This is a genomic window from Clostridium sp. D53t1_180928_C8 (assembly GCF_015667795.1).
GTDB lineage: Bacteria > Bacillota > Clostridia > Clostridiales > Clostridiaceae > Clostridium.
In genome coordinates this window covers 1-57,671 of record NZ_JADPEL010000017.1, presented here as the reverse complement: position 1 = coordinate 57,671, position 57,671 = coordinate 1, and the positions used below count along the sequence as shown (strand labels likewise).

Annotated in this window: 39 protein-coding genes, 1 other RNA gene and 1 riboswitch (1 of these 41 running past the window's edge); of the genes, 38 read left to right on the top strand and 2 right to left on the bottom strand. The window is 28.6% G+C overall.

Going from position 1 to position 57,671, the window contains the following annotated elements:
• The 22 genes from I4V51_RS11920 to smpB form a co-directional block, all read left to right on the top strand.
• Positions 1–252, top strand: partial view of a helix-turn-helix domain-containing protein gene (locus tag I4V51_RS11920; RefSeq protein ID WP_195988661.1) — the final stretch only. 1,005 nt of this gene lie to the left of the window's left edge; only the last 252 of its 1,257 coding nucleotides appear in the window; its start codon lies beyond the left edge, outside the window; it ends in the stop codon at positions 250–252.
• Positions 253–272: 20 nt separating this feature from the next.
• Positions 273–1,565 (top strand): extracellular solute-binding protein, encoded by a 1,293-nt coding sequence (locus tag I4V51_RS11915; RefSeq protein WP_195988660.1) that lies wholly within the window; start codon positions 273–275, stop codon positions 1,563–1,565.
• A 114-nt stretch (positions 1,566–1,679) separates the two neighbouring features.
• Entirely contained in the window at positions 1,680–2,603 is a 924-nt protein-coding gene (locus I4V51_RS11910) for an ROK family protein (protein ID WP_195988659.1), read from the top strand.
• 72 nt (positions 2,604–2,675) lie between these two features.
• Positions 2,676–3,386: a GntR family transcriptional regulator gene (locus I4V51_RS11905; protein WP_195988658.1), complete on the top strand. Its 711-nt coding sequence runs from the start codon at positions 2,676–2,678 to the stop codon at positions 3,384–3,386.
• Positions 3,387–3,571: 185 nt separating this feature from the next.
• On the top strand, positions 3,572–4,969 hold the full coding sequence (locus I4V51_RS11900; protein ID WP_195988657.1) for a glycoside hydrolase family 1 protein: 1,398 nt from the start codon (positions 3,572–3,574) through the stop codon (positions 4,967–4,969).
• A gap of 223 nt (positions 4,970–5,192) precedes the next feature.
• Entirely contained in the window at positions 5,193–6,491 is a 1,299-nt protein-coding gene (locus tag I4V51_RS11895; protein WP_195988656.1) for an ABC transporter substrate-binding protein, read from the top strand.
• 134 nt (positions 6,492–6,625) lie between these two features.
• Positions 6,626–7,510: a sugar ABC transporter permease gene (locus I4V51_RS11890; RefSeq protein WP_195988655.1), complete on the top strand. Its 885-nt coding sequence runs from the start codon at positions 6,626–6,628 to the stop codon at positions 7,508–7,510.
• Positions 7,500–8,390, top strand: coding sequence for a carbohydrate ABC transporter permease (locus tag I4V51_RS11885; RefSeq protein ID WP_243281495.1), 891 nt, complete (start codon positions 7,500–7,502; stop codon positions 8,388–8,390). The genes I4V51_RS11890 and I4V51_RS11885 overlap by 11 nt, the downstream gene beginning before the upstream one ends.
• A 127-nt stretch (positions 8,391–8,517) precedes the next feature.
• Positions 8,518–9,120: a hypothetical protein gene (locus I4V51_RS11880; RefSeq protein ID WP_195988654.1), complete on the top strand. Its 603-nt coding sequence runs from the start codon at positions 8,518–8,520 to the stop codon at positions 9,118–9,120.
• 224 nt (positions 9,121–9,344) lie between these two features.
• Complete coding sequence (locus I4V51_RS11875) at positions 9,345–10,517, top strand: AGE family epimerase/isomerase (protein WP_195988653.1); 1,173 nt, start codon at positions 9,345–9,347, stop codon at positions 10,515–10,517.
• Between the two features lie 3 nt (positions 10,518–10,520).
• On the top strand, positions 10,521–11,696 hold the full coding sequence (locus I4V51_RS11870; protein WP_195988652.1) for a glycosidase: 1,176 nt from the start codon (positions 10,521–10,523) through the stop codon (positions 11,694–11,696).
• 279 nt (positions 11,697–11,975) lie between these two features.
• Positions 11,976–12,560: a protein kinase gene (locus I4V51_RS11865; protein ID WP_195988651.1), complete on the top strand. Its 585-nt coding sequence runs from the start codon at positions 11,976–11,978 to the stop codon at positions 12,558–12,560.
• Between the two features lie 208 nt (positions 12,561–12,768).
• Positions 12,769–14,064 carry a phosphopyruvate hydratase gene (gene eno / locus I4V51_RS11860; RefSeq protein ID WP_195988650.1) on the top strand — a complete coding sequence of 432 codons (1,296 nt, stop codon included), beginning with the start codon at positions 12,769–12,771 and terminating at the stop codon, positions 14,062–14,064.
• A 247-nt stretch (positions 14,065–14,311) separates the two neighbouring features.
• Positions 14,312–15,421: an SGNH/GDSL hydrolase family protein gene (locus I4V51_RS11855; RefSeq protein ID WP_195988649.1), complete on the top strand. Its 1,110-nt coding sequence runs from the start codon at positions 14,312–14,314 to the stop codon at positions 15,419–15,421.
• A gap of 11 nt (positions 15,422–15,432) precedes the next feature.
• Entirely contained in the window at positions 15,433–16,515 is a 1,083-nt protein-coding gene (locus I4V51_RS11850) for an electron transporter RnfD (protein WP_195988648.1), read from the top strand.
• A 352-nt stretch (positions 16,516–16,867) separates the two neighbouring features.
• Positions 16,868–17,887 carry a glycoside hydrolase family 130 protein gene (locus I4V51_RS11845; protein WP_195988647.1) on the top strand — a complete coding sequence of 340 codons (1,020 nt, stop codon included), beginning with the start codon at positions 16,868–16,870 and terminating at the stop codon, positions 17,885–17,887.
• Between the two features lie 408 nt (positions 17,888–18,295).
• Complete coding sequence (locus I4V51_RS11840; protein WP_195988646.1) at positions 18,296–19,369, top strand: glycosyltransferase; 1,074 nt, start codon at positions 18,296–18,298, stop codon at positions 19,367–19,369.
• A 2-nt stretch (positions 19,370–19,371) separates the two neighbouring features.
• Positions 19,372–20,055 (top strand): polysaccharide deacetylase family protein, encoded by a 684-nt coding sequence (locus I4V51_RS11835; protein ID WP_195988645.1) that lies wholly within the window; start codon positions 19,372–19,374, stop codon positions 20,053–20,055.
• Positions 20,048–21,127, top strand: a complete 1,080-nt coding sequence (locus I4V51_RS11830) for a lysylphosphatidylglycerol synthase transmembrane domain-containing protein (protein ID WP_195988644.1) — start codon at positions 20,048–20,050, stop codon at positions 21,125–21,127. Before I4V51_RS11835 ends, I4V51_RS11830 begins: the two co-directional genes overlap by 8 nt.
• A gap of 110 nt (positions 21,128–21,237) precedes the next feature.
• Entirely contained in the window at positions 21,238–21,468 is a 231-nt protein-coding gene (secG, locus tag I4V51_RS11825) for a preprotein translocase subunit SecG (RefSeq protein ID WP_195988643.1), read from the top strand.
• A gap of 361 nt (positions 21,469–21,829) precedes the next feature.
• Positions 21,830–24,088 (top strand): ribonuclease R, encoded by a 2,259-nt coding sequence (rnr, locus tag I4V51_RS11820; protein WP_195988642.1) that lies wholly within the window; start codon positions 21,830–21,832, stop codon positions 24,086–24,088.
• Between the two features lie 73 nt (positions 24,089–24,161).
• Positions 24,162–24,632, top strand: coding sequence for an SsrA-binding protein SmpB (gene smpB, locus I4V51_RS11815; RefSeq protein ID WP_195988641.1), 471 nt, complete (start codon positions 24,162–24,164; stop codon positions 24,630–24,632).
• Between the two features lie 42 nt (positions 24,633–24,674).
• On the opposite strand, the gene I4V51_RS11810 is transcribed toward smpB, so the two are convergent.
• The gene (locus I4V51_RS11810; protein WP_195988640.1) at positions 24,675–25,580 is read right to left on the bottom strand and encodes a hypothetical protein; all 906 of its coding nucleotides are present in this window, start codon (positions 25,578–25,580) and stop codon (positions 24,675–24,677) included.
• Positions 25,581–25,940: 360 nt separating this feature from the next.
• Here I4V51_RS11810 and I4V51_RS11805 point away from each other — a divergent pair, with 360 nt between their 5' ends.
• From I4V51_RS11805 to ssrA, 9 genes are all read left to right on the top strand, one after another.
• Entirely contained in the window at positions 25,941–26,939 is a 999-nt protein-coding gene (locus I4V51_RS11805) for a LacI family DNA-binding transcriptional regulator (RefSeq protein ID WP_195988639.1), read from the top strand.
• A 352-nt stretch (positions 26,940–27,291) separates the two neighbouring features.
• Positions 27,292–28,668: a sucrose-specific PTS transporter subunit IIBC gene (locus I4V51_RS11800; protein WP_195988638.1), complete on the top strand. Its 1,377-nt coding sequence runs from the start codon at positions 27,292–27,294 to the stop codon at positions 28,666–28,668.
• Positions 28,669–29,036: 368 nt separating this feature from the next.
• A riboswitch (cyclic di-GMP riboswitch) is annotated at positions 29,037–29,120 on the top strand.
• Positions 29,121–29,297: 177 nt separating this feature from the next.
• Complete coding sequence (locus tag I4V51_RS11795) at positions 29,298–36,494, top strand: NPCBM/NEW2 domain-containing protein (RefSeq protein ID WP_195988637.1); 7,197 nt, start codon at positions 29,298–29,300, stop codon at positions 36,492–36,494.
• 218 nt (positions 36,495–36,712) lie between these two features.
• Positions 36,713–37,684 carry a carbohydrate kinase gene (locus I4V51_RS11790; RefSeq protein ID WP_195988636.1) on the top strand — a complete coding sequence of 324 codons (972 nt, stop codon included), beginning with the start codon at positions 36,713–36,715 and terminating at the stop codon, positions 37,682–37,684.
• A gap of 2 nt (positions 37,685–37,686) precedes the next feature.
• Positions 37,687–39,114 carry a glycoside hydrolase family 32 protein gene (locus I4V51_RS11785; RefSeq protein ID WP_195988635.1) on the top strand — a complete coding sequence of 476 codons (1,428 nt, stop codon included), beginning with the start codon at positions 37,687–37,689 and terminating at the stop codon, positions 39,112–39,114.
• A 426-nt stretch (positions 39,115–39,540) separates the two neighbouring features.
• On the top strand, positions 39,541–40,875 hold the full coding sequence (mgtE, locus tag I4V51_RS11780; RefSeq protein ID WP_195988634.1) for a magnesium transporter: 1,335 nt from the start codon (positions 39,541–39,543) through the stop codon (positions 40,873–40,875).
• 107 nt (positions 40,876–40,982) lie between these two features.
• Positions 40,983–41,660 (top strand): response regulator transcription factor, encoded by a 678-nt coding sequence (locus I4V51_RS11775; RefSeq protein WP_195988633.1) that lies wholly within the window; start codon positions 40,983–40,985, stop codon positions 41,658–41,660.
• On the top strand, positions 41,650–43,059 hold the full coding sequence (locus tag I4V51_RS11770; RefSeq protein ID WP_243281493.1) for a HAMP domain-containing sensor histidine kinase: 1,410 nt from the start codon (positions 41,650–41,652) through the stop codon (positions 43,057–43,059). Before I4V51_RS11775 ends, I4V51_RS11770 begins: the two co-directional genes overlap by 11 nt.
• 465 nt (positions 43,060–43,524) lie before the next feature.
• Positions 43,525–43,858: a transfer-messenger RNA gene (gene ssrA, locus I4V51_RS11765) on the top strand.
• Between the two features lie 318 nt (positions 43,859–44,176).
• Here the strand turns inward: ssrA and I4V51_RS11760 are convergent.
• A complete protein-coding gene (locus I4V51_RS11760) occupies positions 44,177–44,587 on the bottom strand; it encodes an LAGLIDADG family homing endonuclease (protein ID WP_195988631.1) in 411 nt (136 codons plus the stop codon).
• A 255-nt stretch (positions 44,588–44,842) separates the two neighbouring features.
• Between I4V51_RS11760 and I4V51_RS11755 the strand changes: the two genes are divergently transcribed.
• The 7 genes from I4V51_RS11755 to I4V51_RS11725 all read left to right on the top strand — a co-directional run bounded on the left by I4V51_RS11755 (position 44,843) and on the right by I4V51_RS11725 (position 56,999).
• The gene (locus tag I4V51_RS11755) at positions 44,843–45,682 is read left to right on the top strand and encodes a hypothetical protein (RefSeq protein WP_195988630.1); all 840 of its coding nucleotides are present in this window, start codon (positions 44,843–44,845) and stop codon (positions 45,680–45,682) included.
• A 53-nt stretch (positions 45,683–45,735) separates the two neighbouring features.
• On the top strand, positions 45,736–49,518 hold the full coding sequence (locus I4V51_RS11750) for a carbohydrate binding domain-containing protein (RefSeq protein WP_195988629.1): 3,783 nt from the start codon (positions 45,736–45,738) through the stop codon (positions 49,516–49,518).
• An 873-nt stretch (positions 49,519–50,391) separates the two neighbouring features.
• A complete protein-coding gene (pflB, locus tag I4V51_RS11745) occupies positions 50,392–52,644 on the top strand; it encodes a formate C-acetyltransferase (protein WP_195988628.1) in 2,253 nt (750 codons plus the stop codon).
• On the top strand, positions 52,610–53,404 hold the full coding sequence (gene pflA, locus I4V51_RS11740; protein ID WP_195988627.1) for a pyruvate formate-lyase-activating protein: 795 nt from the start codon (positions 52,610–52,612) through the stop codon (positions 53,402–53,404). The genes pflB and pflA overlap by 35 nt, the downstream gene beginning before the upstream one ends.
• A 267-nt stretch (positions 53,405–53,671) precedes the next feature.
• Positions 53,672–54,724 carry a Fe(3+) ABC transporter substrate-binding protein gene (locus I4V51_RS11735; protein ID WP_195988626.1) on the top strand — a complete coding sequence of 351 codons (1,053 nt, stop codon included), beginning with the start codon at positions 53,672–53,674 and terminating at the stop codon, positions 54,722–54,724.
• A complete protein-coding gene (locus tag I4V51_RS11730) occupies positions 54,724–56,319 on the top strand; it encodes an iron ABC transporter permease (protein ID WP_195988625.1) in 1,596 nt (531 codons plus the stop codon). The genes I4V51_RS11735 and I4V51_RS11730 overlap by 1 nt, the downstream gene beginning before the upstream one ends.
• On the top strand, positions 56,319–56,999 hold the full coding sequence (locus I4V51_RS11725) for an ABC transporter ATP-binding protein (RefSeq protein ID WP_195988624.1): 681 nt from the start codon (positions 56,319–56,321) through the stop codon (positions 56,997–56,999). The genes I4V51_RS11730 and I4V51_RS11725 overlap by 1 nt, the downstream gene beginning before the upstream one ends.
• Positions 57,000–57,671: the final 672 nt, after the last annotated feature.

Sequence of the window (57,671 nt, the reverse complement as noted above, 5' to 3'; positions counted from 1 at the left end):
GCTGATGAAGTGTTTTTAAGCCAAAATTATTTATCAGAATTATTTAAAAAGGAAACAGGAGAAGGGTTTTATGAATTTTTATCAAATTATAGGATAAAGAGAGCAAAGGAAATGTTAATTACAACAAATTTAAAAATATATGAAATTGCAGAAAGTGTTGGATACAATGATTCAATAACATTTGGACGAGCTTTTAAGAAAATAACGGGAACTACTCCAAATAGCTTTAGAAATAATAAGATTAAGGTTTAAAAGAAATAAGGGGAATTTTTATGAGTCGTATTAATAAAAAAAATACGTTAGTTTTACTACTATTATTTTTAATATTAATCTCTGTAGTAGGAGCTGTATATTGGAGTGAAGCAAATAGAGTAAGTTTTGATATAAATAACAAAGATGAGCTTAAAGGAGATATTACCTTTGTAAGTAATAGAACTGACAAGAAAGATGAGCTTGAAGAATTAATAAAAGAATTTGAGAACTTGCATCAAAAGGTAAGTATAGAACTTAAATTAATTGGAGATGCAGAAAGTATATTGCAAAGAAAAGCATCTGTAGGAGAGTTACCTGATGTAACATTAGTTCCGTCAACAATAACTAAAAATGAATATAATAAGTATTTTCTTACAATTGATGATTTAGGATTTAATGATAATAATATGAATAACTATGATATGGGAGTAGGTTCTGACAGTAGACTTTATTGCTTAAACAGTTCTATAACATGGCAAGGGGTAATTTATAATAAAGAGATTTTTAAAAAAGCTAATATAGAGAATTTACCTACCAGTATAGATGAATTATTTGATGTATGTGAAAAAGTTAAAGCTTTAGGGGTAATACCTATGGCTATAAATTATAGACAGTCATGGACAATGAATTTGTGGGTAGATATTATTCCGCATTTATTTGATAATAGTCTTTCTAAGGAGACTGTATTAGGAAATGAAACAATATTAAATAGTAAATCAGGTATGTATAAGTCATTGAATTTAATTAGAGAGATAGTAAAAAGAGAATATTGTGAATCAGATTTGTTAAGTTATGAATGGCAACAATTTAAGAATGATATGAATGATGGGAAAATTGCAATGACCATTTGGAATTCAGACTTTATAAATCAATTAGAGGATATGGGAATGGATGAGAGTAATATAGGAATGTTTCCAATACCAGAAACTGAAATTGTTAAAATATATGGTGATTATAAATTTGCTGTTTCAAAAAAAAGTGATTATCCAGAGGTTGCAAAGGCATTTTTAAAATATATTTTTGAAGAAAGTAGATATTCTAAAGCTGTAAATAATATATCATCATTAAAAGAAGATGATGATAGTAAAATTAGAGTTGAAGCTATGAAGAATTTTGGTATTCCAGTAGAATTTTATTCTGATTTTATAAGAAATCAATCTGTATATGATGCAAAATTACAAGAGGATTTTTTAAATATAAAAAGTAAAAATGGACTTGATGCCAGTTTTGTTCAAAAATATATAGTTGAAGATAATATAGAAAGCTTAGTTAATGAAATAGAGGATAAGTGGAAAAAGTCAATAGAAGAATAGTAGATATAATATGTTTATTAAAAGTATAGACAAGTTATAATGATAAATATATACTATTATTTATAGGGTGTTTTGAAAAAGTTACATTATTTTATTTTAAGGGGAGAAATATATATGGCAAATTATATGGTATATGATATAGGTGGATCAGCAGTTAAATGGTCAATTATAACAGATAAAGGATCTATATTAAAAAGTAATAAAATTGAAATAGCAGCAACAGTTGAAGAATTTTTTTGTGAATTAACAGATTTATTTAATATATATAAAGATGAGTTTCTATTACAAGGAATTGCTATAAGTGCGCCAGGAGCTGTAGATTCACAAAGTGGAGAAATAAAGAGTAAGAGTGCTATTCCATATATTTATGGAGTAAATTTTAAAGAAATACTTAGTGAAAAGATTGGATTGCCAGTAGAGATAGAAAATGATGCAAATTGTGCAGCGTTAGGAGAGTGCTGGTTAGGAGCAACAAGAGATAATGAAGATTCAGCTTTTATAGTTTGTGGAACTGGAATTGGAGGAGCTATTGTAAAAGATAAGAAAATTCATACTGGTGCTAATATGCATGGTGGAGAATTTGGATTTTGTATAGTTGATTGTGATATTAAAAATAATAAATTATTAAATTGGAGTGAGGTAGGATCAACATTTGCATTAGTAAAAGCTATTTCAAATAGAAAGAATATAGATATTAATAATTTCAATGGTAAAAAAGCATTTGAATTATATGATAATGGAGATGAGATTGCTATAGAGGAGGTTAATAAATTCTTCACTTATATGGCAATTGGAATTATCAGTATTCAATATACTTATGACCCAGAGGCAATAGTTATTGGTGGGGCTATCTCTGAAAGAGAAGGAATTATAGAAGACATAAAAAAAAGAGTTATAGAGATACTATCAGAAAATGAATATGCTAAAGTAATTCCACAAATCAGAAAATGTGTTTATGGAAATGATGCAAATAAATTAGGTGCTTTATATAATTTCTTGCAAAAACAAGAAATTGAAATATATGTAGGACAGAATTAATTAGATAAAGTCGGCTAAAGTCGGCTTTATGTTATAATTAATAGAAATGAAGGATAAAGTGGAGGTGATTAAGTGAATAAATATGAAATTATTGCTAGTGATATAAGAGAAGATATACTTAATGGAGTATATAAACCTAATGAAAGATTACCTTTTGAAAAAGAATTATGTGATAAGTATAATGTTAGTAAGATGACTGTAAAAAAGTCTTTAGATTTATTAGTGGCTGAAGGGCTGATAGTAAAAAGAAGGGGATCAGGAACCTTTATTAAGGATATTACTGAAAAAGAAATACATGGAATAATAGATAAAAAACAATTTTCAGGATTAACAAATAATAATTTAGCACATAAAGTTACAAGTAAGATTTTAGACTTTAAGGTTATTCCATCAGAAACTGAGATAGCAAACAATTTAAAAATAGAAAAAGGTGATTTTGTATACTTTATACATAGAGTTAGGTATGTTGATAATGAGCCTTTAGTTATTGAAAAGACATATATGCCTATAAATGTAATTCCGGGGATAAAAATATCTGAAGTAGAAGGATCAATATATAATTATATTAAAGATAAATTAGGCTTAAAAATTCAAAGTGCACATTCAACTATAAGAGCTGATAAAAGTACAGAACTTGATAGAGAATCATTAAAATTAAATGAGTATGAGCCAGTTATTGAAGTTGAGAGAGTTGCTTATTTAGAAAATGGAAAAGCTTTTGAATATTCTTTTGCAAGACATAGATATGATAAATATGAATTTAAAACAATAACAGTTATATAAAGATGAGTCATTAAATTTATTCAGATTTAATGACTCATTTTTTTTGTGGTAAATTTTATAGTTTATATGAATAAATTCGGAAAAATATACAAAAGTAATTATATTATATTTAAAAGTATAGACATGTATAAATTAAATATATATAATTTAATTATAAAAGGAATTTGAAATTTTAGGAGGTAATTATGGAAAAAAAATATAGATTCCCAGAAAATTTTTGGTGGGGTTCAGCAACATCAGGACCACAAAGTGAAGGAGCATTTAACAAACCACATAAAAGTGTATTTGATTATTGGTATGAAATAGAGCCAGAAGTCTTTTTTGATAAAGTGGGACCAGAAGTAACCTCTAATTTTTATAATAGTTATAAAGAAGATTTAGCTATGTTAAAAGAAATTGGATTAAATAGCTTTAGAACCTCAATACAATGGACAAGACTTATTAAGGATTTGGAAACTGGAGAGCCATACGAAGATGGAATAAGATTTTATAATGATGTTATAGATGAAACTATAAAAAATGGAATGATTCCAGTAATGAATTTACATCATTTTGATTTACCAGTTGAATTATATAATAAATATGGTGGATGGACATCAAAACATGTTGTTGATTTGTTTGTAAAATTTGCAGAAACAGCATTTAAATTATTTGGGGACAGAGTAAAGCATTGGACAACGTTTAATGAGCCAATGGTAGTGGTAGAAGGTCAATATTTATATGAATTCCATTACCCTAAATTAGTAGATGGAAGAAAAGCTATACAAGCTATGTATAATATAAATTTAGCATCAGCTAAGGCTATTAATAAATTTGATGAGTTAGGATGTAGAAAAGATGGTGGGGAAATAGGTATAGTACTTAACTTAACTCCGGCTTATCCAAGAAGTAATAGTGAAGAAGATTTATATGCATCTAAAGTTGCTGATACAATATTCAATTATTCTTTCTTAGATCCAGCAGTAAAGGGAGAATTCCCTGAGCTATTAGTTGAACTTTTAAAGGAAGATAATATTTTATGGGAAAGTACAGCAGAAGAATTAGAAATTATAAGGCATAATACTATAGATTTCTTAGGTGTTAATTATTATCAACCAAGAAGAGTAAAGGCAAAAGAATCAAAAGTTGATAATAGTAAGGGTTGGATGCCAGAAAAATATTTTGATTATTATGATATGCCAGGAAAAAGAATGAATCCATATAGAGGCTGGGAGATATATCCACAGGCAATGTATGATATTGCAATAAATATTAGAGATAATTATAATAATATTCCTTGGTATATTTCTGAAAATGGAATGGGTGTTGAAGGTGAAGAGAAATATATAGGCAAAGATGGCTCAATACAAGATGATTATAGAATTGAATTCTTTGAAGAGCATTTACAATACTTACACAAAGGTATTGAAGAAGGAGCAAATTGTTTTGGTTATCATTCATGGACTCCAATAGATTGTTGGTCTTGGTGCAATGCATATAAAAATAGATATGGATATATTGCAGTGGATTTAGCTACTCAAAAGAAAACAATAAAGAAATCAGGAAATTGGATTAAAGAAGTATCAGCAAATAATGGATTTTAATAATGTTAATATAGGTAGAGAGAACCGTTAGGTTCTCTCTATTTTTTATAAAAATAAGTTGCAAATTTGTAATTATAAATAAATTATACGATTTATAAATCAAAATTATGCTGTATATTCAAAAGCATAGAATACTTAATTAAAAGTTTGTAAAATTAATTTGTAAACAGGAAAACGTTTGCTGATAAATGTGAAAATGTATATTTAGAGGGGGAGAATTAAAATGAAAAAAAGATTACTAAGTGTTATTTGTGCTGGTGCAATAACAACATCGCTTTTTGCTGGCTGTTCATCAACAGGTAGTAATAGTGGAGATAGTAAAGGTGAAGTTACATTAAAAGTTTTAACACATAGAACAGATATAAAGGATACAGTGTTAAAAACAGTTGCAGACAAATATTACGAAGAAAAAGGAGTAAAAATAGAGTGGGAAGCAATCACTGATTATGAAAGTATTGTTCAAACAAGAATGAATACTCAAGATTATGGTGATGTATTGAATATATTACCAGCATTTAAAGCTGATGAATTAGGAGAGTTCTTCGAACCATTAGGATCAGTAGATGATTATAGTGATTATGTTGGCGTAACTGAAAGAGCAGATTTAAATACTGATACTGTATATGGTATTCCAAATGGATTAGGAGCAGATGGTGTTGTATATAACAAAAAAGTATTTGCTGAAGCTGGTTATGAAGAATTCCCAACAACTTTAGATGAATTATATACTGCATTAGCAAAAATTAAAGAGCAAGAAGGGGTAGTTCCAGTAGCTATTAATTCTGCAGATATGTGGCCATTGAGCCAATATGATGCTGTTGCTTCGGTGATTTATGGAAATCCATATTATTATAGAGATATGGGAGCTATGGAAAGCCCATTCTCAGCAGGAAAGCCAACAGGAGATATGTTAGAAATTCTTTATAAGTTTGTTAGTGAAGGCTGGGTTGAAGCTGACTTAGCTACAACTAATTGGGAACAATCAAAAGTTGATATGGCTAATGGAAAAGTTGGTATGATGACTCTAGGTATGTGGGCTGTTTCCCAAATACAAGGTGCAAATGAAGCTAATTCTGAAGATATTGCTATAGCTCCATTCCCAGCAATTAATTCAGGTGAATTAATTGCTGGTGCAGGTCCAGATAACTATTTAGGTGTAAGCAAATATTCTAAGCATAAAGAAGAAGCTAAAGATTTTGCTATTTATTTTGCGAATTCTCTAGATTATTTAGATGAAGGTGGTTTAATTCCGTCTAATAAAAATCTTACTTCAGGAAATCCTGTTGTTAAGGAATATCAAGAATCAGGAGTTGAATTAATGTTTGCTGATCCAGCAGAAGCAGATCAAACAGCTAGTGATTTAACTACTGAAATAGCGAACGAATCAGGAACTAAATTCTGGGTTGGTGAATATATTCAAAATGCTGTAATAGCTGCTAAGAAGAGCAGAGCAGACTTTGAAAAGGTTATTGAGGATTACAACAATAAATGGAACACTAATAAGGAAAAATTATCTAAATAATAAATGGTATTAATAATAAGGGGAGCTTTTACTCCCCTTATTATAAAAATATATTTTAATTATAAAAGTCTCTAAATTAATGTAAATAGAGCAGACTAATATTAAAGGAAAGAAGTTGTAAAGGGGGAAAAACTGTGTTTAAAAATGTAAGTTATAAAACACAAAGGAAATTTATAATAGCACTATTCTTACTAATTCCACTTACATTATTGTTTGTATTTACGTATTTACCAGCAATAAATATGATATCTTATAGTTTTACTAATTGGAAAGGATATGGGGCTAAGACATTTGTAGGACTTGAAAACTACATAAATATATTTAGTGATCCAGAAATTTTCTCAGTATTAAAAAATAGTTTGTATTATTTTGTTGGTGGTTTAATACAGTTAGCTTTAGCTTTCGTATTTGCAGTAATAATTAACTCTAAAATAAAAGGTAAAGGTTTCTTTAAATCATTATTCTTTTTTCCTTATTTAATTAATGGGGTTGCAATATCATTAATGTTTTTATTCTTTTTCCAACCAAGTGGAACATTTGATACTGTACTTAGCATGTTAGGATTAGATGGTTTAATTAGACAATGGTTAGGAGATGCACAATATGTTAATTTCTCTTTAGCATTTACATCAATTTGGAGATTCTTTGGATATAACTTCATAATTTTCTTAGGAGCACTTCAATCAATTTCAGATGAAGTTTTAGAAGCCGCAGACTTAGATGGAGCTGGTGATTGGGATAAAATAAGATATATTTATATACCATCAGTTAAAAGAATAATTCAATTAAACTTAGTATTAAATATTTCAGGAGCAATTTCAGTATTTGAAATACCATATATAATGACTGGTGGATCAAACGGAAGTTCAACATTTGTAATTGAAACAATGAAAACAGCATTCACGTATAACAAAGTTGGTAAAGCATCAGCTATGGCAGTTATTGTAATGTTAATAGTTGCATCAGTAGCATTAATTCAAAATATATTCTTTAAGGAGGACAAGGAGTATGCAAAGTAGTACAGAAGTAAATGTAGTAAAACCAAAAATGGATAAAGAATTATTTGTATTAAGAGCTAAAAGTATATTTTTTAAGACTCTTAAATATGCATCATTAATATTAGCAGCAATAGTATTTATTCTTCCGATACTAACCATATTTTTAGCGTCATTTAAGGAATATAATGAGTTTTATTCAACAAATAAATTATCATTACCAGCAAGTTTCTTAAATTTGGATAATTTCAAGACTGCCTTCATTCAAGGTGGAATGATGAGAGGCTTCCTTAATACTGCGTTTATAATGGTAATATCATTATCAGGAACGATTTTGATGGGAGCAATGGTTGCATATGTACTGCACAGATTTGATTTTAAGTTAAAGAAAGCAGTTTTATTAATTTACATGGTACCAATGTTCTTACCTATGGTAACTACTCAAGTTGCTACATTCCAAATAATGAGTAGACTTGGATTATATAATAGTTTATGGGCACCAATAGTTCTTTACTTAGGAGCAGATGTTATGAGTATATTCATAATGATGCAATTTATGGATTCTATTCCATATTCAAATGATGAAGCAGCAATGCTTGAAGGTGCATCATATTTCTATATATTTAGAAAGCTTATAATACCTCTATTAAAACCAGCTATAGCAACAATTATAATAATTCGTGGAGTTGGTATTTATAATGATTTCTATACACCATTCCTTTATGCACCAGGAGAAAATATGGGAACACTTGCAACTTCTCTTTATAAGTTTATGGGACCATATGGTGGACAATGGAATGTTATATGTGCAGGAGTTATATTAATAATGATTCCAACATTAATAGTATTCTTAGCATTACAAAAATATATTTATAATGGATTTACTGCAGGTGCGGTAAAATAGTTGAAAATTAAGAGTTAAGAGTTAAGGGATGAGGCTTCTTATAGAGTATCTAAAATACATTTATAAAGTTTTAGTTCTAAACTCTTAGCTTTTTTTATAAGATAATTTTTTCAAATAGGGTGATAAAATGAGAGAAAAGACATTTAAGTTAGTTCATATTTTATATGTTTTATTAATAACAAATTTAATATCTATTTTTTATTTATTTTTAGGAGTATTTTCATTAACATTAGTACCAATAATATTTTCTAATGTAGAAATATCAGTGATGTTAATTAATGATGAAATTGATGGATATTCAGGCATCTTAAAGATTTTTAATTCACAAATGAAAAAATACTTTAAAGAATATAAAAGGCCTTCTCTTTTAACTGGATTTTATACATTAACCATAGTTGGAGCAATAATAATGTTAAGAAGAGTTGATATGCCAATGGCAAGTGCTTTAAATTATCTATTTGCTTATTTATATATTGTTATAGCTATATATTGGGGATATTACTCTTTATATGTAGTAATTAAAGAAAAGTCAATAAAATATATAGATGCATTAGCAATAATGTTTATGAATCCTAAAAAATTATTATCTACAATGGGACTATTTATATTACTTATATTGATGGCATTATTTAGAAAAGAATTTTTAGGTGTATTAGCAATTGCAGTAATTTCAGCAATTTTTGTGAAAATTAATATAAGTACAGTTGAATCAGTAAAGATAGTGAGATAAGTAATGTAAGAGGAAATGTAACGGATGAAGGAGTGTATTTATAGGAGAGAGTATAGTGCAAAATCCATAGGAATAAAAAAACATACAAATATTATTAAAAGTTAGCAATAAATATGATTTTAAGGTTAACTAATTGAATGCATGAAAATGTTAACATATCATGAGTATATAAACTAGTTAATTAAATTATAGATTAGAATTAATGGGAAGTGGAGGATATTTAGATGATTTATAATCTACGAAAAAAGGCAAAAGAAGAATTATTAAATCATATAACACCTTTTTGGCTTAAGTTAATTGATAACGAAAATGGTGGATTTTATGGAGAGGTAAATTATGATTTAGAAATTAATAAGAAAAGTGTTAAGGGTGGAATCCAAACTTCAAGAATATTATGGTTCTTTTCAGCAGCATATTGTGAAACAAAAGATCAAGAATGTAAGAATGCTGCAACTCATGCTTATGAATTTTTAAGAGATAAGCTTTTTGATAAGGAATTTAATGGTGTATATTGGATGGTAGATTATGAAGGAAATCCTATAGATACAAGAAAACATGTTTATTGTCAATCCTTTGCTATATATGCATTAAGTCAATATTATAAGGCAACTAAAAATGAGGAAGCTTTAAGCCTAGCAGTGAATTTATTTAATTTAATTGAAAGCAAGGGATTTAATAAAGTAAATTTAGCATATTTAGAAGAGTTTGATAGAAAATGGAATATTACTCCAAATGAAATGTTGAGTGAAAATGGTGTTATCGCGGAAATAACAACTAATACGCATTTACATGTTTTAGAAGCATATACAACTCTTTATGAAGTAACACAGGATATTATGGTTGGAGAAAGATTAAAAGATTTAATATATACTTTCTATAATAAAATTTATGACAAAGAAGAACAGTTCTTTAAAATATTCTTTGATAAAGAGTGGAATACAATTATAGATTTAAAGTCTTATGGACATGATATAGAGGCTACATGGTTAATAGATGATGCGTATAAGATTTTAAAGATTAGAGATAAAAATATAGAAAAAATGCTTATTGATGTTGCATATAAGATAACAGAACAATTACAAGAAGATGGTTCATTAATAAATGAGGAAGAGAATGGAGTTAAAGACTTTACTCGTGTATGGTGGGTACAGGTTGAAGCAATGATAGGATATTTAAATGTATATGAAAGAACGCAAGATGAAGTATTTTTAAATATAGTAGATAGATTAATGACCTATACTATGGAAACTATAGTAGATAAAAGAAAAAATGGAGAGTGGTATTGGTCAATAGAGGCAAATGGAAAGCCAACTGAAAGAAGTGTTATTGAACCATGGAAAACACCTTACCATAATGGAAGATTTTGTTTGGAGTTTATAAAGAGAATAGGAGAATAGAAAATGATACATGAAAGATATTATACTTTAAAAGAAGAACAAGAAAAATTATTGACAAGAAAGAATGAAATAGATACTAATTGGTATAATGGTGTTTATGATAGATATAAATATCCAGTAATAACTAGACATCATGTTCCAGTTGAATGGAGATTTGATTTAAATAAAGAAACTAATCCGTACTTCATGGAAAGATTAGGAGTTAATGCTACTTTAAATGCAGGCGCTATTTATTTAAATAGAAGATATTATTTAGTTGTGAGAACAGAAGGATTAGATAGAAAGTCAATTTTTGCTTTAGCATCAAGTGAAAATGGATTAGATAATTTTAGATTTGAATCATTAATTCAATGGGAAGATATTTGTAAAGAAGAAACTAATATATACGATATGAGACTTATTAAGCATGAAGATGGATATATTTATGGAATTTATTGTTCTGAAAGAAAAGACCCAGAGGCAATTCCGGGAGATACATCTTCAGCGGTAGCACAAGCAGGTTTAGTTAGAACAACAGATTTAATAAAATGGGAGAGACTACCGGATATAAAAACACCATCTCCACAACAAAGAAATGTTGTATTGCATCCAGAGTTTGTAAATGGAAGATATCTTTTATATACTAGACCACAAGATGGCTTTATTTCTACTGGTTCAGGTGGTGGAATAGCTTATGGATATTGTGATGACATTACAAATCCAGTTATTAAAGAAGAAAAGATAATGCATGAAAAGAAATATCATACAGTTTATGAAGTTAAAAATGGACAAGGACCAGCTCCAATTAAAACTGAAAAGGGATGGATACATGTAGGACATGGTGTAAGAAATACTGCAGCTGGATTAAGATATGTTTTATATACTTTTGCTACAGATTTAGAAGATCCAACAGAAATTATTTCATTACCAGGAGGACATTTTATAGCACCTTATGATGATGAAAGAGTTGGGGATGTATCTAATGTAATATTCTGTAATGGTCTTACTGTGGATGAGAATAATAATGTAAATATTTATTATGCGTCAAGTGATACAAGATTACATGTTGCTACAACAACTGTAGATAAATTAATAGATTATACGTTTAACACTCCACAAGATCCATATAGATCTCTTCTTTGTACAGAACAAAGACAAAATCTTATTAAAGAAAATAGTAAATTGCTAAAAACTGAATAATAAATATATTTTATTCAATATAATCAACATTTTGTTGGAAATATAACAAGAAATAGAAAAAACAAAATGTTAAACTAATATTGTTATTACTAATAAAGTACTTAGGTTCTATTGTAAAGTATATTTTCCTCGATAATTCTGCAAAGTTAAATTTAGATCCTAAGTACAAAGTTATATAATAGTATTATTTTTAGGAATAAATTAGAATAGGACATTAATTGTTATAAATGCATACTATAATTAATATAATAGTACAAATATTAATTAAGGTAGGTTATAATGGCGAGAACATATGCATATTCAGCAGACTTTGATAAAGATATTGAAAATTTATTTAAAGACGCCAAACTATTAGGTGAGGGACATAATGGCATTGTTTATGAAGTACCTGGGAATAGAGCTATAAAAATATTTACGGACAAAAATGTTTGTAAGAGTGAAGCAGAAATATTATATAGAGTAAAGAAATCTAAATATTTTCCTAAGATATATAAGAGTGGAGACTATTATATATTAAGAGATATGGTGAATGGGGAAAGATTAGATGATTATATACAAGAGAATGGATTAAGTCAGCAGCTTATATATAATTTATATAGGTTAATTAATGAATTTAAGGCATTAAAATTTACAAAATTAGATGCAAGATGTAGAGATATATATGTAGATAAAAATCAAAGATTAAAAGTTATAGATCCAAAACAATGCTATAAAAGAAAAGTTGATTATCCTAGACACTTAATGAAAGGTCTTGATGGAATAGATGTGTTAGAGGAATTTTTAAGAGGAATTTATATAATTGACAAAAGAAGAGGAGTAGAATGGGAAGAAAAAATTAATCAATATTATGCAAAAGAATATTAATCATATATACTTAAGGGTAAAACGGAAAAAGGTTGATTGTTGAAAATCAGCCTTTTTTATGTGTCTGGAAGGCATGCTTATTTAACTAAATTAAAAATTTGGAGTAATAAAGGAATATTATTTAAGACCATTGTAAAAAATAGAGGGGTAGATATTAGATAGGATGATAAAATATTTCATTTAATGTTAAAAATAAGGAGGATATGAAATGAAAAATTTTGTTGAAATTGTAGATGTCGTAGCAAGACAAATATTAGACTCTAGATGCTTCCCAACAGTAGAAGTAGAAGTTTATCTAGAAGATGGAACAATGGGAAGAGCGGCAGTACCATCAGGAGCATCAACAGGTATTTATGAAGCTGTTGAATTAAGAGATGGTGATAAAGATTACTATATGGGAAAAGGTGTTTTAAAAGCTGTTGAAAATGTTAACGATACAATAGCTGAAGAATTAATTGGATGTAATGTTTTTGATCAAACATATATTGATAAGATGTTAATAGAACTTGATGGAAGTAATAATAAAGGCAAATTAGGAGCTAATGCTATACTTGGTGTTTCTTTATCTGTAGCACAAGCAGCAGCTAATTATTTAGGATTACCTCTATATCAATATGTTGGTGGAGTTAATGCAAAAGTATTACCAGTTCCAATGATGAATATCATAAATGGAGGATCACATGCTGATAATTCAGTTGATCTTCAAGAATTTATGGTTATGCCAGTAGGCTTTGATAATTTTGATAAAGCAGTTCAAGCTTGTGCTGAAGTTTACCATGCATTAAAGAAAACTTTAAATGAAAAAGGATACTCAACAGGTGTTGGAGATGAAGGTGGATTTGCACCAAACTTAAAGAGTAATGCAGAAGCTATTGATGTTATTTTAGAAGCAATTACAAAAGCTGGATACGAACCAGGAAAAGATATTTTTATAGCTATAGATGCAGCTTCATCTGAATATTATAAAGATGGTAAATATGTATTAGAACATGAAGGAAAAACTTTAACTGCAGCTGAAATGGTTGATTTCTTTGAAGATTGGGTTAACAAATATCCTATTATTTCTATTGAAGATGGTATGGCAGAAGAAGATTGGGAAGGTTGGAAGTTACTTACTGATAGATTAGGTAAGAAAGTTCAATTAGTTGGTGATGACTTATTTGTAACTAATACTCAAAGATTAGAAGATGGAATTTATAGAGGCGTTGCTAATTCAATTCTTATTAAATTAAATCAAATTGGTACTTTAACAGAAACTTTAAATGCTATAGAAATGGCTAATAGAGCTGGGTATACAGCTGTTATTTCTCATAGAAGTGGTGAAACAGAAGACACTACTATAGCAGACTTAGTTGTTGCTGTTAATGCAGGTCAAATTAAGACTGGGGCTCCAGCAAGATCAGAAAGAGTTGCAAAATATAATCAATTAATAAGAATAGCTGAAGAACTTGATGACGTAGCAGAATATAGAGGAAAGAAAGCTTTCTTTAACATAAAAGAATAAAATTTATTAATATGGCAAATAGTAGATTTATTATAAATTTAGCTATTTGCCATTATTTTTTTATATACTTTTATTAAGATTTATTGGAGATTTTTATTAAGAATTACATTAAATATTATTAAATATGTTAACAGATATATAATTGAATTAATAAGAAATTTCTATTAAAAATTTATTATATAGAGATGATATCTTATGAGAAGATAATTATTAATTTAAATAATGTAATAAGGTGGAGGGGAATGATATGCAGTATAAAATAACAGCTGATATGATTAAGAATTCATTAGTGAGTAGAGGAGACATTTCTAGAATTGAAGGTGTATTTAATAAAGCTAAAAGTGGACAAGATATTACAGTAGCATTTTTAGGTGGATCAATAACTCAAGGTTGCAATGCAACAAAATTTGAAGAGTGCTATGCAAGCAGAACCTATAAATGGTTTAAAGAAAAATTTAATAATGTAAATGTAAAGTATGTGAATGCTGGCGTTGGAGCAACAGGTTCAGTAATTGGAATTCATAGAGTAGAAAAGCAAGTTTTATCAGAAGAACCTGATATAGTATTTATAGATTTTGCGGTGAATGATAGGGATAGTATTTATGATAAGATTGCTTATGAAAGTATAGTAAGAAGAATCTTATCAGTAAAAAATCCACCTGCAATAGTTGAAATTTTTATGAGTAATTTTGATGGTAGTAATGTTCAGTCTCAACAAATAGAAATAGGAAGAAAATATAATCTACCAATGATAAGTTTTAGAAATACAATTTATAAGGAAATGATAGCTGATAGATTAAAATGGAATGAAGTTGCAACTGATGAAGTACATCCAAATGATTACGGTCATTTCATAATATCAAATTTATTAATATTATTTATGGAAGATATATATAAGGATTTGAAGGGTGATGTAAAAGTCAGTGATATAGAACTTGGAGAGCCCTTATTTGGCGATAAATATATATGTGGGATAACAATGAATAATAATAATTTAGATACAAAAGAAATAAGTGGATTTTCTTTAGATAGTGAAGGCTTCCAAGTATTTAAAAATGGATGGAAATTTATTTCTCAAAATGGTAAAGAAGCATCTTTAACAGTAGACTTAGAGGGAAAAAATATATTTTTGTTATTTAAAAAGACTATAAAAGATACTGCTGCAAAGTTATTAGTTAAAGTTGATAAAAAAGAGAGGATAATAATTGATACATTCTTTGAAAATGGGTGGGGAGATTATTCAGCAACTGAAGTGTTAGTTGAGGAATTATTAAATGAAAAACATAGTATTGAAATTAGAGTATTAAATGAAGATAAACCAGTAGAAGCATATATAATGGGCTTCTTAGTTTCATAGGGGGAAAGTGTATGTATTTAAATAGTTTAGATAAAAATAAATATACATTAATAGAAGCTGATAATTCAAATTATCAATATATGGGAAGGGTTGATTTTGAAAATCCTAAAGCACCAACTATTATTTATGCTGGAAGTATGATTAAGACAAAGTTTACTGGAAAGTCAATTAAGATAGCTATTAAAAATATACATGCATGTTATGAAAATGCGATTGGATTTATTATTGATGGAAGTATTATTGGAAAAGCTATAATTGAAGAACATAATAAAGATATTATTTTAGATATTGCAGAGGGATTAAGTGAAGGAGTACATGATTTAATTTTATTTAAAAGATCTGATGCAGCTCATTATTTTGAGTTTTATGGTATTATTTTAGAAAAAGGATGTTATTTAGAAAGACCGGAGTCTAGAAGTAATAGGAGAATTGAATGTTTTGGTGATTCTGTATCTGCAGGTGAAGTTGCTGAAGCTGTAGATTATGTTGGAAAAGTAGATCCAGAGGGACATGAAGGAATATATTCTAACGCATGGTATTCCTATTCTATGATTACAGCAAGAAAATTAGGTGCAGAAATAAACAATAATGCTCAAGGAGGAATTGCTGTATTAGATGGGACAGGCTATTTTAATCCAAGTTTAGGATATAAGGGGTTAGAGTCTACTTATGATAAATTAAAATATAGTGCTGAACTTGGGAAGTGTAATAAGTGGGATTTTAACAGGTATACTCCACATGTTGTTATTATGGCATTAGGACAAAATGATTCTCATCCAGTAGATTATATTAATGATGATAAAGAAAAAAGGGAGTATTGGAAATCAAAATATAAAGAAATTATTTTAGATTTGAGAATCAAATATCCAAATGCTTTATTTATAATTATAACTACACTTTTATGCCATAATCAGGGATGGGATAGTGCTCTTGATGAAATGACTAAAGATATTAATGATAAAAAAATTGTTAGATTTAAGTTTAAGAGAAATGGAATAGGAACTCCAGGACATTTAAGAATACTAGAAGCTGAGGAGATGGCAGAAGAGTTAACTTCATTTATTGAATCTTTTGGAGAAGAAGTTTGGAAGTAAAATAATATAAAATAGCGACTTGAAAGATGATTTATATTTTAAGAATTAAATCATCTTTTTTTATTATATAGATAATAATTAGCTAAGTATTATTTGGTTTAGATATTTAATAGTGTTTTATAAGAAATTTTAAATTTATTACTTTTAGATTAAAAAAATAACATTTCTACAGAAATACATACAAAAACAAAGGTAAAGAAGTGAATCTATGGTAATAAATTAAAATGCATAGTAAATTAAATATGTAATTGTTAACAAAGTTGTTTTAAATAAATTTATTAGCAAATTATAATAACAAAATAGTTATTAATAGTAAAATGTATTACATTTATAATAGAAAGTGGAGGGTATTATGGAAAAAGTTAAAATTTACGGTGATGCAGTAAAAAATATGCCATGGCAAGAGAAACCAGAAGGATTTGATGGAGTTGTTTGGAGACATGATAACAATCCAATTATTGATTGGAATCCAACAAAAAAGAGCGCAAGAATTTTTAACAGTGCAGTACTTCCATATGAAGATGGATTTATAGGAATATTTAGAGCTGACCATAAGAATGGTAGACCTCAATTACACTTAGGAAGAAGTAAAGATGCCTTAAATTGGGATATTGAAGATGAAGAGATTAATTGGAAGGATGAGCAAGGAAATGACTATCAACCAAGTTATGCTTATGACCCAAGATTAGTTAAAATAGAGGATACTTATTATATAGTTTGGTGTTGTGACTTTGGTGGGGCAGCATTAGGTTTAGGAATGACTAAAGACTTTAAAGAGTTTGTAAGACTTGAAAATCCATTTATTCCTTTCAATAGAAATGGTGTTTTATTCCCAAGAAAGGTTAATGATAAATACTTATTACTAAGTAGACCAAGTGATAGTGGACATACTCCATTTGGGGATGTATTCTTAAGTGAAAGTCCTGATTTAGTTCATTGGGGAAAACATAGAAGAGTTATGACTAAAGGTGGACAAGGTTGGTGGCAAGGAACTAAAATTGGTAGTGGTGCTACACCAATAGAAACATCAGAAGGTTGGTTAATGTTCTACCATGGTGTTTCAGGAACTTGTAATGGATTTGTATACAGTATGGGTGCTGCTATATTAGATAAAGAAAATCCATCAAAAGTATTATATAGAACAAGAGATTATTTATTAACTCCAGAAAAGGAATATGAAACAACAGGATTTGTGCCAAATGTAGTATTCCCATGTGCAACACTTCAAGATCCTGAAACAGGAAGAATAGCAATTTATTACGGGGCGGCAGATACTTATGTTGCAGTAGCATATGCTCAAATTGATGAATTAGTTAAATATATAAAAGAAAATTCAGAATTAGTTGATGGTGACGATATAGAATTCAGATAAGTAAGATTCTAAATCGTTGATTTAGTTAATTGAAGTTGCCTAAAACTCCAAATTTTAATTTGGTTATATGAGGGTACACTTTAGTGTGCTCAGACACTAAAGAGAATCGAGTTTACTTTAAAACTTTATAAATATTTTTCTCAAGAAGGTTGATGTACTTATGTACTCGGCCTTTTTTCTATTACGAAATTGTAAGATTAATGAAATATTAATCGATGTTTTTTATATACGTTTTTTTATAGAATATTTATTGTAAAAGTATATTTAAAACGAACTGTAACTTAAATGTTAATGAAATATTAAGAATTAGAGTTATTTATATAAGGAATTCTTAAGATTAAGAGTTAATAAAAGTTAAGATTTAGTTTTTATAATTAAATTACAGAAAGAATCTTGGGGGAAGTAGATATGAAAATATTAATTTTAACAGGACGTTTTGGTCTTGGACATTATTCAGTATCAGAAGCTATAAAACAAGAAATAAATAATACTAATTCAAATATAGAAGTTGAGATTATTGATATATTAGATTATTTAATGCCAAAAGCAAGTGAATTTATTTATAAAAGCTTTAATGTATTAGTAACTAAATGGTCAAATTTATATAATTTTATAAATACAAATAATGAAGAAAATAATATAAAAACTTTTAATTATATTTTTGTAAAAAAAATAGATAAACTATTAGAAGAATATAAACCCAATATAATTATTTCAACTTTACCTATAAGTTCTCAATATATTTCTAAGTATAAGTCAATAAAGAGATCTAATATTCCTTTATTTACATTTATAACTGATATTTCAAGTCATAATGAATGGATTCATAAAAATACAGATTTCTATTTTGTTGGAGATATAATTATAAAGAGAAGTTTAATTAATAAAGGAATTAGCGAAAGTAAAATAATTGTTACAGGAATTCCAGTTAAACAACAGTTTAAAAACAATGTTATAGAATTTAATAAGAAAAAAACAAAAGAAATTCTTATAATGGGTGGAGGATTAGGTTTAATTTCTTTTAATGAAGATTTATTTAATAGATTAAATAATGAAAAAGGCATAAATACAACTATCATAACTGGAAACAATAGAAGTATGTATGAAGAGTTAAAAAGTAAATATAAAAATATTAATGTTATAGGATATACAAATAAAATAAATGAGTATATGAGAAATGCAGATTTAATAGTATCTAAATCAGGAGGTATAACTCTATTTGAAGCTATTTATAGTGAAACGCCAATTTATGTTGTAAATCCATTTTTAATGCAAGAAGTTAAAAATGCAAGATTTATTGAGGAAAGAAAAATTGGACAAGTTATTTGGAATGAGAAAGATGATATTACAGATGATATTTTGTCTCTTATTAATGATGATGAGTCTATAGAGATTATGAAAAATAATATGAAAAAAATTAAGGAAAATGTTAATCAAGAAGAGATTTTAAGAATTATAAATAGATTTGGAAAGGAGGCTTAAGAATGATATTTACAATTGTATTATTAATTTTAATAGTGTCATATAGCATAGTTCCTACATTTTATTATAAATTTAGGGGAACTCCTATTGTTAATGAAGTAAGCGAGAATAAGTTTTTATCACTAACATTTGATGATGGACCAGATGAAAAGTATACAAGTACTCTTTTAGATTTGCTTAAAAAATATGATATAAAGGCAACATTTTTTGTTGTAGCTAAATTTGCAGAAAAAAATCCAGCAATCATAAAGAGAATGGAAAAAGAAGGGCATACTATAGGACTTCATTCTTTAGAGCATAAAAATGGTCTTTTAAATGGACCTATATATACAAATAAAGAGTTTGAAGAAAGTTTAAAAATAATGAAAAGCTTAAATGTAAATGTAAAATCTTTTAGACCTCCATGGGGACATCTTAATTTAGAAACTATTTATAATTTAAAAAAGCATGACTTAAAATTAGTTCTTTGGGATGTAATTATAGGTGATTGGAAGGCTAATATAACAGCCGATGAAATATCAAGAAGATTACTAGAAGAATCTAAAAATAGAAGTATTATTTGTTTGCATGATGGAAGAGGGGAAAATGAAGCGCCTAAAAGAACAATTGAAGCCTTAGAGAAAACAATACCTATTTGGATGGCGGAAGGGTATAGATTTTTGAAAGTAGGAGATCTTTATGAATAAAACTATGAGTGTAAAAGAAATTTTAAGGAGCAGTATATTATTTGTAGGATTAATTGCTATTACTTTTTTTATTTTATTTAAAGATAATAGTATAGGAAATATAATAGAATCCTTAAAAAATGTTAATTTAATGTATGTGTTTTTAGGCATGGTATGTATGTTTTTATTTATTTGCTGTGAAGGAATAAATATTAGACGTATGTTGAAATTATTTAACTATGATATAAGTATTTTAAAGGGATTAAAATACTCATTTATAGGATTTTTCTTTAGTTCAATTACACCATCTGCATCTGGTGGACAGCCAATGCAAGTTTATTATATGAGTAAAGATGATATTAAAATCTCACATTCATCCTTAATATTACTTATAGAGCTTGCAAGCTTTCAGTTTGTTACAATATCTATTGCAATAATGTCATTTATTATTAATTATGATTTTATTATAAGTTTAAATACTGGAATTAAAGTATTAATTTTTTGTGGAATTATATTTAACTTTATTATGTTTTGCTTTATAGTTTTAGCTATATTTTCTAAGACGTTTATAAGTAAGATAGTAAGTATATTTTTTAAAATAGCTAGTAAAATAAAATTTATAAATTCAATAAAATTAAGACATGTAGTAGATAAAGAAGTTAAGCAATATCAAGAAAGTGCATTATTTATAAAAAATAATAAAAGTGTTATATTTAAGGTAGTATTAACAGCATTTGCTCAAATTTGTTTTATGTATAGCGTAACATTTTTTGTATATAAAGCATTTAATCTTTCAACATTTTCATTTTTCACTGTTTTTTCAATGCAATCAATTTTATTTATTACTGTATCAGCTATACCTCTGCCAGGATCAGTTGGAAGTAGCGAAAGTGGATTTTTAACTTTATTTAAGACATTATTTCCAGCAAATACTTTAAGTTCAGCAATGTTATTAAGTAGAGGAATTAGTTTTTATTCATTTGTAATAATAAGTGGATTAATTGTACTTTTTATTAAAGTATCAAAAAAAAAGGGAAATATAAGTTATTTAAATAAAAGTAAGCTTAATAATAAATTTATAATAAGTAAGTAACTATTGTATAATAATGGAGTTATTTGTAAATAATCTTGATATATAATATGTATTATGGTATGATAAAATTAAGTGAAAATGCACGAAAGTACAATATGGGAGGTGTAACCGTGAAGACTTTTTTATTTGTTTTAGAAGCGGTTTTAGGATTAATAGTTGTTATTTCAATATTAATGCAAAAGAGTAAAGCTGATGCTTTAAGCGGGTTAATTCAAGGTAGTAAAAGTGAGACATTCTTTACTAAGAATAAAGCAAAGACTAAGGAAGCTATGTTAGCTAAAGTTACTATAGTTTCAATGCTTTTATTTGCTATCAATACAGTAGTTTTAAATATAATTTAAAATATAACGTAGACCACTAAGTATTAGTGGTCTATTTTTATGTGAAAATTGAATAAAACCGCCAACTACAGTGAGAACGAAAAATTGAGTATTACTTTTTGGGAAAGTGGTGAAATTTTCACTTTGAATTTATATTACTTAATGGAGATTATATAATTAATTTTCAGTATCATAGCATCTAAGCTTTAGTTCGCAATTTATGAATATTGTGTTTAAAGGTGAAAAAGATGAATAAACTATAATATAGATATTTAAAGTACTGCTTATTGAATAAAAAAACATACATGTGGTAGTATAATAAATAGTGTGTATAAGAAAATATTGGATGAGGTTAAATATAATTTTAAACGGAGGACATTACATGGGAATAAAGGAAACATTACTTAGTTTCATGAAAGAAGAAGCGTATAGACCAATGGATATTCAAGAACTTGTTGCAGTTTTTGATATTAATTCAGATGAATATAAAGCTTTTAAGAGAGCATTAAAGGTAATGGAATTAGAAGGTTCAATAGTAAGAACTAAAAAAGATAAATTTGCAGTTCCTGAAAAATTAGGATTAATAAAAGGGAAACTTCAAGCTCATAAAAAAGGATTTGGATTTTTAATACCAGAAGAAGAAGGGGAAAGAGATGTATTTATTCCAAGTTCTTTTATTAATGGAGCAATGAATAATGATAGAGTACTTGTTCAAATTACTAGAGATGATGTTAATGGTAAGAAAAGAGAAGGGGAAGTTGTAGAAGTACTTGAACGAGCAAATAATAAAATAATTGGCATATATGAAGATAGTAGAAATTTTGGATTTGTAGTTCCTGAAGATACTAGATTAAACCAAGATATATTTGTTTCTAAGAAAGATAAAAATGGAGCGAAGCATGGTGATGTAGTTATAGTAGAGATAACTCAATGGCCAGAGAAAAGAAGAAGCCCAGAAGGAATAGTTAAAGAAGTTTTAGGACAAAAAGGAGAAAAGGGTCTAGATATTTTAACTATAATAAAGAAGCATGGTCTCCCTGAAGAGTTTCCACCAAAGGTTTTAGCATATGCAGATGGAATTTCTGAAGAAATAGAAGAAAAGGAAATTCAAAGAAGAAAAGATATTAGAAATCTTAGAATGGTTACTATAGATGGTGAGGATGCAAAAGATCTTGATGATGCTGTTTCCATAGAAAGATTAGATAGTGGTAAATATAGATTAGGCGTTCATATTGCAGATGTTACACATTATGTAAGAGAAAAGAATCCACTAGATAAAGAGGCGTTAAAAAGAGGTACTTCTGTATATTTAATAGATAGAGTTATACCGATGTTACCTAAAAAGCTTTCTAATGGAATATGTTCACTTAACCCACAAGTTGATAGATTAGCATTAAGTTGTTTTATGACTATTGATAATAAGGGAAAAGTTTGTGATCATGAAATAGCTGAAACAGTTATAAAAACATCTGAAAGAATGACTTATACAGATGTTACTAAAATATTAAGAGATAATGACGAAGAGCTTATTAAGAGATATGATTACTTAATAGATGATTTTAAAACAATGCAAGAGCTATGTTTAATTCTTAGAGAAAAAAGAATGAAAAGAGGGGCTATAGATTTTGATTTTGAAGAATCTAAAATAATATTAAATGATAACGGTAAGCCAATTGATATAAAACCTTATGAAAGAGAAATAGCAAATAGAATGATAGAAGAATTTATGCTTGTTTGTAATGAAACTATTGCTGAGCATATGTTCTGGACTAATTTACCTTTTGTATATAGAGTTCATGAAAGTCCAGATGAAGAAAAGTTAGAGAAGTTCAGAGATTTCATCTATAACTTAGGATATACAATGAAAGTATCTCAAGATATCCATCCAAGAATTCTTCAAGAGGTATTAGAAAAAGTAAAAGGTAAAAAAGAAGAAACAGTAGTTAGTACTCTTTTATTAAGAAGTATGATGAAGGCAAAATATACTCCAGAATGTTCGGCTCACTTTGGGTTAGCTGCAACTTACTATTGTCACTTTACCTCACCAATAAGAAGATATCCTGATTTGCAAATTCATAGAATAATTAAGGAATATTTAAATGGCAAAATTGATGAAAAGAGAGCTACTAAATTATCACCTATAGTTGATATAGCAGCTAAACAATCATCAGAAATGGAAAGACTTGCAGAAGAGGCTGAAAGAGAAGTTGATGATTTAAAGAAAGCAGAATATATGATGGATAGAATTGGAGAAGAGTTTGAGGGCATTATTTCTTCAGTTACATCATTTGGTATATTTGTTGAACTTCCAAATACAATAGAAGGACTTGTTCATATAACTGATTTAGATGATGATTATTATGTTTATGATGAGCAACATTTAATGTTATTAGGACAAAGAACAAGAAAAATATATAGACTTGGAGATTCTGTAAAAGTAAAGTGCGCTAAAGTTGATATTGATAATAGAGAAATCTTCTTTGATATATTAGATAGCGAACAAAACTTAGAAGAAATTGTACCAAGTGAAGAAACAGCTTCAATAATTTCAGAAGTAAAAAAAGAGTTTGGAACAAAAACAGAAGAAGAAGCTTTTGATGTTGAAGAAGGATTTGAACATGAAGAAGAGTTTAACGAGTAATTTACTTATGTTGTACTTTTAAAGGCTTCTTGATATAATTAAGAAAAACGTGTAATAAAAAGTGGGTGAGAGTATGGCAAGAGTTAAAAATAGTAATTCTTTAGCTGAAAATAGAAAAGCTCGTCATGATTATTTTGTTGAAGAAACAATGGAGGCGGGAATTGAATTAGTAGGAACAGAAGTTAAATCTATTAGAGGCGGTAAATGTAATTTAAAGGATTGTTATGCTGATATAAAAAATGGGGAAATATTTATTTTAAATATGCATATTAGTCCTTACGAGCAAGGAAATATATTTAATGTTGAACCATTAAGAGAGAGAAAGCTTTTACTTCATAAAGAGCAAATTGGTAGACTTGCAGGATTAGTGTCTAGAGATGGATATACATTAGTTCCATTATCATTATATCTAAAGAATGGAAGAGTTAAAGTTGCTCTTGGAATCTGTAGAGGTAAAAAGAATTATGATAAGAGAGATTCCATGTTAGAAAAGGCTCATAAGAGAGATATTGAACGTCAAATGAAAGAAAGAAATAGATATTAAAAAAGTAGCTCAATAAGAATTATACTTATTGAGCTATTTCTATTAATAAGAAAGTTTTATATTTTTTTCTTTCCAGCCTAAATCAAATGGCATATTTGAAATATTAAATAAATTACTATCTATTAAAGGATATCCATTAGAATCATATCCAGAAATTATTGCTTTATGGTCTGTAAAAAATGATTTATCAAAGCGTATAATATCATCTTCTTTATAACTACTAGATACTTCGTAATTAGGATTAATTTTCCTTGTATAAGGTAAAGTTAATTCAGATAATGTAAAAATATAATTATCTAAATCATCATTAAATATATCAGAATAATAATCTTTATCTATGAAAAAAGAATTATTAGATTTATCTGTAGTATAAAGAGTTAATATATGTGGAATTGTTAAAGTGAATTTATTTGAAGCAACTTGTTTGTTGTGTATATAGTTAAAAGTATAGTGTTCATCTAAATCAACAATAATTCTATTATCATTTTTAATAATATTATTTATAATTACTAATGAATTAATTGAAGTAAAAATTATAGCTCGTTCTAAAGCCCAATCCCTTAAATAAGAAATTCTTTTAAATTCATAGCTTAGAGAATATTGACCATTTGCTGAAGAAGTACCGTAATAATCATAAAGTCGTGAAACTTTACCATTTAAAAAGCCATCGTTTCTTGTATTAAAAGCTGATGTTATAAAGGTGTTTAATTCATCTTCATATGGATCGATAGAATTTTCAGGAATATTAGAATTATCAAAGTTACCAACACTAGTACTAATATTTATACTATTTAATAGTTTATTTTTAGAAACATAATTACTAGGATGTACTTTGCCTATGCAATAGAAAAAGTAACCAAATAAATTTATTACTAAAATATAATAAAATGCTTTAAATATGATATTTTTAATAGCTATTTTAGATCTATTATCTTTATCGTTTGGCATAATATCACTCCTTTAAGTGAAAATCCATAAGTAAAATTATAATGTAGTTAAAAGGTACTTATAAATAATAAATTCAAAATAAGTTTATATTATAGAAAAAGTATTATATATAGTATTATCTATTTTGAAAGAATTATTTACCAAGTTTAAAATAACAATTATTTTAATATACAAATATATAAGTGAAATTATTCCTATATAAGTAAAGCCGTAAATTTTGATTAAGTTATATATTTATTTTTTTAATAATATATTTCATAATAATAAGGGAAAAATATTAAGAATTAAGTGTGAAATTATTTAAAAAATGATAAAATAAAATAGTAGTTGATTTCAAAAATGATGGAGGAAAAAAGGTTAATGGCATTAAATATAATTGACATAGCAAACCTAGCAGGAGTATCAAAATCTACTGTCTCTAGATATTTAAATAATGGATATGTTAGTGAAGAAGCAAGAGATAAAATAAAAAAGGTACTTGATGAAACTGGTTTTACACCTCAAAGACAAGCCAAGGGGATGAGAACTAAAAAAACTAACTTAATTGGAGTAATAGTTCCTAAGATAAGTAGTGAAACACCGGCAAGAGTAGTTGAAGGAATTACAGAAATATTATCACCTAATGGATATGATATTTTAATAGCAAATACAAATTTATCTATAGAAAAGGAATTGGAATATCTTAATATATTTAAATCGAATCAGGTTGATGGAATAATATTCATGGCAACTAAAGTTACAGAAAAACATATAAAAGTAATTGAAGACTTAGAGGTTCCTATAGTTGTTGTTGCACAGGATATTCAGGAGTGTTCATCCGTGTTTTTTGATGAATTTCAAGCGGTAGAAGATATAACTAATTATGTAATTAAAAAAGGTCATAAAAAATTGGGTTATATTGGTGTATACGAAGAAGATATAGCTGTTGGACTTTATAGAAAACAAGCTTACATAAAGACTCTTGAAAAAAATAATATTAATATAGATTATAAAAATATTAAAATTGGTGATTTTAATGAGGAAAGTGGATATAGGTTAACTAAAGAAATAATGGATGGCACCAATACACCTACAGCTATTATTGCTGTTACTGATAATTTAGCTCTAGGGGCAATAGAGTATTTATTAGATAATAATTATAAGGTTCCAGAGGATATTGCAGTAGTTGGCATGGGAGATTCTAAGATTTCTAGGGTAATAACACCGAAACTTACAACAGTACATTACCACTATAAAACAGCTGGTAGAAAATCAGCAGAGATAATTTTAAAAAAACTAAATAAAGAAATAGATAAAAAAGAAAAGGTGGTAAAAAAAGTAAAGATAAATTGTTTACTAGTTGAAAGAAATAGTGTATAATATGGATATGAAAAGGTTTTAAATAGTTTTCATATGGGAATGTTCCTATATAAAAACTATTTAAAATTAAAAATAAGAAATTTATATAAAAACACTATAAATTTCCTGAATAAAATTTTAAATAAACTATAGACTTATATAAAATTAAATTATATAATCATATTGAAATTGAATTAAAACAAATTTCGACATAATTAGTAAGACAAAAATGAAAACGTAAAACAAACTATAAAAATGGTGGGAACATTACCACATTTTTAAATAAATGTTGTGGGAACATTACCACTATGCGAATAAGGCCTTTAGTACAAGGAAATTATAAGATTATAAAATTATTAAGGAGGATTTTAAAATGGGGTCTAACAAGTATTATGATGCAGCTCAAGATATATTAAAATATATCGGTGGTGCAGAAAACATTGCAAGTGCAGCACATTGTGCAACAAGATTAAGAATGGTATTAAAAGATCAAAGTTTAGCTAACAAAGAAGAGCTAGAAAAACTAGACATAGTTAAAGGAGCATTTATTAATGGAGGACAATTCCAAGTTATTATTGGACAAGGAACTGTTAATAAAGTATATGCAGAATTAATTAAAATTTGTGGAATAACTGAAATGAGTACTGCAGAAGTAAAACAAGAAGGTGCCAAGAAACTAAATCCACTTCAAAAGCTAGCTAAAACATTATCTGATATATTTGTACCAATTATACCAGCTATAGTTGCAGCAGGACTTTTAATGGGTATAATGGGAATGCTAAGCAAGTTTGGATTAGATCAATATACAAACACTTGGTGGTGGATGATGCTTGATTGGTTTAGTTCAGCAGCATTTATATTCTTACCAATATTAGTTGCTATAAGTGCAGCAAAGGTATTTGGAGCTAATCCATATTTAGCAGCAACAATCGGTGGAATTATGATTCATCCAGCTTTAATGAATGCATGGGATCAAGGTGCTGGATATGAAACTATAAAAGTTTTAGGAATAATTGATATGCCATTACTTGGATATCAAGGAACTGTGTTACCTATATTACTTGTAGTATTTATTATGTCATATATAGAAAAAGGAACTAGAAAAATTGTTCCAGAATTACTAGATATATTATTAACTCCATTAATAACAGTATTAATAACTGGATTCTTAGCTTTAGCAGTTATAGGACCAGCAGCTAATATCATTGGAGTTGGAATTAGTTCATTCTTAACATTTGCCATAACGAAGCTTGGAATAATAGCAGGACTTTTATTTGGTGGAGCATATTCATCAATAGTTATAACTGGTATTCATCATAGCTTCCATGCTGTAGAACTTGGGCTTTTAGCTGATACTGGTATAAATACATTATTACCAATTTGGTCAATGGCAAATGTAGCTCAAGGTGGAGCTTGTTTTGCAGCATTCTTATTAACTAAAAATAAAAAGATGAAAGCTGTCGCTCTTCCATCAGCAATAAGTACATTATTTGGTATAACTGAAGCAGCTATATTTGGTGTTAACTTAAGATATAAAACTCCATTTATAGGTGCAGCAATAGGTGGTGCTGTAGGTGGTGCATATGTAGTAGCAATGAAGGTTGGAATGACTGCAGTTGGTGTTACTGGTATACCAGGTATAGCAATAACAAATTCTTCATCAATGCTTAACTATATAATTGGAATGGTTATAGCAGTAGGAGTTGCATTTGCAGCAACTATGATAATGGGAATAAAAGAAGAAGCTTAATTATAAATTTAACTAAGATTTTATATTTACAATTAATAGAATAAAGTTACTTCTACGAACGCATATGAGTAGTGAATTTATTTTAAAAAGTAAGTGTTCACTATATTTAGTAAAGTTTTTAAATATACGAAGAAGAAAATGTATAAACACATTTTTTTCTTTTTTTATTATTATATGAAGGTATGAAAAGAATAAAATCATAATAAGTGGAAAATTTCATTGTTTATAGGAAATTTATGATTTAAAAGATGAAAAATAAAACATTTTTTACTTTAAGTCATTAAAATAATATATAATTTAATCAGTAAAATATTTTAATTATTACATAAAAAATAATATTAAATAGTAGACATTTAATATTGCTTTAAAATTCTATATGGCAAACTTAAAGAAATTTAAGGACGCAAAGCTATAGGGACTAAGGAAAATTTCTATGTCAGCCAGTTGCCAAAGAGTACATTATGCTTTTTGTTTTAAGTAAATAAAGTTAATTATTATATGTAAATTTAAAACGTTTACTATATATTTTAAACTATATTATTACTTATGTATATTTTAGCTACTCTTTAGGGAGTAGCTTTTTTTAATGTACATCTCTGGGAAAGTAAAAGTTTCAGGGGGGAAAATAAATGTTAAAAAGAAAATTATCAACACTAATTTTAGCTGCAACAATAACCAACTTAGTAGCTGTACCTGCTAATGTGTTTGCAGAGACATTAACACAAAACAATGTTATACAAGCTGATGAGGAAGTAGGGAAAAATAGAAGTACTGATGCTACTGTAACTAAATTTAACTTATATGGTAGTGAATTATTAGAAAGTTATAATCAAGTTTTTAAAATGGATAATTCTAATATTCAATCTATAACTAATAATGGTGGGAGATATGCAAGTAGTACTATAGATAAAGCTATAGATGGGAATTTCCAAACTCATTGGGAAACAGGAAATCCTAATAGTTCAAGCTTTACAAATGAGGTTGTAATTAACTTAAAAGAATTAACTACATTAAATAGAATAGTTTATGCAGCAAGGTCTGATGCAGGGGGAAAAGGATTTGCAGAAGAATTTGAAATATATGCAGCTAAGGATGATAGTGATGAATTCCAATTAGTAACTACTGGAGGATATAAGGGTTCAACAAGAGATGTTATAGAAATAAAATTTGATGCAACTGAATTTAAAAGAATAAAGTTTGTATTTAAAAAAGCAAATCAAGGCTGGGCAAGTGCATCTGAATTTATGTTTTACAAAGAAGATAACATAATAGATAAAATGAATAATATATTCACTAATGAGTCAAAGAATGAGTTAAGTGAGAATTTTAATACATTAGAAAAGTTAGAAGCTTTTGATATGGAAGCTAAAACACACCCATTATATAGTAAAGTAGCAGAAGATATTAACAATGCTAGAATATTATTAGAAGGGAAGTCATTAGAATTTACAGAAGCTAAAGTATCTAACTTTAAGTCATTTAATGATGAGAGATTATCTAATTATGATGAGTTATTTAAAGTTCCATTAGAAAAAATTACAAGTATAACAACTAATGGTGGATATTATGGATCTAACGTTATAGAAAGAGCTATAGATGGTAATGTAAATACTAATTGGCATTCAGGAAAACAGAATACATCTACTCATACAAATGAAGTGATAATAACTTTAAATGAACTAACTACAATAGATAGAATAATGTATACAAGCTTGGTTTCAAGAGGTTTTGCACAAGAGTTTGAGATATATGGGTCTAGAACTTCAGAGGGAGATACTTTTGAAAAAATATCATCTGGATCTACTAGCATAACAACTAAAAATACTTTGCAAATAAAATTCAAAGAGACAGAAGTAAGAAGAATAAAATTTGTATATAAAAAAGGGTATGAAAATTGGGCTTTAGCTTCAGAATTTGGATTATATATGCCAGATGAATTAGATCAAAAAATGGATATATTATTTGTAGATGAAAACATGAATGAAGTTAATCATGAATTCGAAACACCAGAAGCTATTAATAATTTAATAGAAGAAGCTAAGGGACATCCCTTTGAAAATGAGTATATTGAGAAATTAAATATAGCAAAAGAATTAATAGAGTTTGGCCAAATACAAAGTGGAACAGCTAATGTATCTAAGTTTGAACCATTCTATACAGATTACATAAATCAGTATGATGAGACATATAGAGTTAAAAATTTTAGTATAAGTAATAATGGAGGACAATATGCTAGTTCTTCAATAAAGTATGCAATAGATGAAGATGTGAATACTCATTGGGAAACAGGAAATCCAAATAGCGATTCATTTAAGAATGAAGTTATATTAACTTTAGAAGAAGCAGAAATAATAAGTCGTCTAACTTATAAAGCAAGAGTTGGAGCTAAAGGCTTCGCAGAGCAATTTAGTATATATGTATCACCGGTTGCGTCTGGAGATAACTTCCAAAAGGTGACTGAAGGGAATTATACAGTAACTAATGATATGTTAGAAATACAATTTGAAGCTATTAAAGCTAAGAGGGTAAAATTCGTATTTGATAAGGCTAGTGAAAATTGGGCATCAATTTCAGATATAAGATTATATAAAGATGATTTAGTATCTAAGAAAATAAAGGGATTATTTACCAATGGATTAATGGATACTGTTTCAGAAGAATTTAATACTATAGAAAAACTAACAACATTTGAACGAGAGGTAAGCAATCATCCGTTAGCTCCTATTTATTTAAAGGATATACAAATGGCTAAGGATGTTGTAAATGGTACACTACAGACTGTTAAAACTGTTGTAGCAGAGCAGCATGGAGATAGAAATGCACATGCAAATAGCAATTTGAAGTTTGGATTTGGTAATAATAATCAACCTACAGGAGTAGTTGCTAGAGCAGGTGAAATAATAACGGTATATGTTGATGCAGAACAAGGACAGCCATTACCACAGTTAATGTTTTCACAACAAGAAGGAAGCTTTGCAAGTTGGGGAAGAACAGTAAGTTTACATGCTGGTAAAAATGTAATAACTGTACCTGCAGTAAGTCAAAATGATGGATGGTATAGACATGATGTAACTCCAGGAGGACCTGTATACATAGTAAATCCTTATACAGAAGATCAACAAAGTAAAGCTCCTGTTATAAGATTTGCATCTGGGTGTGAGCAATTCCCTATGATGGATAAAAATACTAATGAGCAAGAATTCTTAGAACTTTTAAAGGATTATAAAGCAAGAGTTGATGAAGATAAAGCGTCTAATCCAGATGTAATGGATAGAAAAATGATAGATGTTGTAGAGGTTGTTTCAGAACATTTAGTATTTACGGGGACTGCAACAGGAGCATATGAGGCATATATAAATCAAGAATTTGGACCAATGAATACTATAAATATGTATAATGATCATATGGATATGGTATTTAAGTATTATGGTTTAGATGGTAGTAATGAAAAGAATGACATTAAGTATACTAGGGAAAATATAAGACTTGCTCAACCGTTTGGATATATGTATGCAGCTGGTGGGCATATAGGTGTGCAAGGTGATGTAATGGTAGGCATGTTAACAACTGTAGGTGGTTGGGGTGTTGATCATGAAATGGGACATAAGCTTGATGTAGGTGTTAGAACTATAGGTGAAGTTACAAATAATATGATACCTCAAAATTCATCTTATTATTATAATAAGCCGGATAAGAGAATACCATTTGAAAGTCATATTTTCAAGAATGTTATAGCAACTAATAATAATAGTTATTATAATGGTGGATATTTTGAAAACTTAGCTGTTTATTGGCAGTTAGAAATGATATATCCAGGTTATTGGGGTAAATTAAATAGGCAATACAGAGAAAATGATGTAGTTTTAGACCCGGAAAATTCAGCAAATGATAAGTTAAATCAATTAGCTAAATATTCTAGTATAGCTTTAGGATTAGATTTAAGTGAACATTTTGAAAGACATGGATTCTGGGTTTCTGATGAAACTAAGGAATTATTAAGTAAATATCCAAAGCCAAATATAAAAACTTGGTATGCTAATTATGATTATATAGAGTATAAAGGTGAAGGATTTAAGGGTAATCCAGAATTAAGTGTTAATATTTTAAATGAAAATGGAAATGTTAAATTAGCATTTAATGTTAATAATACCTATAAAAATGATGTATTAGGTTATGAGATATTTAAAGATGGTGAATTAATCGCATTTACGTCAACTAATAGTTTTGTTGATACAAATTCAAATATAGGAGAATCAGCAAATTATACTGTTATACCTTATGATAAGAAGTTAAATACGGGAGAAGGAGTAGTAGTAAACTCTTTAACTCCAAGTTTAAGTGTGCAACAACAATCAATAAGTATAAAGCTTAGAGAAGAATTTAATCCAAGAGATTTAGTTAAAGCATTAAATTATAATGGTGAAGATATAACTTCCAATGTAGTTATAAGTGGAGAAGTAAATGTAAATGAAAAAGGAATTTATCCAATAGAATATACTATTGTTGATAATGGAGTGGTGGTTACAAAAACAGTAAATGTAAATATTGTAAGTGACTATGATTATTTATCTGATACAACTTGGAGTAATGTTACAACGCAATATGGAACTCCAAGAAGAAATAGTAATATAAAAGGAAGAGTAAATGGAGAAATAAAGAATTTTGATAAAGGATTCGGAATACATGCAAATGGTAAAATAACTTATGATTTATCAAATGTAGATTATGATAACTTTGAAGCATTAGTTGGAGTTGACATGGGAATAACATCTCAAGCTAATTCAAGTATAGTATTTAAGATTATCGGTGATGGTGAAGTTTTAGCTACTACAAGTGTTATAAAACATGCAGACAATATGGTTGCTATAAATGTTCCAGTTAAGGGTATTCAAGAATTAGTTATAGAAGTTAACGATTCAGGAAATGGTAATAGTTCTGACCATGCAGTAATAGCTGATCCTAAATTAACTACAAATAATTCAAAGCCAGTTTTAACTGTTACAGATAAAGCTTATAAACTTGGAGAAATAGTAGATTTTAATGAAGGTGTATCTGCTATTGATGTTGAAGATGGAGAGTTAACTTCAAATGTTGAGATAATTTCAAATACTTATGAGGCTGGAAAACTTGGTAGATTTGAAGTTGTTTATAGAATTACTGATAGTGATAATAATGTAGTTGAAAAAGTTTCATATATAACAGTATATGAAGAACTAGCTACTGTTAAGTCAAAGTATGGTTCGTTTAATAATTTAGAAGCATACAATGAAGAGTTCAAAATACCAGCAGTTTCAGTTTCTAACAATGGTAGAAACTATGGAAGTAGTGTTATTGGTTATGCAATAGATAATAATAGAAATACACATTGGGAAACAGGAACTCCAAATAGTCTTTCATTCCAAAATGAAGTTATATTTGATTTAGGTGAAGTTAATGAAATAGATAAAATTGCTTATGCTGCTAGAAATGGTGGAAAAGGATTTGCAACTAAGTTTGCAATCTATGTTTCTACTGAAGCAGAAGGAAATGATTTTATATTAGCAGGTACGGGTTCATATAATGGAAATGTTAATGATGTTATTGAAATTGACATAGCCAAGACAGCTGCTAGAAGAGTTAAATTTAAATTTATTGAAGCAAATCAAAACTGGGCAAGTATAGGTGAGATGTCATTCTATAAAACTGATGAATTATCAGATAGAATTGCAAAAGAGTTATTTACTGATAGTAATAAGAACGAAGTTGCTGAAAAATATAATACATTAGAAAAGTTAGAGGCTTTAAGAAAAGAAGTTAGTACTCATCCAGCAGAAGAGCTTTTCCAAGGAGACTTAAATAGAGCTGAAGAGATTATAAGAGCTAAGTTCCCAAGTTTAAATGTGGGCGAAACAGAATATGTTAAATTGAGAAGTGAATATGATTTAATGTCATCTGTAAATGCAAATGACCAAGAAGATGGGGATATAACTAATAAAGTGGTGTTTAACTCAAATGATTTTACAACTAGCAAAACAGGTGAATATAAGATTTCATATACAGTAACAGATAGTGATGGAAATACGGCTAATTCAGAAAAAACTATTGTAGTTTATAGTGATTCAGAATATTTATCTGATATTAATTGGACTTCAGCAAGAACTGATTACGGCCAAGTAAGAAAAGATTTAGCATCAGGTGGAGCTAAAATTAAGTTAAGTGTAAATGGTGAGGAAAAGGTATTTGATAAAGGAATTGGAACTCATGCAAATTCAGAAATAGTTTATAATTTAGAAGGTACAAATTATAAATATTTTGAAACTTATGTTGGGATAGATAGAAATATTACACAACAAAATAATTCAAGCGTAATATTTAAGATTTATGCAGATGATGTAGAAGTTTATAATAGTGGATTAATGAAATGGGCAGATGATGCAAAATTAGTGAAGATTCCATTAGATGGAGTATCACAGTTAAAACTTGTTGCAAATAATGCTGGAAATGGTAACGCATCAGACCATGCTAATTTTGCAGATTCTAAATTCTTAATATTAAATGCAGTACCAACTCTTAATATACCAAAATCAGTATCAACAAAGGTGGGACATCCTATAGAGTTAAATGAAAAGTACTCTGCAACAGATGCGGAAGATGGTGATTTAACATCTAAGATTGAATTATCTGGAGATGTAAACTTTAATAAAGCTGGAAAATATGAGTTAACATATAAGGTTACTGATACTGATGGTAATACAGTTATAAAAACAAGAACTATTGCAGTAGTTGATATGAATGATTATACTTACTTAACAGAATATGATTGGAAGTCAACTAGTAATAGTTACACTGCTCCAAGAAAGGATATATCAATAAGTGGAAGAGCATTAAGATTAACAGATGAAAATGGACAAGAGGTATCTTATGAAAGAGGTATAGGAGCTCACTCTACTTCTACAATTGTTTATGATTTAAGCGATAAAAATTATGATTACTTTACTTCATATGTTGGAGTAGATAGACAAATGTACGGAACAGTTGGATCAGTAAGCTTTGAAGTTTGGGTTGATGGTGAAAAGAAATTTGATAGCGGATTAATGAATTCAAGAGATTCTCAAAAATATGTTGAAGTAGATATTAATGGAGCTAAAGAGTTAAAGCTTGTTGTAACAGATGGTGGAAATGGAAATGGTTCAGATCATGCAACTTGGGGAGATGCTAAGTTACATTATGCAAATGAAGGAGGTATTGAAATTAATAGAACAGAATTAGATTCTTTAATTGAAAAAATTAATAGATTAAATAGTACAGTTTATACTGAAGAAAGTTTTAACAACTTACAAGTAGTTTCAAAAGAGGTTAATAGTGAATTAGTTAATGGATATAATCAAGAAGAGATTGATAGTTTATTTACTAGACTAAATGAAGCATATCTGGGATTAGTTAAGTCTACTGACTATAGTAATTTAGAAGCAACTGTAGAAGAATATAGTAACTATAACGAACTTCATTACTTTAGAGATGCAATGGAAGCGCATAAGGCTATAATTGAAGAAGCAAGAGCCGTGTTAGCTAATAAGAATGCAACTCAAGAAGAAATTGATGCAATGATTACTAAAGTTACTGAATCTGCTAACAGATTAGTTCTTAGAAAAGATAAAGTAGAACTTGGTGAATTAATAGAGTCAGCTAAGAAGATAGAAAATATAGGATATCAATCAGTAAGATGGGGAAACCTTCTTTATGGAATAGACTATGCAACTGAAATATATAATAATATAGATGCTGAAGATTTTGAAATCTATTCTGGAAAGTTCACATTAGAATATTTTATTGATGAACTTAAATAATAAAAAGTCGACTTAGGTCGGCTTTTTATTTTATTTGTTTTTGACTTAAAAGGTGTATATTTCTAGTAAAAAAATATAGACTAAAAGTTGATAAATGATATAATTAGGTTATAAGTATAAATATTTGTGAGTTATGAGATTAATGCAGAAGGTAAATTTGCAATATATTTTTTGTAATGTGGGGGAACGTTCCCATAGAGTGATAAGGAGGATAAAATATGAAAAAGGTAATTTCAATAGGAGAAGCATTATTAGATTTTATTCCACATGAAAAAGGAACTGCATTAAAGGATGTAAGTAACTTTTTAAGAGTTGCAGGAGGAGCACCGCTAAATGTTGCAGCTGCAGTTGCAAAGTTAGGTGGGCAATCTCAAATGTTAACTAAACTTGGAGAAGATGGTTTTGGAGATCATATATTAGAGCAAGTTAAACCATTAGGAGTAGATGTATCAAAGGTTTTAAGAACTAGAAAAGCTAATACAGCCTTAGCTTTTGTATCATTAAAAGAAGATGGGGAAAGAGATTTTTCATTCTATAGAAATCCAAGCGCAGATATGTTATTAAATGAGTCAGAAATTGAAGAAGAAGATTTTACAGAGGGTGGAATATTACATTTCTGTTCAGTTAGCTTAATAGATGCGCCAATTAAAGAGGCTCATAGAAAAGCTATAGAGTTTGCTAAAAAGCACAACTGTTTAATTAGCTTTGATCCAAATGTTAGATTACCATTATGGGAAACTCCAGAAGCTTGTAGAGAAGCTATATTAGAGTTTTTACCATTTGCTAATATAGTAAAGATAAGTGATGAAGAGTTAGAATTTATAACTGGAATAGCTGATGAAAATCAGGCATTAAACTTCTTATTACAAGGAGATGTTAAAGTTATAATTTATACTAAGGGAACTGATGGTGCAGAGTTTATAACTAAGGAAAGAAAAATATTCTCTCCATCATTTAAAGTAGAAGCTCAAGATACTACAGGGGCAGGAGATTCATTTATAGGGTCTTTCTTATATCAAGTTGCTGAAGGTGACAATACTTTAGAAAGCTTAGTTAATTTAGAGGAAGAAAAGATAAAAGAAATATTAATATTCTCAAATGCAACAGCAGCTTTAACTGTTTGTAAGAGAGGGGCTATCGGAGCTTTACCAACTAAAGAAGAAGTTTTAACTTTAGCGCAAGGGAGATAGTTATGTTAAGAACTAATTTTTATAAGAAAATAAATGAGTGTATGAGTAATCATTTAGATTCAGTTAATAATGATAAATGGAGAAATAAATATCATATAATGGCACCAATAGGATGGATAAATGATCCTAATGGATTGTGTGAATTTAAAGGAGAGTATCATTGCTTCTATCAATACTCACCATTAAATCCTCTAGGAGGAGAAAAATTTTGGGGGCATGCTGTTTCTAAGGATTTAGCAAATTGGGAGCAAAAAGAAATTGCACTTTATCCAGATATAAATGAGGATATAAATGGAGTATATTCAGGGTCAGCTTTTGTTAAAGATGATACAGTTTATTTCTTCTATACTGGTAATGTAAAGCATCCTGGAAATCATGATTATATATTAACTGGAAGAGAGCAAAATGTTATTTTAGTAACTAGTAAGGATTGTGTTAATTTCTCTGAAAAGAAAGTACTTCTTAGAAATTCAGATTTTCCAGAAGATATGTCTCTGCATGTTAGAGATCCTAAGGTTTGGGAAGAAGATGGGGTTTATTATATGGTTCTAGGTGCTAGAACTAAAGATGATAAAGGGTGTATTTTATTATATAAATCAAATGACCTTTATAATTGGGAGTTCCTTTCAGTACCAGCAGGGAAATTAGATAATATGGGATATATGTGGGAATGTCCAGATACATTTAAGTTAGAAAACAGAGATATATTAATGTTTTCACCTCAAGGTATGGAGGCAGAAGGGTATAAATATAATAACGTATATCAATGTGGATATGCAGTGGGGAATTTTGTTGATAATAAGAAAGAGCTTAAACTTAATGAGTTTGTTGAAATAGATAGAGGATTTGATTTCTATGCTCCACAAACTTTTGAAGATTCTAAAGGTAGAAGAATAGTTATAGGTTGGATGGGAGTGCCTGATGCAGTTGAACATAAAAATCCAACTATAGATAATTTCTGGCAACATCAATTAACGATTCCTAGAGAATTAGTTTTAAAGAATGATAGGGTATATCAAATTCCAGTTGTAGAATTAGAAACATTAAGAAAAGGTGATTCAGTTAAAAATAATGTTTCATTAAATGAAGAAACTACTTTAGATATCTTGGAGAGTAATACATTTGAATTAAATATTAAATTTGAAAATTCTAATGGATTTGAAGTGGAACTAAGAGAAGATTGTAAGCTTTCATTTAGTAATAAATTATTTAAGTTAGAACTTGGAAAATCAGGTTATGGACGAGATATTAGAGCAGTTGAAATTGAAGTTGTTAACTCTATAAGAATATTCTCAGATAATTCTTCTTTAGAAATATTCTTAAATAATGGAGAAGAAGTATTTAGTACTAGAATCTATAATGATTCAGTAGATACTACTTTGAAATTAAGAGGAAATGGTTCTGCTATAGTAGAAAAGTGGAACTTTTAAAATAATTCTTGATACTATTAAATTAACATGTATAATTGAAATAAGGGAATTCTGAAATAGTTTAGGCTTTTACCACCATAGAAGTTTATTTGGGAATTCTAGAACATTTTCAACAATAATGAATAATATATACTAAGGTATATATTAAAGATGGTAAGGTTTATGATAGCATAGGTCTTATCATTTTTTTTTTTGCACTTAATTATATTATGTAGCCAAGCTCATAATTTCTCCACAATTGTTTTATATAATGAACAGGTAGATTGAAAAAGGAGCGTGATTTATATGGATGATATACCCCTAGAAAATAAGAGATTAAAAATATTTAATAGGCTAAGTAGTTCATATATATAGCAAATATGAGTTTATTCTCATTGATTCTTATCAAATAATTTTGTTTGTATATGAACTCTATAGGAGGTAATTATGGCAAAAGAATTATTAAGAATAATTAGAGATAAGAATATTAGTGAGTTAAGTAAAGTATTACAACGCATGAATCCTGTTGATATTGCAAAGAGCATGGAGGAGTTAGATGATAAATCTTTATTAGTAGTATTTAGATTATTAACTAAAGATACATCTGCTGAGGCTTTTTCATATTTAGATAAAGAATCTCAACAAAAAATAATTGAATTAATCACAGATGATGAAGTAAAAGAAATAATTGAAAAGCTATTTTTAGATGATACTGTTGATATTATTGAGGAGTTACCTGCTAATATAGTAGGTAAAATAATTTCAAATACATCATTAGAGAAAAGGCAGTTAATAAATCAGTTTTTAAAATACAAAGAAGATTCTGCTGGTGCTATTATGACCATAGAATTTATAGATTTTAAAGAAAGAATGACTATAAAAGATGCTATAGATTATACAAGAAAAACTGGTATAAATAAAGAATCATTAGATAACTGCTTTATAATTGATGGACAAAGAAGATTAAAGGGAATTATTTCATTAAAAGATTTAATTTTAAGTGATGAAAATATGTTGGTTTCAGAAGTTATGGAGACTAATATAGTTTCAGTTAAAACTTTTGAAGATCAAGAGAAGGTAGCAGAATTGTTTAAAACTTATGATTTACTTTCTATGCCAGTAGTAGATATTGAAAATAGATTAGTAGGAATAATAACAGTAGATGATATTGTAGATATTATTGAGCAAGAAAATACAGAAGATTTTCAAAAAATGGCGGGGATGGAACCAAATGAACAGCCATATTTAAAAACTTCGGTTTTAACATTAGCAAAAAATAGAATTGTATGGCTTTTAGTATTAATGGTATCAGCAACAGTTACTGGATCAATAATACAAGGATTTGAAGAGGTTCTTCAATCTGTAGTAATACTAGCATCCTTTATTCCTATGTTAATGGATACTGGTGGTAATTCAGGGTCTCAATCATCTACATTGGTTATAAGGGGACTAGCTCTTGGAGAAATTACTACAAAGGATTTTTTTAAGGTAATATTTAAAGAATTTAGAGTAAGTATTATAGTTGCTACTGTTTTATCTATTGTAAACTTTTTAAGACTATACTTATTCACCAGTGCAGATCTGATGATTTCATTTACTGTATGTGCTAGTTTATTCTTTACAGTAATATTAGCAAAAGTTGTAGGTGGGATTTTACCTATAATATCAAAAAAACTAAAATTAGATCCTGCAATAATGGCAAGTCCACTTATTACAACAATAGTAGATGCTTTTGCATTGGTAGTTTATTTTGGATTTGCAAAATTACTTTTAGGAATATAATCTTAATAAAGAGTTGCCCTTAAGATATACTTATAGGCAGCTCTTTAAATATTATAGTAAAAAGGAGAATCATAATACTAAGAGAAAATATTTTTAAGGAGATTAGTATGGTTAATATATTAATAGTTGATGATGAAAAGAAAATATGTGAATTTATAAAAGCTTTTTTAGATAATGAAGGTTATTATACAGAGGTTGCTTATGATGGAGATAGTGCTATAAATAAGTTAAATTCAAAAAAGTATGATTTATTAATATTAGATAGAATGCTTCCAGGCATAAGTGGAGAAGAGATATGTAAATATATAAGAGATAAATCTGATGTTCCTATAATAATGTTAACAGCCAAAATAGAAGATGAAGATAAGATTGATGGATTTAAGCTAGGTTGTGATGATTATATTTGTAAGCCTTTTAACATAAATGAATTAATATTAAGAGTTAAAGCTATTTTAAAAAGGATCAGTAATTTTGGTGATAAAGAAATAATAAGTTATGGTGATGAATTAGAAATAAACACTTCAACTCATGAGGTTAAAGTTAGAGGAGAAGAAGTAGTTTTAACTAACACAGAATATAAAATATTACTTATATTAATAAATAATCCTAAGAAAATATATTCAAGGGATAAATTATTGGAAAGTACAATTGAAGGATATTATGAAAAAGGTGATAGAGCTATAGATAGTCATATAAAGAATTTGCGTCAAAAAATAGAAATTGACTCTAGAAATCCTAAAATAATTCAAACTGTATATGGGGTGGGATATAGATTTGGACTATAAAAATAAATTAAAATCAATAAATAGTAAGCTTATACTATCTTTTACTTTTATTATGATTGTAACAATTATTGCTATAAGATTTTTTGTGAATACAAGCTTTAAAGGATCATTTCAAAAGTATGTTGATGATAGTAATAAAACGGAAATAAATCATTTAATTGAATTTGACTTGAAAAGTATATATGCAAATAATACATGGGATATTGATCTTATAGAGAGTTTAGGAGTAGATGCAATAAGAAAGGGAATTGCTATTGAAATATATGATGAAAATAATAATAAAGTATGGAGTGTATTTGAAGATGAAAAGGTATTATCAGATATTACTTTAAGTGAAGTAAGTGAGAATATTCAAAGTATAGAAAAGAAGTGGAATAATTATTTTGAAGAATATAAAGTTGATGTTAGTGATATTAATGGGAGTTTAGTTGGATATGCCTATATAGGACATTATGCTTCTACTTATTATATGGAGAATGATGTTCAATTTTTTAATGCTGCCAATAGAATTATAATAATAATAGGTGTTATTTCTATAGGAAGTATTATTATAATTTCAATAATAATATCTAAATCTATAGCTAATCCTATTTCTAAGGTTTTAAAGATGACAAAAGTTATAGGTGAAGGAAATTATAATAGAGAGCTAACCTATAAGAGCAATATAAGTGAAATTGATGAGCTTATATATTCTATAAATAAGTTATCTAATGAATTAAATGAACAGGAAAATTTAAGAAAACAATTAACGGGCGACATAGCACATGAACTTAGAACACCACTTACAAGTATAAGGGGACATTTAGATGCAATTGTTGCAGGTATTTGGGAACCAACTAATGATAGACTTAATAGTATAAATGAAGAAGTAACAAGAATTACAAAGCTTGTTGATGAATTAAGAAAGTTAGCTATGTTTGATAGTGGAAAAAATAATTTAAAGAAGGAGGTAGTAAATTTAAAAAAATATATAGAAGGTATTGCTTATAATTATGAAGGGAAAGCCCTTGAAAAGAATATAGCAATCAAATATCAATTAGAAAATTTAGAGGTGTTAATTGATAAAGAAAAATTTGCTCAAGTAATTATAAATATATTATCTAACGCTATTAAATATAATAATGGAAATGGTGAAATATATGTTAAATGTTTTATGAAAGATGATAATGTTAATATAAGTATTAAAGATAATGGGATTGGTATACCTAAAGGTGAAATTAAAAATATATTTGAGCGTTTTTATAGAGTAGATAAATCAAGAGCTTCTAATGAAAAGGGAATGGGTGTTGGTCTTACAATATCTAAGTCAATTATAAATGCTCATGGTGGGGAAATAAAAGTTTTTAGTGAAGTTAATAAGGGATCAGAATTTATAGTTATATTACCTAAAGAAAAATAAGTTATGCACTTATAAACAGGTATTTGGAAAAAATGTGAATTAAGATGTGGATTATTTTTTTTGTGATGTGGATAACTTTTTAAATTTTATCTTAAAAATAAAGTAGAGCCTAGCATCCGGCGAAGGACAAACTAGGCTCTACAAGTAATTAGCACTTTACGTACCAACTGCTCATTTAGAATAACATCTTTCGACAATAAATGCAACACTTTTTATTTAAAAATAAAACTATTACTAATTGTTAAATTTATTTAGAAAAAAATATACCATATTTAGAATAATTACTTTAGAAAACAATAAAATTTCTTTTAAAAGAATAATATTAATGGTTTGGTAGATGTTTAATAACATAGTTAAGTTGACAGTTGAAACTGTATGTTTTATAATGAAATCACGATGTTAATCATCGTTTGAAAATTTAATAGGGAAAAGCGTTTATGACCTATTAACCTAACATGGGGGCGTTTTGGCTTCGACGGGGGTAAGATGGGTTTGATAAGCGGGCCGAGTAAAGCATGGACGACTCGAAAATCAGCTATGCACTAAATATAAACGCAGAAGACAATTTTGCATTAGCAGCTTAATATAAGCTACTCATCAGTCCAGGATGCCTACGTCTTGGGTAGCTGGTGTCATTGAAGTAGGAAACGAAGTCTAGCAAAGCTTTGAGCTAGAGGGGTATTTATGAAGCTAGGGAATTAGGAGTTTGTTTGTGAGCGAACTAAGGACCGAAATTTTAGTCACAAACTACGCTCGTAGAAAGTCAGGCTGGTCTGCTTTCGGACAGGGGTTCGATTTTGAAAGAAAGTCGCCTTAAGCAGTGATGCTTAAGTGATAACTTGGCTTTATCGGTGAAACCGTAACAGAGAATGCTGACGGCAATACCGAGAGGTATGTGAAGAAATTCAACAGCCTCGTATCGACTCATAGGTTCCTAAGGAGAAATCTATGGAATACTAGGATAGAAGATATAAACTATATTAAGCTTCTATAATATGCCAAGCTGCTATTTTAATAATAGTAGAAGATATAGTCAGTGCCATATAGAAATAATGGATGCACATGACCCCTCGCCTCCACCAAACAAAAAACCGTACAGATTTTCTGTACGGTTTTACTATTTTATGGACATGAATTCATCATAAAAATCTAATTTATCTTTTAACATTTCTTCAGAATATCTACCATTTCTAGGAGTAACTTCTTTATATCGTGTTAATATTAATTCTGCTCTTTTTCTTTTGGTTTTAATAATTAGATATGGATAAATATCTTTAATTAGATTAATAGCATCATTGTATTTTAATTGATAGCTATAGCAGTCTTGATGTCTTTCAGGATTATAATTTTTTTTGTGAACTATAACCCCTTTTCCAACTATTATTTTAATCCATTTTAATAATTCAAGTGTAGTTGATGCTATTGATACACAAGGAGATGGATGTTCTTTTGCATGGAATTTTTGAAGCATAATACTTCCTTCGCCATCTATTATTCCAGCTATATAAGCCTTTTCAGTTTCTGTCATATTAAAAGTACCCTTACCTTTTTTTATATTTATAAAAAGAGTATTCCCTAATGTTAAAAAATATAAAATAGTATTTTAATAAATTTCTTTAAAATAATGATGAAAGGATGAACGACTGAGGTTTAAAGGTATTTTGAGGGGATAAGATTTTTATATTCTTATAAATGCCAAGATAGTCACTTTACAATTATTTACTAAGATGTATAATTATGGTATAAGTAAACGATTAGATGTGTGGCAATTGGAGGAGGGATTATGAAAATTAAGAAACCTTGGCTTGGTGTGTATTTGTTGATAGTGATTATAGCTATAGTGATGTTGATAGTAAGAGGAGTATCAGGGGAAGACGGGAGACAGAAAGTTACTACTGTTACACAGAAAGTTACTACTGTTATACAGGAAGAAGAATTCCAGTTTTATAGTGATATTGTACAAAAAGAATATAAGGGTAAAGATGAAAATGAATTATATGAAAGAGTAGAAAAATATGCAAGGGAAGTTTATGCACAGTTTGCATTAGGAAGGGAATACGGTTTATGTAAGCCTTATTCATATGAGGCATTGAAAATGGAGGTTGAAGCTGAAAATCAGCAGAGAAAAGCAAAAGATGATGCAGGAGAAGTTGTTTATGGAGTGCTCGAATATAGTACAGATGGATATCTTATATATACATTAAATAATTTAAGATTAAAGATTGTAGATTATCTTGTGAAAAATTATGATAATGATTTGGAAAAGGAAGCAAGAAAATATTTAGATAATAACCCTTATAAATTTCAAAGTGTTGAAAGTGTTAAATATAGTTTGGGAGATGAAACGAAAACTGTTTCAAGATTGGATTTACCTACTCTAGAAAAGACAAATAGCGAGTTGTTTGAGTACTTGTACAATGGAAAAGAAGGAGATACATTTTCAATTGTTTTAGATGAAAAAGTACTGGATGGAGAAATTCTAAGTAAGGAAATAGATGTTGTTGATTTTGAGGAAGATAAACAAATTGTATTAAGGACATATATTTCAGATTTTTATTACTGGCAGCTAGTTGATAATATGGCAGAGACAAATCTGTTGGAATTTGAATTAAATAAGGAATAATATAAAAATGTTCCTGATTTAAGAATATATAAAAAATAGGGGGAAATCAAATTATGAAAGGGAAAACTATAAAACGTTTTTGGGCAGCTATTTTATCAATACTAATGGTAATAGTAATGTTTTCATCAGTTGATGGAGGCGGAGTCATTGTTGCAAATGCAGCATCTATTGTAACAAATGAGAATCTCTTAAAATACCCATCATTTGAGGAAGATGTTCCATTGGAGGAGCATAATGACATTAATAAGGATAATAAGGTTGGAAATTGGTTCTATTTTCAAGATACGGTGAAGAAGGAAAGAGGGAATGCTCATACTGGAGATTGGTCAGTATCTCTTGAGAAGACAAATGATGCATTGGAACAAGATGTAGCAAATCTTCAGAAGGGTGCAACTTATAAAGTATCTGTTTGGGCAAAGAATACCAATCCAAGTGGAATTACTGCATACTTATGTTTAAAATACTATGGAGGAAATGAGAAGAAAGTATTAATTGATTCAACAGAGTATAGAAAGTATGAAGTGGAGTTTGTATATACTGGAGATACATCAGGAAAAAATACTAGATCAGCAATTTGGATAGAAAGAGCAACAAGTGGTAATATTTATATAGATGATTGGTCATTTGAGATAGCAAGTAACTTAAAAAGCTTTAGTGTGGATAATGGTTCTTTAAAAGCAGAATATAAAGATGGCTATACTGGTGAAATGAAGAGTTCAGATTTTGATATTTCTTATACATCTTCATTAGAATCAAACGTTACAAAGAAGTTAAATATTACAAACGAAAGTGTATCTGGAAATACCTTGACAATGAATTTTGATCCAATTGAAGCACAGCCTGTAGAACAAAATATAAAATTGATTGCAACGTATAAACCAAATAATCAGCCGTTTATCGTAGACTTTAACATTGATGCATCTGGGGAGGAATATATAGATGCTAAACTAACAGAAATTTCAGCAGAAAATGGAACTGTAATAGCTAATTTTGATAAAGTTCCGATAGTTTCTCCAGTAAAGGATGATTTTACATTAGAGTGTAAAGTAAATGATGGAGAATTTGCTCCAGTTGAAATTAAGGAATTTGCTTACGATAAATTAAATAAAACAGTTAATTTAAAATTTCAAAAAATTTCAGCTGCAATTGAAAGTAAGAATGTTACAGTAAGAGCTACTTACAAGGATTCACAAAAAGATGCCAGTTTTGTAGTGGAACTTGGAAGTGGAATAAAATACTATGTAGATTCTCATGCAGGAGATGATTCTAATGATGGTATAAGTGAGGCTACTGCTTGGAAGACAATTGATAAAGTAAATACAGTTCTATTTCAACCAGGTGATCAAATTTTATTTAAATCAGGCGGAGAATGGACTGGGGCATTGAAACCACAGGGTTCAGGTGTAGATGGTGCTCCAATAGTAATTTCAAGTTATGGTGAAGGTAAAAAACCATTATTAAAACCAGGTGAAAATTGGACAATTTCACATATGAATATTGCAAATAAAATTGTACGTTCTCCAATAGTGAATAATGTAATTACATTTTATAATCAAGAGTATTGGGAAGTAAATAATCTTGAGCTATGGGATCCAACCTATGAACAAAACTCAAACACGAATGTATATCGTAGAGGAATTAATATTAGTGCTCAGGATGCAGGTGATCTTAACTATTTTAAATTCGATAATTTAACAATACATGGATTTAGAGGACCTATATCAAATGAAGGAAAGTCTTCTGGAGGAATTATTATGACTGTTATGACAGACTTGTATGATGCTTCGAAGAGAGTTCCAACAGCAGTACATGATATTAGCATAACAAATTGCGAAATGTATAACTTAGGAAGATCAGGAGTTAACTTTGTATCTCCTTGGACTACAAGAGAAGGAGATAAGTGGAACAAATATAGACCATTTGGATATAGAGGTGTTGGAGCTTGGAAACCATATGAAAACTTCCGTCTTAGCAATAATACAATTTATAATATTGATGGTGATGGAGCAATTATAGATGGATGTAAGGATGCAATTGTAGATCATAATACTGTATATCGTACAGTATATAATTGTTGGTATGGTGTAGGGTTATTTAATTGGAATTCAGATAATGTAATATTTGAATACAATGAAGTATATGAAGCATCACCAGCTGATTCTCTTCTTGGCGCAGGTGATGGACAAGGAATTGAAATTGATGCTTTAAATCAAAATACAATTGTACAATATAATTATTTGCATAATAATGCAGGTGGGGTATTTATGTGGTGCTGTACAGAGGATTTAAGAGGTTTTGATGGAGTTTTCCGTTACAACATCAGTCAAAATGATGGTGCAAAACATGGTATTATTGATTGGCGTCCTGGACACGAAGGAAGTATGGCTTACAATAACACAATATATCTAGATGATAGTATTGAAAGAAAATGGATGAACAACGGGTATACAGGTGGAAAAAGTGACGCGAAATTCTATAACAATATAGTTGTTAATAAAGGGAAAATGACATCAGATTCTTTCAATGAACAAGAAATAGATTACGAAAGCAATATATTTATTGGTTTTGATAAGCTTCCTTCTAATGATAGTACTATAATTGAAGAAGATCCAATGCTTGTTGCACCTGGAACTGGTGGAAAGGGTATTGATAGTTTGGAAGGATATAAACTTCAAAGTAATTCTCCAGCAATTGATGCAGGTATTAATATTGAGAATAATGGTGGAAAAGATTATTTTGGAATACAACTTACTGATGGAAAAACAGATATTGGAGCATCAGAATATGTAGAATCAGAAGAGCCAGTAGAAGCAGATAAAACATTCTTAGGAATAGTTATAGATTATGCACAAGATAAAAAATCAGAAGGAGCATTGGAAGGTCTTATTCCAGTAGTGGTTAAAGAGTTTGAAGAAGCATTAAAAGAAGCACAAGAAGTTTTTGATAATAAAAATGCTACAGAAGTTCAAGTAGAATTAGCTTCAAAAAGATTAATTGATGCAATTCATATGCTAGAATTCAAAAAAGGTGATAAAACAGAACTTAAAAAATTAGTTGAAATAGTAAATGCTTTAGAAGAAGATAAGTATACAGCTTTAACTTGGGCTAAGCTTCAAGCAGAACTTATTGAAGCTAACAAAGTAATAGAAGATGAAAATGCAATGGAAGAAGAAGTTGCTAAAGCTTATGAAAACTTAAGCAATGCATTTTCTAGCTTAGAATTATCAGCTGATAAGTCTAAACTTCAGAAGTTAGTAGATGAATTAGAAAATAAAGATTTATCTGAATATAGTCAAGAAACTGTTTCTAAATTTAATGCAGAATTAGCTAATGCAAAATCTATATTATCAAATAAAGATTCTACTCAAGTAGAAATAGATGAAGCTTATAATAAATTAATCAAAGCTTATCTTAATTTAAGATTAGTACCAGATAAATCTAAGCTTGAAGACTTAATAAACAAAGCAGAAGTAATGGATACATCTAAATATACTAAAAAAAGTATTGAGAAACTTAATGTAGAATTAGCAAAGGCTAGGGCAATATTTAATAATGATGAAGCTACTGAAAAGCAAGTAGAAGAAGTAGAAAAGAGTTTAGAATTAGCTTTAGCTAACTTAGAATTGGCACAAGGTGATAATGAAAACAATGGCAATACTGACAAAGAGATTAATGAGGGAAATTCTAGCAATAATTCTACTAATACATCTAACAATGGAAATGGTAGTCACAATAGTAAATTACCAAAAACAGGAGGAACGTCTTCTGTAGCAGTTGGAGCAATAGCACTATTAATTACTGGTGCAGGTGCAGTTTTAACAAGAAAGAAATTGTAGTTTGGAGAAGAAGTAGTTAAGTTTTTATGTTGTAAAATTATATAATAATAGATTAAATGGGTCTATTGCATTAGCAGATTAAATGTATAGATGGATAAATGAATATGAATAATATGGATAAAGTGCGGTTTCATGACATGGAATCGCACTTTATTCATGTGGGTATGAGTTAAAAAATTTGAGGCAAGAAAATATTGAGTTAGAAAAGGAGCTTGAATTATTGAAAAATACCAGGTCTTCTTGAATCAAAAGAACAAATAAGATTTCAATTTTTAAAACATAAGATATCTAAAAGAGATATTGAGGATGAAGTATTTATGAGTATATAAACTACATTAAAATGTGTAAAAGTTAAAAAAAATAGAATTGGTAAAATTTCATATAATTGCTATTAGAGTGATGGTTTCATGAAAAAAGTGTATTTTGTAATCGTTAAACAAATTAATATTAATAAAATTTAGGTGTATTATCACATAAAAGTAAAAAAACATAACTTTTATCAATTATTGACAATAAATATATAATAAGGTAACGTATTGTTTGAAATCAGTTTTCAAATAATATGTTGTACAGTTTTATGAAATGCAGGGAGCACAATTCGGAAATTATGATGAAATTAATTTACTCATAGCGACTCTTTTAAATAATAATTATATATCATTGTAATTAAGGAAATTAGAATTTATTCTGTAATAAAGTTTGTGCAGGTATTTTTATATGACTGATTAATTACAGGTTATATAAAGATACTACAGCATTTTATAAAACAAATTACATAAATTATTGAAATGTTAATAAAAAAATTAAGTTTAAATTATGCCAAATTATTATATAAATTGTAAGAATGTATGTGTCGTACAAGGAGGAATGAACATGTTAGAAAATGAACAATGGGCTGGTTTTGAGGGAAGAATATGGAAAGAAGAAATCAATGTTAGAGATTTCATTCAAAAAAACTATAAACCATATGATGGTGATGAAAGTTTCCTAGCAGATCCAACAGAGGCTACCAATAAACTATGGGGCAGATTACAAGAATTACAAAAAGAAGAAAGAGCTAAAGGCGGAGTTCTTGATATGGAAACAGAAGTTGTTTCTGGACTTACAGCTTATGGACCTGGATACATTGATGAATCTTTGAAAAATTTTGAAAAGGTAGTAGGTCTTCAAACAGACAAGCCTCTTAAGAGAGCTTTCATGCCATACGGTGGTATTAAAATGGCTGAACAATCTTGTGAAAATTATGGATATACACCAAATCCAGAATTACACAAAATATTTACTGAATACCATAAGACACATAATCAAGGAGTATTTGATGCTTATACACCAGAAATGAGAAAAGCTCGTAGCAGCCATATCATAACAGGACTTCCTGATACTTATGGACGTGGACGTATCGTAGGTGATTACAGAAGAGTTGCTCTTTATGGTATTGATTACCTTATGGAAGAAAAGGCTAAAGATCTTAATAACTGTGGCGATGGAACTATGACAGATGAAGTTATTCGTCTAAGAGAAGAAATTACAGAACAACATAGAGCTCTTGGAGAAATGAAGAAAATGGCTGCAAGTTATGGTTATGACATTTCAAAACCAGCAAAGAATGCTAAAGAAGCTGTTCAATGGTTATACTTTGGATATCTTTCAGCAATCAAGACACAAAATGGTGCAGCTATGTCAATAGGACGTGTTTCTACTTTCCTTGATATCTATATTCAAAGAGATATTGATAATGGAGTTCTTACAGAGGAAGAAGCTCAAGAATTAATAGACCATTTAACAATGAAATGTAGAATGGTTAAATTTGCAAGAATAACTTCTTACAATGAATTATTCTCAGGGGATCCTTCATGGGTTACTATTGCATTAGGTGGTATAGGTGTTGATGGACGTCACATGGTAACAAAGAACGACTATCGTTTCCTTCATACATTAGAAAACATGGGACCTTCACCAGAACCAAATCTTACTGTACTTTACTCTTCAGCACTTCCTGAAAGCTTCAAGAAGTATGCAGCTAAGATTTCAGTAGATACAAGCTCTATCCAATATGAAAATGATGACGCTATGAAACCAGAATGGGGCGATGATTATTCAATATGTTGTTGCGTATCTGCGACTCAAACAGGTAAAGAAATGCAGTTCTTCGGAGCTAGAGCTAATCTTGCTAAATGTTTACTTTACGCAATAAATGGTGGTGTTGATGAAAAATCAGGTAAACAAGTTGGACCTGAATATAGAGGAATTACATCAGAATATCTTGATTATGATGAAGTAATTGAAAAATATGAAAGAATGAGTGACTGGTTAGCTGGCCTTTATGTAAATGTATTAAATCTTATTCAATACATGCATGATAAATACTATTATGAAGCAGCAGAAATGGCTCTTATAGATACAGATGTAAGACGTACATTTGCAACAGGTATTGCAGGTTTCTCACACGTAATTGATTCACTTTCTGCAATTAAGTATGCAAAAGTTAAAACAATACGTAATGAAGCTGGAATTGTTACAGATTACGAAATTGAAGGAGATTTCCCAAGATACGGTAATGATGATGATAGAGCTGATGAAATAGGTATTTATGTTCTTAAGTCATTCCTTGATAAGATCAAGAAAAGACACACATACAGAAATTCTGAACCTACAACATCACTTCTTACTATTACTTCAAACGTAGTATATGGTAAGTATACAGGTAATATGCCAGATGGACGTGAAGCTTGGACTCCACTTTCACCAGGAGCTAGCCCATCTTATGGAGCAGAACAAAATGGATTACTTGCTTCATTAAACTCTGTAGCTAAGCTTCCTTATGAATGGGCTTTAGATGGTATTTCAAATACACAAACAATTAACCCAACTGCATTAGGAAATGATAAAGAAGAACAAGTTGATAAACTTGTACAAGTATTAGATGGTTACTTCGATCAAGGACCACATCACTTAAATGTTAATATATTTGGTGTTGAAAAATTAAAAGATGCTATGGAACATCCTGAAAAAGAAGAATATGCTAACTTCACTATCCGTGTATCAGGTTACGCAGTTAAGTTTATAGATTTAACAAGAGAGCAACAACTTGATGTTATCTCTAGAACATGTCATGCAGAAATGTAATTCAGATAAGAATATAGCAAGAATTCATTCAATAGAGAGCTTTGGATCTGTTGATGGGCCAGGAATACGTTTTGTTGCTTTTTTAAAGGGCTGTCCTATGAGGTGTCAGTTCTGCCACAATCCGGATACTTGGGATATGAATGGCGGTGAGACAAAAACTGCAGATGAGCTTTTGTCTCAAGCTCTTAAATATAAAACTTATTGGAAAAAGGCGGGGGGAATCACTATTAGTGGTGGTGAACCTCTTCTTCAAATAGATTTTCTGATTGAATTCTTTAAAAAGGCTAAAGCGAAAGGCGTTCATGTTACACTTGATACGTCTGGAAATCCATTTACAAGAGAAGAACCTTTCTTTAGTAAATTTAATGAGCTTATGAAAGTAACGGATCTTGTAATGCTAGATATTAAACAGATAGATGAAGCAGAACATAAAAAACTTACAGGATGGAGCAATTCAAATATTCTTGATATGGCAAGATATTTATCAGAAATCAATAAGCCAGTATGGATTCGGCATGTACTCGTACCAGGTGGAAGTGATAATGATGAACAGCTTAGAAAACTTGATGAATTTATCAAGACTTTGAGGAATGTAGATCGTGTTGAAGTGCTTCCATATCATATTCTTGGTACTTTCAAGTGGGAACAACTTGGTATTGATTATCCCTTAAAGGGGATTGAACCTCCTACTAAGGAGAGGCTAGAAAATGCCAAAAAGCTTCTTCATACAAGTGAATATAATGGATATTTATCACGATAATTTGTGGAATGGAAATTAATAATGAATTATTAAATGTGATAAAAGAGAATATATCTAAGGCTTAGTTATTAGAGTAATAGAAACCGTACAGATTAATCTGTACGGTTTTATTACATTATAAATATAAAATGAAATGAAATGAAAATAAATATTAATAGATAATAATTATTGTTTGTCTTGACAAAAGTAATGATAATAATTATCATTGTATTTAACAAGAGGAATTTTTACATATTAATATAAATTAAGTAACTTAGGAGGAGAATTATGGTTAAGAGAAGTAAAAAAGTAATTTCAATATTAGCAACGGCTGTATTAGCAACAGGATTATTTGTAGGATGTGGTTCTAAAAGTGCTACAACAGAAAATGGTGAAACAGAAGGCGAAAAGGTAGTTAATGTATATTCAGCAAGACATTATGATGTAGATAAAGAATTATTTAATAAGTTTGAAGAAGAGACTGGAATAAAGGTAAATTTAGTTGAAGGAAAAGCTGATGAATTAATAGAAAGAATGGCAAGAGAAGGTGAAAACTCAGCAGCCGATGTGTTTTTGACAGTAGGGGCAGAGAATATAGCTGCATTACAAGAAAAGAACTTAATTGAAAAGACATCATCAAAAGTAATAGAAAAAAATATACCAGAAAAGTATAGAGGAGAAAACTGGGTAGGATTAACTTCAAGAGCAAGAGTTATAGCTTACGATAAGGATAGAGTTAACCCAGAAGACATTGATAGTTATAATGATTTATTAGAAGAGAAATATAAAGGAAAAGTATTAGCAAGAAGTTCAAGTTCATCATATAACGTAGCATTATTAGCTTCATTTATTCAAGAAAATGGTGAAGAAGAAGCTAAAGAATGGGCTGAAGGGGTAGTAAATAATTTTGCTAGAACTCCAGAAGGAAATGATAGAGATCAAGTTAAGGCTATTGCAGCTGGAATTGGTGATGTTGCTATTATTAATTCATACTACTTAGCTAAGATGGTAAACTCATCAGATGTTGAAGAAGTGAACGCTGCTAAAAATATAGGATTAATTTTCCCAGAAGATACACATATTAATTTAAGTTTTGCAGCAATGGCAACAAGCTCTGAAAATAAGGAAAATGGAATTAAGTTAATTGAATTCTTAACATCAGAAGAAGCTCAAAGTGCATATGCTTCAGAAAATGGAGAATTTCCTTTAAATGAAAAAGTTGAATTACCAGAATTACTAAAATCATGGGGAAAATTTGAGGCTCAAGATATAGATTTCGAAAAATTAGGTACATTCAAACAAAAGGCAGTATTAATATTTGACCAAATTGGGTGGAAGTAATGAAAAAACTAAAATTTAATGGATGGGCTCTTTTAAGTACAATCATCGGTTTGATGATTGTACTTCCTAATTTAGATATAATTATACATTTATTCCAAAAACCAAATGAAACTTGGGTTCATATAAAGGAATATTTATTAAAGGATTATGTTATAACATCAGCAATTGTAGTTATATTTACAGTTATGTTTACTATTATTATAGGAATAACTTTAGCTTGGCTAATATCAGCTTATGATTTTCCATTTAGAAAATTTTTGAGATGGGCTTTAATTTTGCCATTAGCTATACCACCATATATAGCAGCATATACTTATGCAGGAATGGTAAGTTATACTGGTGTTGTGCAAAGGTTTTTCAGGAATACCTTAAGTATGGAAGTAAATCAAAAATATTTTGATATTATGTCTATAGAAGGTACAATTTTTATATTTACATTATTTTTATTCCCTTATGTATATATGGTTACTAGAATATTTTTAGAAAAGCAATCAGCAGGGTTGATTGAAAGTGCTAGACTTTTAGGAAGTAATTCAATAGGGGTATTTTTAAGAATAATATTACCAATATCTAGAGGTGTAATAGTTGCTGGTGCTACATTAGTAGCTTTAGAAGTATTAAGTGATTATGGAGTTGTATCTTATTTTGGTGTACAGACATTTAGTACAGCAATATTTAAAAGTTGGATATCACTAGGAGACGTAGATTCTGCTATAAGACTTGCAGGGATATTAATGATTGCTGTATTAGTAATATTATCTGGAGAAAAGCTATTAAGAGGAAGAAAGAAATTTAGTTTTACCAATACTAAAGTAAGACCAATTAAGAGAAAGAAGCTTAAAGGTATTTATGGATTTTTAGCTTCAGCATATTCTTTAATAATATTTTCATTAGGATTTTTAATTCCAGTAGGTCAAATGATTGCATGGAGTATAATGAGCTATAAAAATATTTATTATAGTGATTTCTTAAGGATGATAATTAACTCTGTATTACTTGCAGGGGGATGTAGTTTATTAATAGTAGTTATGGCATTAATAATAGCAAACTATTCAAGAATGCATTCAAATATATTATCTAAAGTATGTTCAAGAGTTACTTTAATAGGGTATTCAATACCTGGTGCAGTTATAGCTATAACTATGATTCTTTTCTTTGTAGATATTGATCAGAAATTTAAAGGATTAGCATTAAGCACAAGCATAGTGATGTTAGTATTTGCTTATATAGTTAGATTTTTAGGTATAGGCTATCAAAATGTTGAAGGTGGCTTTGAAAAGATAGGTAATAAGTTTACAGAAGCTTCAAGAACATTAGGTTATGGAGTTACAAAAACTTTCTTTAAAGTTGATATACATATGTTAAAACCAGCTATTTTAGGAGCATTTGCTCTTACTTTTGTTGATATAATAAAGGAATTACCTTTAGTTTTAAATTTAAGACCTTTTAATTTTTATACATTATCAACTAAAGTATTTGAATATGCTAATGATGAAATGATACCAGAATCAGCAATACCATCATTAGTAATAGTTTTAGTTAGCTTTATAGCAATATATATATTATATAAGGTTGCCGATAGGGAGGAAGCTTAATGATTATTAAAGGTGAAAATATATATTTTAAATATAAAAATAATAAGGAAGATATAATTAAAGATTTTAATATGGAATTAGATAAAGGTGAAGTTCTTGCAATCTTAGGTGAAAGTGGTAGTGGTAAAAGTACTATGCTTAGAATAATTGCAGGACTTGAGGAAGCTCATCAGGGAAGTATGACTATTGGAGATAAGATTATATTTTCAGAAAAATTATTTGTTGAACCTGAGAATAGAGGAATTGGAATGGTATTTCAGGATTATGCTCTTTTCCCTCATATGACTGTTAAAAAAAATATACAATATGGCTTAAAGAAAATGAGCAAAGCTGAAAAAGAAAATATAGCAATGGAAATGCTTAAGCTTGTAAATTTAGTAGAGCATAAAGATAAATATCCTTATGAATTAAGCGGAGGGCAACAACAAAGAGTCGCAATAGCTAGGGCTATAGCACCAAAGCCAGAAATATTATTATTAGATGAGCCATTTTCAAACTTAGATGCTAATCTTCAGGAAAAGATTAGAGATGAAATTAAAGAAATATTAAAAAAAGCAGGGATAACTTCAATATTTGTAACTCATGATAGAGAAGATGCTAAGGTTATTGCCGATAAAGTTATAGTGTTAAGAGATGGTATTACTGTCCAAAAGGGATTATCAAAAGATATTTTAGGTTAGTTTGGTAACAAATTTAAAAAGCTATTTTGAGATTAATATATACAATTAAATATAGGGCTAAATTATATTTAAGCTTTAACTATTAGAAAAATAAAAACCGTACATAATAACTTGTATGGTTTTATTATTTATAAAAAATATATAATGGTGTAAGTTGATTTTTATTGTGAATTTGAATTTAATAAATATAAATAAACATTTAAATTGTTATAATAATAACAATTTAAATGTTTATTTATATTAAAAAACTTATTATTATATTTTTTTTAATAACAAAGGTATTATAAAAATATAATAATAAATTTAAATAAAAGTATACGATTTCAATGAGCTGTAAGAGCGAAAAGTGAAATTGATGATATAAACAATAAAAAAAAAGTTGAAAAATAACGAAAAAAAGTTTGACAAAAAATAAACAATCAATTACAATAAGGTTGTAGGAAGTGTTAAAAAAATAACAAAGTAAAAATAAATTAACACAGCCGCTGATAAAGGTAATAACTAGAAATTGATATATAGATTTAATATTAGGAGGATGTAATAAATGAAAGTTACAAACGCTCAAGAATTAACGGCAAGAATTAAACAATTAAGGGAAGCACAAAAGAAATTCGCTACTTACACTCAAGAACAAGTAGATGAAATTTTCAGACAAGCAGCTTTAGCAGCTAA

Coding starts and splice junctions, on each gene's coding strand:
- pflB (WP_195988628.1), top strand. CDS start 50,392: ATGTTAGAAAATGAACAATGGGCTGGTTTTGAGGGAAGAATATGGAAA.
- mgtE (WP_195988634.1), top strand. CDS start 39,541: ATGGCAAAAGAATTATTAAGAATAATTAGAGATAAGAATATTAGTGAG.
- I4V51_RS11790 (WP_195988636.1), top strand. CDS start 36,713: ATGAAAAAGGTAATTTCAATAGGAGAAGCATTATTAGATTTTATTCCA.
- I4V51_RS11835 (WP_195988645.1), top strand. CDS start 19,372: ATGATATTTACAATTGTATTATTAATTTTAATAGTGTCATATAGCATA.
- I4V51_RS11855 (WP_195988649.1), top strand. CDS start 14,312: ATGCAGTATAAAATAACAGCTGATATGATTAAGAATTCATTAGTGAGT.
- I4V51_RS11850 (WP_195988648.1), top strand. CDS start 15,433: ATGTATTTAAATAGTTTAGATAAAAATAAATATACATTAATAGAAGCT.
- I4V51_RS11865 (WP_195988651.1), top strand. CDS start 11,976: ATGGCGAGAACATATGCATATTCAGCAGACTTTGATAAAGATATTGAA.
- I4V51_RS11830 (WP_195988644.1), top strand. CDS start 20,048: ATGAATAAAACTATGAGTGTAAAAGAAATTTTAAGGAGCAGTATATTA.
- I4V51_RS11880 (WP_195988654.1), top strand. CDS start 8,518: ATGAGAGAAAAGACATTTAAGTTAGTTCATATTTTATATGTTTTATTA.
- I4V51_RS11895 (WP_195988656.1), top strand. CDS start 5,193: ATGAAAAAAAGATTACTAAGTGTTATTTGTGCTGGTGCAATAACAACA.
- I4V51_RS11785 (WP_195988635.1), top strand. CDS start 37,687: ATGTTAAGAACTAATTTTTATAAGAAAATAAATGAGTGTATGAGTAAT.
- I4V51_RS11800 (WP_195988638.1), top strand. CDS start 27,292: ATGGGGTCTAACAAGTATTATGATGCAGCTCAAGATATATTAAAATAT.
- I4V51_RS11795 (WP_195988637.1), top strand. CDS start 29,298: ATGTTAAAAAGAAAATTATCAACACTAATTTTAGCTGCAACAATAACC.
- smpB (WP_195988641.1), top strand. CDS start 24,162: ATGGCAAGAGTTAAAAATAGTAATTCTTTAGCTGAAAATAGAAAAGCT.
- I4V51_RS11805 (WP_195988639.1), top strand. CDS start 25,941: ATGGCATTAAATATAATTGACATAGCAAACCTAGCAGGAGTATCAAAA.
- I4V51_RS11885 (WP_243281495.1), top strand. CDS start 7,500: ATGCAAAGTAGTACAGAAGTAAATGTAGTAAAACCAAAAATGGATAAA.
- I4V51_RS11875 (WP_195988653.1), top strand. CDS start 9,345: ATGATTTATAATCTACGAAAAAAGGCAAAAGAAGAATTATTAAATCAT.
- pflA (WP_195988627.1), top strand. CDS start 52,610: ATGTTATCTCTAGAACATGTCATGCAGAAATGTAATTCAGATAAGAAT.
- I4V51_RS11760 (WP_195988631.1), bottom strand. CDS start 44,587: ATGACAGAAACTGAAAAGGCTTATATAGCTGGAATAATAGATGGCGAA.
- rnr (WP_195988642.1), top strand. CDS start 21,830: ATGGGAATAAAGGAAACATTACTTAGTTTCATGAAAGAAGAAGCGTAT.
- I4V51_RS11735 (WP_195988626.1), top strand. CDS start 53,672: ATGGTTAAGAGAAGTAAAAAAGTAATTTCAATATTAGCAACGGCTGTA.
- I4V51_RS11750 (WP_195988629.1), top strand. CDS start 45,736: ATGAAAGGGAAAACTATAAAACGTTTTTGGGCAGCTATTTTATCAATA.
- I4V51_RS11730 (WP_195988625.1), top strand. CDS start 54,724: ATGAAAAAACTAAAATTTAATGGATGGGCTCTTTTAAGTACAATCATC.
- I4V51_RS11870 (WP_195988652.1), top strand. CDS start 10,521: ATGATACATGAAAGATATTATACTTTAAAAGAAGAACAAGAAAAATTA.
- I4V51_RS11900 (WP_195988657.1), top strand. CDS start 3,572: ATGGAAAAAAAATATAGATTCCCAGAAAATTTTTGGTGGGGTTCAGCA.
- eno (WP_195988650.1), top strand. CDS start 12,769: ATGAAAAATTTTGTTGAAATTGTAGATGTCGTAGCAAGACAAATATTA.
- I4V51_RS11775 (WP_195988633.1), top strand. CDS start 40,983: ATGGTTAATATATTAATAGTTGATGATGAAAAGAAAATATGTGAATTT.
- I4V51_RS11910 (WP_195988659.1), top strand. CDS start 1,680: ATGGCAAATTATATGGTATATGATATAGGTGGATCAGCAGTTAAATGG.
- I4V51_RS11755 (WP_195988630.1), top strand. CDS start 44,843: ATGAAAATTAAGAAACCTTGGCTTGGTGTGTATTTGTTGATAGTGATT.
- I4V51_RS11915 (WP_195988660.1), top strand. CDS start 273: ATGAGTCGTATTAATAAAAAAAATACGTTAGTTTTACTACTATTATTT.
- I4V51_RS11845 (WP_195988647.1), top strand. CDS start 16,868: ATGGAAAAAGTTAAAATTTACGGTGATGCAGTAAAAAATATGCCATGG.
- I4V51_RS11840 (WP_195988646.1), top strand. CDS start 18,296: ATGAAAATATTAATTTTAACAGGACGTTTTGGTCTTGGACATTATTCA.
- I4V51_RS11810 (WP_195988640.1), bottom strand. CDS start 25,580: ATGCCAAACGATAAAGATAATAGATCTAAAATAGCTATTAAAAATATC.
- I4V51_RS11725 (WP_195988624.1), top strand. CDS start 56,319: ATGATTATTAAAGGTGAAAATATATATTTTAAATATAAAAATAATAAG.